General features: G+C 73.8%; 49 protein-coding genes and 1 pseudogene (1 of these 50 cut by a window edge). 14 read left to right on the top strand and 36 right to left on the bottom strand.

Annotation, left to right across the window (positions count from 1 at the left end; all coding sequences use genetic code 11):
* On the bottom strand, positions 1-253 hold a 253-nt coding region (locus AB0I15_RS48050; RefSeq protein ID WP_358112563.1), incomplete at its 3' end, for a LysR family transcriptional regulator.
* 70 nt (positions 254-323) lie between these two features.
* On the opposite strand from AB0I15_RS48050, the gene AB0I15_RS48045 reads away from it, so the two are divergent.
* Positions 324-1,076: a hypothetical protein gene (locus AB0I15_RS48045; protein ID WP_358112560.1), complete on the top strand. Its 753-nt coding sequence runs from the start codon at positions 324-326 to the stop codon at positions 1,074-1,076.
* On the opposite strand, the gene AB0I15_RS48040 is transcribed toward AB0I15_RS48045, so the two are convergent.
* From AB0I15_RS48040 to dnaE, 7 genes are all read right to left on the bottom strand, one after another.
* The gene (locus AB0I15_RS48040) at positions 1,052-2,134 is read right to left on the bottom strand and encodes a hypothetical protein (protein ID WP_358112557.1); all 1,083 of its coding nucleotides are present in this window, start codon (positions 2,132-2,134) and stop codon (positions 1,052-1,054) included. The two genes, AB0I15_RS48045 and AB0I15_RS48040, sit on opposite strands and share 25 nt — an antisense overlap.
* 185 nt (positions 2,135-2,319) lie before the next feature.
* A complete protein-coding gene (locus tag AB0I15_RS48035; protein ID WP_358112554.1) occupies positions 2,320-2,745 on the bottom strand; it encodes an SRPBCC family protein in 426 nt (141 codons plus the stop codon).
* 48 nt (positions 2,746-2,793) lie between these two features.
* Positions 2,794-3,021 (bottom strand): hypothetical protein, encoded by a 228-nt coding sequence (locus AB0I15_RS48030; protein WP_358112551.1) that lies wholly within the window; start codon positions 3,019-3,021, stop codon positions 2,794-2,796.
* Positions 3,022-3,163: 142 nt separating this feature from the next.
* Positions 3,164-3,571, bottom strand: coding sequence for a hypothetical protein (locus AB0I15_RS48025; protein WP_358112548.1), 408 nt, complete (start codon positions 3,569-3,571; stop codon positions 3,164-3,166).
* Positions 3,572-3,573: 2 nt separating this feature from the next.
* Positions 3,574-4,119, bottom strand: a complete 546-nt coding sequence (locus AB0I15_RS48020) for a dihydrofolate reductase family protein (RefSeq protein WP_358112545.1) — start codon at positions 4,117-4,119, stop codon at positions 3,574-3,576.
* Between the two features lie 112 nt (positions 4,120-4,231).
* Positions 4,232-4,492 carry a DUF6300 family protein gene (locus tag AB0I15_RS48015; RefSeq protein ID WP_358112542.1) on the bottom strand — a complete coding sequence of 87 codons (261 nt, stop codon included), beginning with the start codon at positions 4,490-4,492 and terminating at the stop codon, positions 4,232-4,234.
* On the bottom strand, positions 4,489-8,049 hold the full coding sequence (dnaE, locus tag AB0I15_RS48010; RefSeq protein ID WP_358112539.1) for a DNA polymerase III subunit alpha: 3,561 nt from the start codon (positions 8,047-8,049) through the stop codon (positions 4,489-4,491). The genes AB0I15_RS48015 and dnaE overlap by 4 nt, the downstream gene beginning before the upstream one ends.
* 106 nt (positions 8,050-8,155) lie before the next feature.
* On the opposite strand from dnaE, the gene AB0I15_RS48005 reads away from it, so the two are divergent.
* Entirely contained in the window at positions 8,156-9,100 is a 945-nt protein-coding gene (locus AB0I15_RS48005; protein ID WP_358112536.1) for a LysR family transcriptional regulator, read from the top strand.
* 58 nt (positions 9,101-9,158) lie between these two features.
* On the opposite strand, the gene AB0I15_RS48000 is transcribed toward AB0I15_RS48005, so the two are convergent.
* From AB0I15_RS48000 to AB0I15_RS47990, 3 genes are read right to left on the bottom strand one after another with little or no spacing between them, the layout of a single operon-like run.
* The gene (locus AB0I15_RS48000; protein WP_358112533.1) at positions 9,159-9,803 is read right to left on the bottom strand and encodes a response regulator transcription factor; all 645 of its coding nucleotides are present in this window, start codon (positions 9,801-9,803) and stop codon (positions 9,159-9,161) included.
* Positions 9,794-10,897 carry a histidine kinase gene (locus AB0I15_RS47995; RefSeq protein ID WP_358112530.1) on the bottom strand — a complete coding sequence of 368 codons (1,104 nt, stop codon included), beginning with the start codon at positions 10,895-10,897 and terminating at the stop codon, positions 9,794-9,796. Before AB0I15_RS47995 ends, AB0I15_RS48000 begins: the two co-directional genes overlap by 10 nt.
* Positions 10,881-11,498, bottom strand: coding sequence for a DedA family protein (locus AB0I15_RS47990; protein ID WP_358112527.1), 618 nt, complete (start codon positions 11,496-11,498; stop codon positions 10,881-10,883). The genes AB0I15_RS47995 and AB0I15_RS47990 overlap by 17 nt, the downstream gene beginning before the upstream one ends.
* Positions 11,499-11,598: 100 nt before the next feature.
* On the opposite strand from AB0I15_RS47990, the gene AB0I15_RS47985 reads away from it, so the two are divergent.
* Both AB0I15_RS47985 and AB0I15_RS47980 read left to right on the top strand, forming a co-directional pair.
* Positions 11,599-14,349: a DEAD/DEAH box helicase gene (locus AB0I15_RS47985; protein ID WP_358112524.1), complete on the top strand. Its 2,751-nt coding sequence runs from the start codon at positions 11,599-11,601 to the stop codon at positions 14,347-14,349.
* Positions 14,350-14,404: 55 nt separating this feature from the next.
* Complete coding sequence (locus tag AB0I15_RS47980; RefSeq protein ID WP_358112521.1) at positions 14,405-15,514, top strand: SWIM zinc finger family protein; 1,110 nt, start codon at positions 14,405-14,407, stop codon at positions 15,512-15,514.
* A 53-nt stretch (positions 15,515-15,567) separates the two neighbouring features.
* Here the strand turns inward: AB0I15_RS47980 and AB0I15_RS47975 are convergent, their stop codons facing one another.
* Positions 15,568-16,206, bottom strand: coding sequence for an NAD(P)H-binding protein (locus AB0I15_RS47975; protein WP_358112519.1), 639 nt, complete (start codon positions 16,204-16,206; stop codon positions 15,568-15,570).
* Between the two features lie 366 nt (positions 16,207-16,572).
* Between AB0I15_RS47975 and AB0I15_RS47970 the strand changes: the two genes are divergently transcribed.
* Positions 16,573-17,352 (top strand): NAD(P)-binding domain-containing protein, encoded by a 780-nt coding sequence (locus AB0I15_RS47970; protein WP_358112516.1) that lies wholly within the window; start codon positions 16,573-16,575, stop codon positions 17,350-17,352.
* A gap of 28 nt (positions 17,353-17,380) precedes the next feature.
* Here AB0I15_RS47970 and AB0I15_RS47965 read toward each other — a convergent pair whose 3' ends face one another.
* Positions 17,381-17,965, bottom strand: a complete 585-nt coding sequence (locus AB0I15_RS47965; protein WP_358112513.1) for a TetR family transcriptional regulator — start codon at positions 17,963-17,965, stop codon at positions 17,381-17,383.
* A gap of 92 nt (positions 17,966-18,057) precedes the next feature.
* On the opposite strand from AB0I15_RS47965, the gene AB0I15_RS47960 reads away from it, so the two are divergent.
* From AB0I15_RS47960 to AB0I15_RS47950, 3 genes are all read left to right on the top strand, one after another.
* A complete protein-coding gene (locus AB0I15_RS47960; protein WP_358112510.1) occupies positions 18,058-18,837 on the top strand; it encodes an SDR family oxidoreductase in 780 nt (259 codons plus the stop codon).
* A gap of 131 nt (positions 18,838-18,968) precedes the next feature.
* On the top strand, positions 18,969-19,316 hold the full coding sequence (locus tag AB0I15_RS47955) for a DoxX family protein (RefSeq protein ID WP_358112506.1): 348 nt from the start codon (positions 18,969-18,971) through the stop codon (positions 19,314-19,316).
* 56 nt (positions 19,317-19,372) lie between these two features.
* Positions 19,373-20,047 (top strand): class I SAM-dependent methyltransferase, encoded by a 675-nt coding sequence (locus AB0I15_RS47950; RefSeq protein ID WP_358112503.1) that lies wholly within the window; start codon positions 19,373-19,375, stop codon positions 20,045-20,047.
* Here the strand turns inward: AB0I15_RS47950 and AB0I15_RS47945 are convergent.
* The 12 genes from AB0I15_RS47945 to thrC all read right to left on the bottom strand — a co-directional run bounded on the left by AB0I15_RS47945 (position 20,044) and on the right by thrC (position 30,102).
* Positions 20,044-21,537, bottom strand: coding sequence for a serine/threonine-protein kinase (locus AB0I15_RS47945; RefSeq protein ID WP_358112500.1), 1,494 nt, complete (start codon positions 21,535-21,537; stop codon positions 20,044-20,046). The two genes, AB0I15_RS47950 and AB0I15_RS47945, sit on opposite strands and share 4 nt — an antisense overlap.
* 145 nt (positions 21,538-21,682) lie before the next feature.
* Positions 21,683-22,309: a helix-turn-helix domain-containing protein gene (locus tag AB0I15_RS47940; protein WP_358112497.1), complete on the bottom strand. Its 627-nt coding sequence runs from the start codon at positions 22,307-22,309 to the stop codon at positions 21,683-21,685.
* Positions 22,310-22,375: 66 nt separating this feature from the next.
* Positions 22,376-22,774, bottom strand: coding sequence for a VOC family protein (locus AB0I15_RS47935; protein WP_358112494.1), 399 nt, complete (start codon positions 22,772-22,774; stop codon positions 22,376-22,378).
* On the bottom strand, positions 22,774-23,391 hold the full coding sequence (locus AB0I15_RS47930) for an SRPBCC family protein (protein WP_358112491.1): 618 nt from the start codon (positions 23,389-23,391) through the stop codon (positions 22,774-22,776). Before AB0I15_RS47930 ends, AB0I15_RS47935 begins: the two co-directional genes overlap by 1 nt.
* Positions 23,391-23,741, bottom strand: a complete 351-nt coding sequence (locus AB0I15_RS47925; RefSeq protein WP_358112488.1) for a metalloregulator ArsR/SmtB family transcription factor — start codon at positions 23,739-23,741, stop codon at positions 23,391-23,393. Before AB0I15_RS47925 ends, AB0I15_RS47930 begins: the two co-directional genes overlap by 1 nt.
* Before the next feature lie 48 nt (positions 23,742-23,789).
* The gene (locus AB0I15_RS47920; protein ID WP_358112485.1) at positions 23,790-24,395 is read right to left on the bottom strand and encodes an energy-coupling factor transporter transmembrane protein EcfT; all 606 of its coding nucleotides are present in this window, start codon (positions 24,393-24,395) and stop codon (positions 23,790-23,792) included.
* The gene (locus AB0I15_RS47915; RefSeq protein ID WP_358112482.1) at positions 24,392-25,066 is read right to left on the bottom strand and encodes an ABC transporter ATP-binding protein; all 675 of its coding nucleotides are present in this window, start codon (positions 25,064-25,066) and stop codon (positions 24,392-24,394) included. The genes AB0I15_RS47920 and AB0I15_RS47915 overlap by 4 nt, the downstream gene beginning before the upstream one ends.
* 19 nt (positions 25,067-25,085) lie before the next feature.
* On the bottom strand, positions 25,086-26,219 hold the full coding sequence (locus AB0I15_RS47910; protein ID WP_358112480.1) for a thiolase family protein: 1,134 nt from the start codon (positions 26,217-26,219) through the stop codon (positions 25,086-25,088).
* Entirely contained in the window at positions 26,216-27,574 is a 1,359-nt protein-coding gene (locus AB0I15_RS47905) for an AMP-binding protein (RefSeq protein ID WP_358112477.1), read from the bottom strand. The genes AB0I15_RS47910 and AB0I15_RS47905 overlap by 4 nt, the downstream gene beginning before the upstream one ends.
* A gap of 7 nt (positions 27,575-27,581) precedes the next feature.
* A complete protein-coding gene (locus AB0I15_RS47900; protein ID WP_358112474.1) occupies positions 27,582-28,190 on the bottom strand; it encodes a biotin transporter BioY in 609 nt (202 codons plus the stop codon).
* Between the two features lie 91 nt (positions 28,191-28,281).
* Entirely contained in the window at positions 28,282-28,893 is a 612-nt protein-coding gene (locus tag AB0I15_RS47895; protein ID WP_358112471.1) for a DNA/RNA non-specific endonuclease, read from the bottom strand.
* Positions 28,894-29,037: 144 nt separating this feature from the next.
* Positions 29,038-30,102, bottom strand: a complete 1,065-nt coding sequence (gene thrC / locus AB0I15_RS47890) for a threonine synthase (protein ID WP_358112468.1) — start codon at positions 30,100-30,102, stop codon at positions 29,038-29,040.
* A 65-nt stretch (positions 30,103-30,167) separates the two neighbouring features.
* Here thrC and AB0I15_RS47885 point away from each other — a divergent pair, with 65 nt between their 5' ends.
* Positions 30,168-31,010 carry a MurR/RpiR family transcriptional regulator gene (locus AB0I15_RS47885; RefSeq protein ID WP_358112465.1) on the top strand — a complete coding sequence of 281 codons (843 nt, stop codon included), beginning with the start codon at positions 30,168-30,170 and terminating at the stop codon, positions 31,008-31,010.
* Here AB0I15_RS47885 and AB0I15_RS47880 read toward each other — a convergent pair.
* Positions 30,994-34,488: a helix-turn-helix domain-containing protein gene (locus tag AB0I15_RS47880; protein ID WP_358112462.1), complete on the bottom strand. Its 3,495-nt coding sequence runs from the start codon at positions 34,486-34,488 to the stop codon at positions 30,994-30,996. The two genes, AB0I15_RS47885 and AB0I15_RS47880, sit on opposite strands and share 17 nt — an antisense overlap.
* Positions 34,489-34,661: 173 nt before the next feature.
* Between AB0I15_RS47880 and AB0I15_RS47875 the strand changes: the two genes are divergently transcribed.
* Positions 34,662-34,964 carry a hypothetical protein gene (locus AB0I15_RS47875; RefSeq protein WP_358112459.1) on the top strand — a complete coding sequence of 101 codons (303 nt, stop codon included), beginning with the start codon at positions 34,662-34,664 and terminating at the stop codon, positions 34,962-34,964.
* Between the two features lie 30 nt (positions 34,965-34,994).
* On the opposite strand, the gene AB0I15_RS47870 is transcribed toward AB0I15_RS47875, so the two are convergent.
* The 7 genes from AB0I15_RS47870 to AB0I15_RS47840 form a co-directional block, all read right to left on the bottom strand.
* Positions 34,995-35,516 (bottom strand): GNAT family N-acetyltransferase, encoded by a 522-nt coding sequence (locus AB0I15_RS47870; RefSeq protein WP_358112456.1) that lies wholly within the window; start codon positions 35,514-35,516, stop codon positions 34,995-34,997.
* 15 nt (positions 35,517-35,531) lie between these two features.
* Positions 35,532-36,098: an XRE family transcriptional regulator gene (locus AB0I15_RS47865; protein ID WP_358112453.1), complete on the bottom strand. Its 567-nt coding sequence runs from the start codon at positions 36,096-36,098 to the stop codon at positions 35,532-35,534.
* Positions 36,095-37,471 (bottom strand): hypothetical protein, encoded by a 1,377-nt coding sequence (locus AB0I15_RS47860; protein ID WP_358112450.1) that lies wholly within the window; start codon positions 37,469-37,471, stop codon positions 36,095-36,097. The genes AB0I15_RS47865 and AB0I15_RS47860 overlap by 4 nt, the downstream gene beginning before the upstream one ends.
* Before the next feature lie 151 nt (positions 37,472-37,622).
* Positions 37,623-38,438: a hypothetical protein gene (locus AB0I15_RS47855; RefSeq protein WP_358112447.1), complete on the bottom strand. Its 816-nt coding sequence runs from the start codon at positions 38,436-38,438 to the stop codon at positions 37,623-37,625.
* Positions 38,438-38,995: an RNA polymerase sigma factor gene (locus AB0I15_RS47850; protein ID WP_358112444.1), complete on the bottom strand. Its 558-nt coding sequence runs from the start codon at positions 38,993-38,995 to the stop codon at positions 38,438-38,440. The genes AB0I15_RS47855 and AB0I15_RS47850 overlap by 1 nt, the downstream gene beginning before the upstream one ends.
* Before the next feature lie 73 nt (positions 38,996-39,068).
* A complete protein-coding gene (locus AB0I15_RS47845; RefSeq protein WP_358112441.1) occupies positions 39,069-39,362 on the bottom strand; it encodes a DUF6204 family protein in 294 nt (97 codons plus the stop codon).
* A 4-nt stretch (positions 39,363-39,366) separates the two neighbouring features.
* Positions 39,367-40,005, bottom strand: coding sequence for a helix-turn-helix domain-containing protein (locus tag AB0I15_RS47840; protein ID WP_358112438.1), 639 nt, complete (start codon positions 40,003-40,005; stop codon positions 39,367-39,369).
* A 68-nt stretch (positions 40,006-40,073) separates the two neighbouring features.
* On the opposite strand from AB0I15_RS47840, the pseudogene AB0I15_RS47835 reads away from it, so the two are divergent.
* Positions 40,074-40,250: pseudogene (locus tag AB0I15_RS47835) on the top strand (ATP-binding cassette domain-containing protein); the annotation flags it as partial.
* Positions 40,251-40,534: 284 nt separating this feature from the next.
* A complete protein-coding gene (locus tag AB0I15_RS47830; protein ID WP_358112435.1) occupies positions 40,535-41,758 on the top strand; it encodes a serine hydrolase domain-containing protein in 1,224 nt (407 codons plus the stop codon).
* Here the strand turns inward: AB0I15_RS47830 and AB0I15_RS47825 are convergent.
* The 3 genes from AB0I15_RS47825 to AB0I15_RS47815 all read right to left on the bottom strand — a co-directional run bounded on the left by AB0I15_RS47825 (position 41,755) and on the right by AB0I15_RS47815 (position 44,239).
* The gene (locus AB0I15_RS47825; protein ID WP_358112432.1) at positions 41,755-42,162 is read right to left on the bottom strand and encodes an ATP-binding protein; all 408 of its coding nucleotides are present in this window, start codon (positions 42,160-42,162) and stop codon (positions 41,755-41,757) included. The genes AB0I15_RS47830 and AB0I15_RS47825 overlap by 4 nt on opposite strands.
* A gap of 257 nt (positions 42,163-42,419) precedes the next feature.
* Entirely contained in the window at positions 42,420-43,331 is a 912-nt protein-coding gene (locus AB0I15_RS47820) for an RNA polymerase sigma-70 factor (RefSeq protein WP_358112429.1), read from the bottom strand.
* Positions 43,328-44,239 carry an NAD(P)-dependent oxidoreductase gene (locus AB0I15_RS47815; protein WP_358112426.1) on the bottom strand — a complete coding sequence of 304 codons (912 nt, stop codon included), beginning with the start codon at positions 44,237-44,239 and terminating at the stop codon, positions 43,328-43,330. Before AB0I15_RS47815 ends, AB0I15_RS47820 begins: the two co-directional genes overlap by 4 nt.
* A gap of 173 nt (positions 44,240-44,412) precedes the next feature.
* On the opposite strand from AB0I15_RS47815, the gene AB0I15_RS47810 reads away from it, so the two are divergent.
* Both AB0I15_RS47810 and AB0I15_RS47805 read left to right on the top strand, forming a co-directional pair.
* Positions 44,413-44,868 (top strand): SDR family NAD(P)-dependent oxidoreductase, encoded by a 456-nt coding sequence (locus AB0I15_RS47810; protein WP_358112423.1) that lies wholly within the window; start codon positions 44,413-44,415, stop codon positions 44,866-44,868.
* 64 nt (positions 44,869-44,932) lie between these two features.
* Positions 44,933-45,917, top strand: the 5' portion of a protein-coding gene (locus tag AB0I15_RS47805) for an LLM class flavin-dependent oxidoreductase (RefSeq protein ID WP_358112420.1). 83 nt of this gene lie beyond the right edge of the window; only the first 985 of its 1,068 coding nucleotides appear in the window; the start codon lies at positions 44,933-44,935; the stop codon falls past the right edge of the window.

Genomic DNA, 45,917 nt, shown 5'->3' with positions numbered 1-45,917 from the left:
CCGGCAGGAAGCCGCCCAGCCGGTTCGCCGGGATGACGAATCCACCGCTCTCTGGCTGGCCACCGCCCATCCGGCGACCGGCCGCGGTGGGCTCGACCGGGCGGCGGCGCAGCAGCGGCAGGCCCAGATCGCCTTCCAGGGCGGCGATCTGCTGCGAGATCGCCGACTGCGTGTAGCCGAGCTCGGCGGCGGCGGCCGAGAACGAGCCGTGGCGCGCGACGGTGACGAAGGTGGTCAGCAGGTGAGGGTCCATCAGTGTTGCTTATACCACCTGTAGTTTTCATCGTTGGCGCTGAAGCAGAGCGGGCGGTCACGATGGGGGCATGAGAATCGCTCTTGTGGGGGATCGCTCCCCCGGCGTCCGCTCCCATGTCCGGATCCCGCACCTGATGCGGGCGCTGCTGGAGCGGGACGGCGTCGCGCTGGACCCGTACTGGATGCCCACCACCGACGTGACCGGGGTGGAGGGCTTCGACGGGATCTGGATGCTGCCCGGCAGCCCCTACCGGGACGAGGCGGGCGCGATCGAGGCGGCGCGGGTGGCACGCGAGCGGGAGATCCCGTTCCTCGGCACGTGCGGCGGATTCCAGCACATGCTGCTGGAATACGCGCGGCACGTGTGCGGGCTGGACGTGGCGCACGCCGAGAACGAGCCGGGCGCCCGCGACTTCCTGCTCACGCCGCTGGCCTGCTCCCTGGCCGGCCACGAGGGCCGCGTACGCCTCGAGCCCGGATCCCTGATCGAGCAGATCATGGGCGCGCCCACCACCCTGGAGGCCTACATCTGCTCCTACGGCCTCAACGAGGACTACAAGCAGACCCTCACCGCGCACGGGCTGGCCTTCACCGGCCACGCCGACGACAGCGCCGACGACAGCGCCGACGACAGCGCGGTACGCGTGGCCGAACTGCCCGGACACCCGTTCTTCCTGGCCACGATGTTCCAGCCGGAGCTGGCCGGGGACGGACACCGCCCGCACCCGGTGATCTCGGCGTTCGCGGCGGCGGTCGCCCGCAGGCGGGCCGGCCGCGCCCTGAACGGCCGGACCCCTCAACCGGCGGCGCCCTCGGCGTGACGCAGCGCCCGCAGGCCGGGCACGGCGACGGCGCCCAGACGCGCGCCCGAGACCGGATCCAGCCGCAGCACCTGCTCCCCCGCCCCCGCCAGCACCTCCCCCCGCAGGTACGCCAGCCCCCGCGCCGCCCCCGGCAACTCCCAGACGCCCCGCGGCGCGAGCGTCTGAGCGTCGGCCACCCGCACTCGCGTGCCCGCCGCCACGTACAGGCGGCCGCCCCCGGCCACCGCGAACGCCTCACCGGCGCCCCGGCCGGCCGGCGCCGAGCGGGTGATCGCCAGCTCCCCGGTGGAGGCCGACACCACCCGCCCGGTGGAGGCGTCGAACACGTACAGGCGGCCGTCGCCCAGCGCCAGCGCGTGCGCCTCGGCCGGCCCCAGCCCGAACGGGGCCGGCAGGTCCAGGCAGTACGCCCAGCGCTGGTCGAGGTGCAGCACGTGCACGAAGGCGTGCACCCCCGGGCTCAGGTCGGTGCCGGCGGCCAGGTCACGGGTGTGCAGGTGGGCGTCCTGGTGGGTGTAGAGGGTGTAGAGGACGTTCTGGGCCGGGTCGAGCACGGCCTGGCGGCCCCGGCCGCGCATCTCTTCCTCCTGTCCGGGCGGGATCGGCCGTTTGTCGCGGGTCCGCAGGGCCTCCATCCGGCCGCGGGTCAGGTCGTAGGCGCGCACGCGGTAGCGGTCGGGGGCGGAGGGGGGCAGGCGGTCCAGGACGTACAGGGTGGAGCCGTCCGGGGAGAAGGCCTCCGGCTCGATGTTGCCCGCCAGCCGCAGCGTGCGCCGCCGTCCCTCGCCCGCCAGGACGAGCGTGGTACGCGTCCGCGGCCCCGGCGGCGGGCCGATCGCCACCAGCGCGGCCGAGACCGCCTTGATCCGCCCGCCACCGGCCGGCACGTCGTCGATGAGCAGGCCGGTGGCGGCCTGGTAGGAGCGCAGGCGGCCGCGGTCGAGCCGGTAGAGCCGGGCCCAGCGGGCCTCGGCGACGCCGCCGGGGTAGGTGGCGCGCACCTGCCCGGTCGCCAGGTCGGCCACGGCCAGCCCGGCGGCGGTGTCGGCGAACAACCGTCCCGGCCGGGGCGCGCTGGTGGCGGGCCCCGGCCGGGACGACGGTGCGGCGGTGGTGCAGGCCGACAGCAGGGTCGCGGCGCCGGCCAGGGCGAACGCCTGGCGTCAGGTGCGGGGAGCCGCGCTCTCAGGGGTGTGGGAAGCCATGCCCTGCCTACACCGGCCGGGCCGCGCGGGTTCCCTCAGGCTGAGGGCAGGAGCGCGGCCAGCCTGCGCAGCGAGCGTCGCACCAGGGCCAGGGCGATCGGCCGGACCAGCGGCCACCCCGCCCGGCCCAGCACCCCGAACGGCAGCTCCAGCCGCTCGGCCCACACCACCCGGCTGCCGCCGCCGTACGGGCTCACCCGGATGGCGCCCAGGCCGCGCACCAGCCGGCCGGTGTGCGTGACCCGCATCAGCGCCGGCGGCTCCCAGTGGGTGATCGTCATCGTGTCCAGGAAACCGAACGGCCGCACCCCCGTGTAGGCCTCCAGGCCGTGCTCACCCACCCGGCGGGCGGTGGTCATGAACATCCACTCCTGGTGCCGGGGCCAGTCGGTGATCAGCGCGAACACCTGCTCCGGCGGCGCCGGGAGGTGGGCGGCGGCGGCCGCGTACACGGGTCTCATCGCGAACTCCCCATTCCTGCCAGGTTGGGGCCAGCGTACGCGCCGGGATCACTTGGCGGGCGCGGCGCCTCCCCCGGCACGTCCCTTGGCGGTGTACGGCAGGACGAACAGGTACAGGCCCGTGAGCAGTTGCAGGACGAGCGGGAGCAGCGGCAGGTAGAACACCCAGGCGGCGCTCTCGTCCACGAACACGGCGACGACGCAGGCGACGACGGTCACCGTGAAGGCGATGGACAGCCAGCGGTGGGTCTGGCGGATGCGCTTGTTCCAGGTCAACGGGACCTCCTCCGAAGACGAGCGACCCCGACGGCGACGGCGACGGTGGTGGTGACGGCCGGCGGCGGGCCGCATGTGGTGATGTCCATGCAGGCCACGCTAGGTGTGGCCGGCGGTCCCGCGCTTCTCGATTCCTGACCGGTCAGGAGGCCGGGCGGCCACCGGCGAACGGGGGCTCGCCCTCCTTCAGCGGCCGGAACCGCATCGCCGACCACACCTCGTCGACCGCCACCTGGCCGTTGGGGCGCAGCCCGAACTCGCCCACGATCGGCCACAGCGTGTCGCGGTTGATGTCCGACCTGTTGCCCTTCGGGTAGGCGACCCAGACGACGGCGGGCCCGGTGAGCTGGGCGCGCCGCCCTTCGAGCAGCCGCCGGGCGGCGCCGGCGTCGGCGGCGAAGAACACCGCGACGTCCGCGTCCTCGAGATCCGCCACGTGGCGCGCGCCGTCGGGCAGGGGCGCCACCAGCGGCCGGTGCGCCTCCTCCGAGATCCACACCGCGGTCCCCGGCTTGACGAGCAGCTTGTCGGCGACGGTCTTGGCGGCCATGGTCAGGCCCTCGCGTAGGTCAGGTTCAGCACACCGTTGCCGAACGTGGCGGAACGGGTCAGCGTGAGAGGGATCTGCCCGGTCCCGTCCTCGAACAACCGGCGGCCGGACCCCAGCACGATGGGGTGCACCAGCAGGTTGAGCTCGTCCAGCAGGCCCTCGCGCAGCAGCCACGTCACCAGGGTGGGGCTGCCGCTCATCCCGATGTCCTTGCCGGGCCGCCGCTTGAGCTCGCTCAGCGCGGCACGCGGGTCGCCGGCCAGGACGGTGGTGTTCTCCCAGGCGGGGTCGGTCAGGGTGGTGGACACGACGTGTTTGGGCACGGAGTTGAGGAGCGCCGCCATCGGGTCCTGGGCCGAATCCTGCTTCGGCCAGTGCGCGGCGAAGATCTCATAGGTGCGCCGGCCCAGCAGCAGCGCGTCCGCCGCCTGCATCTGGGTGGCGACCGCCTGGCCCATCTCCTCGTCCAGGTACGGGAAATGCCAGGTCTCCGGTGCCTCGACGACGCCGTCGAGCGAGATGAACAACCCCGCGATGATCTTTCTCATGATGTGCCGGCTCCTTGCTCTCTTGAGGTGCCTTCACCCTTCCACCGACAAATCCAATTGTCAAGACTAACGTATTCGTCGGCGAGTATCCCGCCGCCCGGGTTCTGCGCGTTCACGGCCCCTCCGCCGGACGCGTCCCCTCGACCCAGCGGCGCAGGGCCGCCGCGAGCCCGGCCGCGTGCTCGGGCCCCGGACGGCTGTGGCGGGCGAAACAGGCCACGACCGGCCCGGCCAGCGGATCGCCCGCGTCGCACCGGGCGCACAACAGGACCTCGCGCAGGCCCCTGACCTGCCCGCCCGACGCGTTCGTCCAGGTGTGCGGCAGCCGCGCGACCGCCAGCACCTCATCGGCCCGGCAACGCGGGCACCTCATGCCGCACCGATCCCGGAGGGGGCGCCGAGGGCGGCGACGCCGAGCAGGGCCTTGACGTCGCCGTAGAACGCCGGGCCCGGGGCCACCTGGAAGGGCCGCAGGTTCAGCAGCACGCCGGGCGCGCCGCGGCGATGCAGCCGCACGTGCACGGGCGCCCGGCCGGGATGGGCGGTCAGGATGTGCCTGAACTCCTGGACGACGCGCGGGGTGAGCCGGCTCTCGTGGATCGAGATCACCACGGGCGGCTCGGCGCCGGCCCGCGAGACGTCCAGCAGGCTCACCTCCTCGCCGTAGACGCTCACCGTCTCGTCGCGGACGTTGATCCGCCCCCGTACCGAGATCACCCGGTCCTGGGCCAGGACCTCGCCGTACAGGGCGTAGGTCTGGGGGAAGACGAGACAGTCCACGGCGGCGTCGAGGTCCTCCAGCGTGACGATCGCCCACGGGCTGCCCTGCTTGGTGACCTTGCGCTGCAGGCCCGAGACGATGCCGCTGATCCGGGCCGGCCCGTCCTGGCGGCCGGAGGCCAGCAGGTCGGCGATGGTGGTGTCGCGGTGGGCGGTCAGCACGTGCTCGGCGCCGTCGAGGGGATGGCTGGAGACGTACAGGCCGAGCATCTCGCGTTCGAAGGCGAGCAGGGTCGCCTGGTCCCACTCGCCCTCGGGGATCGCGATGGCGAAGGCGCCGCTCTGGCCGGGCTCACCGAACAGCGAGTCCTGGCCGTGGGCGGCGTTGCGCTTGAGGTCGATGACCCCGTCGACCGCCTGCTCGTGCACCTCGACCAGCGCCCTGCGGTGGTGGCCCAGGCTGTCGAAGGCGCCGGCCCTGGCCAGCGACTCGATGACGCGCTTGTTGCAGACGACCGCCGGGACCTTGGCCAGGAAGTCGTTGAAGTCGCTGTAGCGGCCCTGGGCCGCGCGGACGGCGACGATGGCGTCCACCACGTTGGCGCCGACATTGCGTACGGCGCCCAGCCCGAACCGGATGTCGGAGCCGACGGCGGCGAAGTCGAGCAGACTGGCGTTGACGTCCGGCGGCAGCACCTTGATGCCCAGCCGCCGGCAGTCGGCCAGATAGAGCGCCATCTTGTCCTTGTCGTCGCCGACCGAGGTGAGCAGCGCGGCCAGATATTCGCTGGGATGGTTGGCCTTGAGGTACGCCGTCCAGTAGGACACCAGGCCGTAACCGGCGGTGTGCGACTTGTTGAAGCCGTAGCCGCTGAACGGGACCAGGACGTCCCAGACCGCCTGGATCGCCTCGGCGGAGAAGCCGCGCTCGCGCATGCCGCCCGAGAACCGGTCCCACTCGGCGTCCAGGACCTCCTTCTTCTTCTTGCCCATGGCCCGGCGCAGCATGTCGGCCGCGCCCAGGGAGTAGCCGGCGAGCTGCTGGGCGATCGCCATCACCTGCTCCTGGAAGACCACCAGATGGTAGGTGTCGCCCAGGATCGGCTCCAGCGCCCGCTCCAGCTCCGGGTGGATCGGCTCGACGGGCTGCTTGCCGGTCTTGCGCAGCGCGTAGTTGGTGTGGGCGTTCATCTCCATCGGTCCGGGCCGGTAGAGCGCGTTCACGGCCGCGATGTCGGTGAACGTGGTCGGCTGCATCAGCCGCAGCAGCACCCGCATGCCGGCGCTGTCGAGCTGGAAGACGCCCAGCGTGTCGCCGCGCGCCAGCAGCCGGTACGTCGTGGCGTCGTCGAGCGGGATCCGCCGGATGTCGAGGTCGAGCCCCTTGTTGGCGCGCACCCCGGCCACCGCGTCCCCGATGACGGTCAGGTTGCGCAGGCCGAGGAAGTCCATCTTCAGCAGGCCCATCTCCTCGGCCTGCGTGAAGGGGAACCCGGTCACGACCGGGCCGCCGGCCTTGGGCTTGACCAGCGGGATCACGTCGGTCAGCGGCTCACTGGACAAGATCACGCCCGCGGCGTGGACGCCGGTGCCGCGGGTCAGGCCCTCGATGCCGGCCGCGGTCTGCACCACCCGCCGGACGTCGGGGTCCTGCTCGTAGAGCCCGCGCAGCTCGGCGGCCTCGCCGTGGCGCGGGTGGCGCTCGTCGTGGATGGCGGCCAGCGGGATCTCCTTGCCGCCGACCGCGGCCGGGAACGCCTTGGTGATGCGGTCGCCCAGCGCGTACGGCAGGCCGAGCACGCGGCAGGAGTCCTTGATGGCGGCCTTGGCCTTGATGGTGCCGAAGGTGACGATCTGGCAGACCCGGTCGTCGCCGTACTTGCGGCTGACGTAGTCGATCATCTCGTCCCGGCGGCGGTCGTCGAAGTCGAGGTCGACGTCCGGCATGGAGACGCGTTCGGGGTTGAGGAACCGTTCGAAGATCAGCTTGTGCTCAATCGGGTCGAGCTGCGTGATGCCCGTGCAGTAGGCCACGATCGAGCCGGTCGCCGAGCCGCGGCCGGGCCCCAGCCCGATGCCCCGCTCGCGCGCGTGCCGGCAGATGTCGGCGACCACCAGGAAGTAGCCGGGAAAGCCCATCGCGTCGATGACCGACAGCTCGTGGTCGATGCGCTCCAGCACCTGCGGCGGCGGCCGCTCGCCGTAGCGGTCGCGTGCCCCCTCCAGGGTCTCCCGGCGCAGCCAGCTCGACTCGCTCTCGCCGTCGGGCACGGGGAAGCGCGGCGTCAGGTCCCGGTGGGCGAACACCTCGCCGTAGTCGCCGACCCGCTCGGCGACCAGCAGCGTGTTGTCGCAGGCGCCCGGCACCTCGCCGTCCCACAGCGCCCGCATCTCCTGGGCGGACTTGACGTAGTAGCCGCTGCCGGAGAAGCGGAACCGGTCGGCGTCGTCGAGCCGCTTGCCGGTGCCCACGCACAACAGCACGTCGTGCGCCCGGGACTGGTCCTCGGTGACGTAGTGGGAGTCGTTGGTGGCCAGCGGCGGCAGGGCGAGCCGCCGGCCGAGCGTGAGCAGGTCCTCGCGGACCCGGCGCTCGATGGCCAGGCCGTGGTCCATCAGCTCCAGGAAGTAGTTGCCCGGGCCGAAGAGGTCGCGGTAGCGGGCGGCGGCCTCGACGGCCTGGTCGTACTGGCCGAGCCGCAGCCGGGTCTGCACCTCGCCGGAGGGGCAGCCGGTGGTGGCGATGATGCCCTGGCCGTGCTCGGCGAGCAACTCATCATCCATGCGGGGATATTTCTGGACGTGACCTTCGAGCCACGCGCGGGACTGCAGCCGGAACAGGTTCCGCAGCCCCCGGGCGTCGGCCGCCCACATCGTCATGTGCGTGTACAGGCCGCGCCCGGAGACGTCGCCGCCCTCGCCGGTCTCGTCGTTCGAGCGCCGCAGCGCCAGGTTGTCGCTGTAGTAGACCGGCCGGCGATGGTGGCGCGAGGCGGGGGCGACATAGCTCTCGATGCCGATGATCGGCTTGATCCCCGCCTTGCCCGCCGCGCGGTGGAACTCGTACGCGCCGTGCACGTTGCCGTGATCGCTCATCGCCACGGCCGGCATCCCCTGCCGCGCGACCTCGTCCATCAGCAGGCCGACCTTGGCGGCGCCGTCGAGCATGCTGTACTCGGTGTGCACGTGCAGATGCACGAAGGACCCCATGAAACCACTCCTTCCGGTTGTAGGCTCGTCCGCGAACGAGCATTCGACCCGAAGGCAGGCAGGGTTGTCCAACAACCGACACACCGAATCCCCACAACCAACAGATGTGGAAGAGGTCGACCTGGACCTCGGCACGGTCCGCGCCTTCGTCGCCGTCACCGAAGACCGCTCCTTCAGCGAGGCCGCCGCCCGGCTGGGCCTCAGCCAGCAGGCCGTCTCCAAGCGGATCGCCAAACTGGAGTCCGACCTCGGAGTGCGGCTGTTCTTCCGCTCCCGCAACGGCGCCGAGCTCACCGAGGACGGCCGGACGTTCCTGCACCACGCCCGCGCCCTCGTCGGCATCGCCGACCAGGCGCTGGCCGTGCTGCGCGGCCGGCGCCGCTCCCTGCGCGTCGACGTGCTCGACACCCGGCTGGCCTCCCTCGAACTCGTCCGGGCCTTCCACCAGAGCGCCGACGACGTCGGCGTCGACGTCGTCACGTCCAACGGCCTCAGGTCCGCCCGCGAGGCGCTCGTCCGCGGATCCGTCGACGCCGCCTTCGCCCGCGTCGGCGGACCACTGGAGGAGGACCTGCGCCACGTGCCCGCCTTCCTGGAGCCGCTGCACGTGCTCGTCGCCCGCGACCACCCCCTCGCCGGCCTGCCGCAGGTGGAGATGGCCCGGCTGACCGGCGCCACCGTGTGGATGCCCGGCAACGTCGCCGGAAGCGAGTGGGCCGCGTTCTACCGCCTGCTCGGCGAGGCGTTCGACGTCCGCATCGACGACACGGGGCCCGACTTCGGCTGGGAGCACTTCGTGGAGGAGATCGGCTCGGGCGGGCGCATCGGCTTCGTGGGCGCGCGATGCCGGCTGCCCTGGCATCCGCGCACCGTCCAGGTCCCGGTGACCGAGCCCGCGGTCGTCTACCCGAGCTCACTGCTGTGCCACCGGCAGAACCACCACCCGGTGCTCGCCCGGCTGATCCGCCACATCGAGGACGGCTTCCAGCCGTTCGACCCGGGCCGCCAGTGGATGCCGGCCGCCGACCGCGCGGCCTTCGGCGTCGCCTGACCCCCTGGGCCGGCTCAGGTCCTGCCGGCGGCCCCCGTCAGGCCCCGTCAAGGCCCCGTCAGGATCGCAGGAAGCGCAGGACCGCCAGCACCCGGCGGCTGTAGCCGTTGGTGTGCGACAGGCCCAGCTTGTCGAACAGCGAGTTGACGTGCTTTTCCACCGCGCTCTGCGACACGTGCAGCTCCTGGGCGATCGAGGCGTTGGTCAGCCCCTGCGCCATCCGCTCCAGCACCTCGCGCTCGCGCGCGGTCAGCCGGGCGAGCGGATCGACCTGCGTGGTACGCGCCAGCAACTGGCGCACCACCTCCGGATCGAACGCCGCACCCCCGGCCCCCACCCGCTCCAGCGCGTCCAGGAAGTCGCCCACCTGCGCCACCCGGTCCTTCAGCAGGTAGCCGACGCCTTCGACGTCGGCGCTCATCAGCTCGGTGGCGTACTTCTTCTCCACGTACTGCGACAGCACCAGCACCTTGACCGCCGGCCAGCGGCGCCGGATCTCCAGGGCCGCCCGCAGGCCCTCGTCGGTGTGGGTGGGCGGCATGCGCACGTCCACCACCACGATGTCCGGCTGGTGGGCGGCCACGGCCGAGACCAGCGCCTGCGCGTCGCTGACGGCCGCCGGGACCTCGTGGCCCTCCTCCAGCAGCAGGCGCACCAGGCCCTCGCGCAGCAGCGTGGAGTCCTCGGCGAGGATCACCCGCACGGCAGCACCGCCGTGACCGTCGTCGGGCCGCCCGCCGGGCTGTCCAGCGTGAAGCGGCCGTCCAGCGCCGCCACCCGCCGGGCCAGCCCCGACAGGCCGCCGCCGTCCGCCCGCGCGCCGCCGGCGCCGTCGTCGCGCACCCGTACGACCACCGTGCCGTCCTCCTCGTCCACCTCGACCGTGATGAGCGCGGCGCCGGCGTGCTTGGCCGCGTTCGTGACCGCCTCGCACACCACGAAGTACGCCGCCGTCTCCACCGCCGTCGGCGGCCGCCGACGCAGACGGCAATCTACCCGGACCGGCACGCTCGACCGCTCGGCCACCCCCGCCAGCGCCTCGCCCAGCCCGAGCGAGTCCAGCCCGCTCGGGTAGGCCCGCCAGGCCACCTCGCGCAGCTCGGCCAGCGCCTGCTGCGCCTCCTGGTGGGCCTGCTCCAGCAGCTCGGGCCGGTTGCGCCTGGAGCGGCCGATCAGCATCGACAGCGCCACCAGCCGCTGCTGCAGCCCGTCGTGCAGGTCACGCTCGATCCTGCGCCGCTCGGAGTCCACCGCCGCCACGATCCCCGCCCGGCTCTCGGCCAGCTCGGCGATCCGGCGCTCCAGCGCCTCGGTGGGGTCGGGGCCCAGCATGCGCAGCGCCAGCCGGCGCTCCAGCGCGTGCACGCCCACCAGGCCCGACACGTCCATGAAGAGCAGCACGACGCCGGCCACGCCGAGATAGGCCACCAGCGGGACCGACGGCGTCATCCCGTCGAACGGCAGCCCGCGGCTCCACGCGGCCACGATGAGCACCGCCGTGCCGAGCCCGTACACCAGCAGGGTGAGCACCAGGCCGCCCAGCACGCCGACCGGCACGCGGGCGGCCAGGTAGCGCAAGGGGCGGCCGTTCTCGCCGTTGCCCAGGGCGTCGAGGGCGGCCAGGTCCAGGCGCAGGCGGCGGGCCTCCAGCCGGGCCAGCTTCCTGGCGGCCCCGCCGGTGTTCGGGTTGCCCAGGAACGGCAGGCTCAGCAGCAGGAACGCCAGCTCGACCAGTGCCGTGAGCGCGCCGAGCGTCACCGAGACCACCAGGCGCAGCCCCTCAGCGGCGGTGCGCATGCCTCCCCTTGCGCCGCTCGGCCAGCCGCCGGACGACGAAGACCCCGATGGCCAGCACGACCAGCCCGATCACGACCTTGCTGCCGATGCCGACGTAGGACTCCACCAGCGACCACTGCTCGCCCAGGAGATAGCCGGCCATCACGAAGATGGTGTTCCAGATGAGGCTGCCGACGGTGGTCAAGAGCGTGAACATGGGCAGCGGCATGCGCTCGACGCCCGCCGGGATGGAGATGAGGCTGCGGAAGACCGGGATCATCCTGCCGAAGAACACGGTCTTGCGGCCGTGGCGCTGAAACCAGGCCTCGGTCTTCTCGATGTCGGACGTCTTGATCAGGGGCAGCTTGGCGGCCAGCGCCAGGACGCGCTCACGTCCGAGCAGGGCGCCCACCCAGTAGAGCGCCAGCGCGCCGATCACCGAGCCCAGGGTCGTGCACACCAGCACGTCCACCAGGTCCATCTCACCCCTGCTGGCGGTGAAGCCCGCCAGCGGCAGGATCACCTCGCTGGGCAGGGGCGGGAAGAGATTCTCCAGCGCGATCGCGATTCCCGCCCCGGGCGCCCCGAGGCTCTCCATGAGTCCAACAAGCCAGTCAGTCATAGGTAAAGGCTATGGAAGATCGTATATGCCATGAATGAGGAGGCTGCCCGAGCTTGGGTGGGGTAAACCACACCCCCAACGTACCGTACACTGTACGGCCGTGACACTTGTGACGGATCTGGCACGGCACGCAGCCCTCTTCCAACCCGGCGACCCGCCCAGGGCCGGGCAGGTGGCCTTCCTCGACCCCGGCGGGGCCGCCACCGTGGACGTGGCCGAGCAGGACGCCGACGGCGTACGGATCCGGCAGGTCCCCGCCACCCTCGTCCCCGTCGGCGAGGCCGTGGCCGCGCTGGCCAGAGCCCGTACCGACCCCGCGGCCCACCCCGCCACCCGCTTCTGGGGCGCCGCCGCGCTCATCGCGCTGCAGCTCGTCACCCGCGGCCGCATCCTGCCCGGCGTGACCGCCGGCGAGCACGACTCCTGGCGCGCCGGCCCCCTGGACGCCGACGACCTGCGGCGCGTCCGCGACCTGGCCGCCGCCATGCCCGCTGCGGCCCGCGCGACCCCCACCGGCACCTCCGACGGCGAACCGCTGCTCCCCGACGCCGAACCGCTCCTGCGGGCCTTCCTCGACGCCGTCGCCGACGCCATGCCGCGCTCGCCCGGCGCCGTACGCGCCACCGGCACCACCGCCTACGCCGCCACCAAACCCGTCAAGGTGCCCCACCTGCGCCGCTGGGCCGAAGAGGTCTCCGCGGGGCTCGACGCCGGCGTACGGCTGTCGCTGCGCCTGGAGGCCGACGACCTGGCCGCCGCCGAGTTCCGCGCCGTCGTCCAGCTCCACAGCCTCGCCGACCCCTCCCTCGTCGTGGACGCCGCCGACCTGTGGCAGGGCCGCGACCCCGGCCTCGGCGCCCGCGCCCGGATCGAGGCCACCCTCGCCGTACGCCGCGCCGCCCGCGCCTGGCCCCGCCTGGAACACCTGCTCGACAGCGCCGTGCCCGACGAGCTCACCCTCACCGGCGGCGACGTCGACGACCTCCTGGCCGGCGCCGCCGACCGCCTGGCCGCCGCCGGGGTGGACGTGCACTGGCCCCGATCCCTCGTGCGCGGCCTCAGCGCCCGCGCCGTCATCGGCGACCGCGACCCCGCACCCTCCGACATGCCCTCCTTCCTCGGCGGCCACCACCTGACCAGCTTCGACTGGCAGCTCGCCCTCGGCGGCGAACGCCTGACCGCCGCCGAGATGGACCTCCTGGCCGAAGCCCACCGCCCCGTCGTACGGCTGCGCGACCAATGGGTCCTCATCGACCCCGACCTGGCCCGCAAGGCCCGCCAGCGTGACCTCAAGCCGCTGACCGGCATCGAGGCGCTCGGCGCCGCCCTCACCGGCGCCGTCGAGGTCGACGGCGAACAGGTGGCCGTCGAGCCCACCGCCTGGCTGCGCGAGCTGCGCGAACGCCTGGCCGAGCCCGCCGACAGCGCCCCGCCCGCGGGCCTGGCCGCCACCCTGCGCGACTACCAGCTCGCCGGGCTGCGCTGGCTGGCCAGGATGACCTCACTCGGGCTCGGCGCCTGCCTGGCCGACGACATGGGCCTGGGCAAGACGATCACCCTCATCGCGCTCCACCTGCACCGCACCGCCGCGGCGACCGGCGACGCGGCCGCCGCCGGTGCCACGCTCGTCGTCTGCCCGGCCTCGCTGCTGGGCAACTGGGAACGCGAGATCACCAGATTCGCCCCCGGCGTGCCCGTGCACCGCTACCACGGCCCCGGCCGCGAGCTGCCGCAGGAGGGCGCCGGATTCGTGCTCACCACGTACGCCACCATGCGCCTCGACGCCGCCACACTGGCCGCCCACCCGTGGGGCCTGCTCGTCGCCGACGAGGCCCAGCACGTCAAGAACCCCGCCTCCGGCACCGCCAGGGCCCTGCGCGAGATCCCCGCCGCCGCCCGCGTCGCGCTCACCGGCACCCCCGTCGAGAACAACCTGTCGGAGCTGTGGGCCATCCTCGACTGGACCACGCCCGGCCTGCTCGGCACCCTCGGCAGATTCCGCGCCCGCTGGGCCAAACCCGTCGAATCCGGCGACGGCGAAGCCGCCGAACGGCTCTCCCGGCTCGTCGGGACGTTCCTGCTGCGCCGCCGCAAGAGCGACCCCGGCATCGCCCCCGAGCTGCCGCCCAAGACCGAGACCGACCGGCCCGTCGCCCTGACCACCGAGCAGGCCGGCCTGTACGAGGCCGTCGTACGCGAGATCATGACCCAGATCGCCGAGGCCCGCGGCATGGCCAGGCGCGGCCTCATCGTCAAACTCCTCACCGGGCTCAAGCAGATCTGCAACCACCCCGCCCACTACCTGCACGAGGCCGACCCCCGCCTGCCCGGCCGCTCCGGCAAACTGGAACTGCTCGACGAACTCGTCGACACCATCGTGGCCGAGGACGGCGCGGTGCTCGTCTTCACCCAGTACGTCGCCATGGCCCGCCTGCTCGACCGCCACCTGACCGGGCGCGGCGTCACCACCCAGTTCCTGCACGGCGGCACCCCCGTCGCCCGCCGCGAGGAGATGGTCCAGCGCTTCCAGGACGGCCGGGCGCCGGTGTTCCTGCTGTCGCTCAAGGCCGCCGGCACCGGCCTCAACCTCACCCGCGCCGACCACGTCATCCACTACGACCGCTGGTGGAACCCCGCCGTCGAGGACCAGGCCACCGACCGCGCCTACCGCATCGGCCAGACCCGTCCCGTCCAGGTCCACCGCCTCATCGCCGAAGGCACGATCGAGGACCGCATCGCCGAGATGCTCACCGCCAAGCGCACCCTCGCCGAGGCCGTGCTCACCTCGGGCGAGGCCGCCTTCACCGAGCTGACCGACACCGAACTCGCCGCCCTGGTGGAACTCCGATGACCCCCGCCACGTTCCCCGCCGCCGAGACGCTCCCCGCCGCCCTCCTGGAGGACCGATGACCGCCGCCCGCGGATTCGCCGCCTTCCCCCCGCAACGCGCCGGCGCCCGCTTCGCCACCTCCTGGTGGGGCCACGCCTGGGTCAAGGCCATGGAGGACACCTCTCTGGACCACACCCTGCTGCGCAAGGGCCGCGCCTACGCCAAGACCGGCCAGCTCGGCCCCATCACCGTCAGCCCCGGCCGCCTCGCCGCGGTCGCCGAAAGCGAGTACGACACCGTCGTACGCGTCGAGCAGCTCACCGACGACGCCTGGGAACGCTTCCTCGACCAGGTCGCCGCCAAGGCCGGCCACATCGCCGCGCTGCTCGACCGCGACATGCCCCACGACCTGGTCACGGCCGCCGAGGACGCCGCCGTGCCGCTGCTGCCCGCCGTCGGCGACCTGGAGCCCGAATGCTCCTGCCCCGACTGGGGCCACCCCTGCAAGCACGCCGCCGCCCTGTGCTACCAGGCGTCCTGGCTGCTGGACGCCGACCCGTTCGTGCTGCTGCTGTTGCGCGGGCGCGGCGAGGGCGACCTCATCGAGGCCCTGCAGCGGCGCGACGCCCCCGCCGTCCCGGTTTCGCCCGGGGTGCCCGCCCTGGTGGCGTTCGCGGCCGGTGTGCCGCCGCTGCCGGACCCGCCGCCGTTCGAGGCCGCCTTCACCCCGCCCGCCCTCGAACCGGCCCGGGGAGTGGACGTCGCCGCCCTGGCCGTACTGGCCGCCTCGGCCGCCGGGCGCGCCCGCGAGATCCTGCGGCGCGGCCGGCTGCCCGCGCTGACCGAACACCAGGACCGCGTCCGGCTGGCCGCCGACCACGACCTCGATCTGGGGCTGGACAGCGCCGTCGCCGCCTGGCGGTACGGCGGCGCGGACGGCTTGGACGTCCTCGAGACCGCCTGGACCCCGCCCCGCCGCGACCTGGCCAGAGCACAGGCGCTGCTGGAGGCGGGCTGGGAGGGCGAGGAACCACCCCCGGTGGAGACCTGGCGCAACCGCTGGACGATCGGCCCCCTGCAACTCCGCTACGGCCGCGACGGCCGCTGGTACCCCTTCACCCGCCGCGACGAGCAGTGGTGGCCCTGCGGCGCGCCGGAACGCGACCCCTCCGCCCTCATCACCTGACCAGAAGCGACGAGGGCGGCATCTCTCACGCGCCGACTCTCACGCGCCGACTCTCACGACGCCACCGAGATGACGTGCCCCACCGACAGGCGGTCGCCGATCAGCTCCAGCAGGCAGTCGGCCAGGTCGGCGCGCGTGGTGCTCATGCCACCCCGCACGGCCAGATCCCTGGCCGTGCGGTAGCGCCCGGTACGGCCGGCGTCCGTCAGGCGGGCCGGCCGCACGATCGTCCAGTCCAGGCCGCCGGCCCGCACCAGACGCTCGGCCTCGGCCAGGTCGGCGTAGTTGTGGCGGAACACGCGCTGCACGACGAGGGGCTTGAGCACGTACCGGGTGAAGGGGCCGTCGCCGGCGTCGGCCTCCAGGCCGCCGGCGCTGACCATGAGCAGGCGGCGGGCGCCGGCCGCGCGCATGGCCCGCATGATGGAGGCGATGCCCGCGGAGTGGACGGTGGTGGGCCCGCGACCGCGGGCACCCAGCGCGCTCAGCACGGCGTCGCGGTCCTTGACGGCCGGGGCGACGGCGTCGGGGTCCATGACGTCGGCCTCGACGACATCGAGGCGCTCGCGCAGCTCGGCGGGCAGCCGGGACGCGTCGCGGACGACGGCCGTGATCTGGTGGGTCAGGTCGAGCCCCTGACGGACGAGCTCCAGACCGGTGCCGCCGGTCGCGCCGAAGACCGTGATCCTCATGATGGGCGCTCCTCCCGGATAGAGTGAGTGAGTATTTACTCACCCTATCCACCGCCGGTTCCGGTCGCTCGCGCGGGCCCGGTCCCGCGGCGGCCGGGGTCGCCCTGCCCGAAACGGTCGGCGATCAGGCCGCGTCGCCGGCGAAGGACGGCAGCACCATCGCCACCAGCGCGGCCACGTCGGCCTCGACCATCGGCTCGCCGGTCATGCCCATCCGGTGGAGCAGGGTCCCAAGCTCGGCCCGCCCGGCGCCTGCCAGTGGCGCCGGGCGAGCGCGTCCAGAAGGCAGTCCACGATCAGCGTGCCCTTGGACGGCCGGCGGCGCGCTCGACTGATACAGATGCACTGTCACGGATCAGGATCACCATGGAGGAAGACACAGTGAAGCGCATCGGCATTATCGGGGTGGGCGAGATCGGCCGAGCCATCGTGGTGGGCCTGTGCGACGGAGCCGGCACCTCCCCCGAGGTGTTCCTCTCCCCGCGGGGCGCCCGCACGGCCGCGGAGCTGTCCGAACGCTACGAGGGCGTGCGGGTCTGCGCCGGCAACCAGGAGGTGGTGGACCGCTCCGAAGCGGTGATCATCGCCGTCCGCCCGCCGGACCGGCACGAGGCACTGGCCGGCCTGCGGGTGGCCGACGACAAGATCGTGGTCAACGTGATGGCCGGCGTCGGCACCGACGACCTGCGCCGGATGCTCGCCACCGACGCCCCCCTGGTGCGGGCCATCCCCCTGCCCGCCGTACGCGAACGGCGCTCCGTCACGGTGACCTACCCGTCGCACCCGGCGGTGAACGCCCTCTTCGAGCGCCTGGGCGGGGCGCTCCCGGTCGCGGACGAGGCCGCCTTCAACGTCTTCTCCGCACTGACGGGAACGCTGACCACCCACTACGAGTACCTCGCCACGCTCACGTCGTGGGCCGTCGGCCACGGCATCGCCGCCGACGAGGCGGACCGCTACGTGCGCGGCCTCTTCCAGGCGGTCGGGCGCTCCCTGAGCGACGAGACCCGGACCCTGCGGCAGCTCGCCGCCGACCACGAGACCCCGAACGGAAGCAACGAACGCGTCCGCACCACCTGGTTCACCCCCGCCAACGCCGAAGCCCTCGGCAAGACCCTCGACGGTCTCCTCGCCCGCCTGACGTAGCCCAGGCTCGCGCCCCGGGATCGGGGCGCTAAAGTCCGGCGGCGGCCCGATCGGCCAGGGTGCGGGCCAGGTCCACCACGACCGCCCGGCGGCGGGCGATGGCCCGCTCGGGGTCGGGCTCGTCGAGGATGTGGCGGCGCAGTTGCGGCACCGAGAAGTTCCACGCCACCAGCCCCAGGACGGTGAACAGCCAGTCCTGGGCCGTCTCCTTCTCCTTCAGGCCCGCGCTCATCAGGCCGTCCACGTGCCCGCGGTAGGAGTCCTTGCGCTCCTCCTCGCCCTCGACCCGCCCGCCGTCGGCCTCCAGCGCCTCCCACAGCAGCAGGCGGACCAGCTCCGGGTGCTCGTGGTACCAGTCGAAGAGCCGGCCGACCGCCTCGGGCAGGGTGGCCGGGTCGAGGCTCACCGCGTGGCAGATCTCGTCCACCTTGGCCCGCACCACCTGGCCGAACAGTTTCTCCTTGCCGCCGAAGTACAGGTAGATGGCCTGCTTGTTGGCCCGCGCGGTGGTCGCGATGCGGTCGATCCGGGCGCCGGCCAGCCCGTGGCGGGCGAACTCGGCGGCGGCGGCCTCGAAGATCCGCTGCCGGGTCGCCTCCGCGTCGTACGTCATGCCCTGAATTAAACCATCCAGTTGACTTTTTCGGCACCTCACGGCAAGGTTCTAAACCAACCGGATGGTTTATTTGACGAGGGAGACCACTCATGTCCTTGACCACGCTCGCCCCGATGCCCGTCACCTCCCCGCTGCCCGCCGCCCTGGAAGGCCGCGCCGTGGTGGTCGTCGGAGGCAGCTCCGGCATCGGGCTGGCCGCCGGAGCGCTGCTGGCCTCCGTGGGGGCGCGCGTCACGCTCGTGGCCCGCGACCAGCACCGCCTGACGGCCGCCGTGGACCGGATCCGTACGACAGGCGGGACCGTGCTCGGCATCACCGGCGACGGATCCGACGAGGGCGACCTCGAGCGCATCCTCGACCAGGGCGGCTCGCTGGACCACATCCTGGTCACCGCGGGCGGCTTCGGCGTCGGCGCGCTGCTGGACACGCCGCGCGAGCAGGTGCGCGAGGCCGTGGACGGCCGGATCTGGGGCGCGTACGCGGTCGCCAGGGCCGCCGCCCGCCGCCTGCCCGCCGGCGGATCGATCACCTTCAGCTCCGGCCTCTACCTCACCCGCCCCATCCCCGGAGCGGCGGCGGCGATCGCGAGCATCGGCGCCGTCGAAGGGCTCACCAAGGCGCTGGCCGTCGAACTGGCCCCGCGCCGGCTGCGCGCCAACGCCATCCGGTACGGGGTGGTGGACACGCCGCTGGCGCGGGGCGCGCTGGGGCTGGCCGACGACGCGGCGGTGACGGCGGCCGGGCAGGGCGCGCCGCTGGGCCGGTTCGCCACGGCGGAGGAGGCTGCGTCGGCCGCGCTGTTCCTCATGGCCAACCCTTACGTGACCGGCTCGGTGGTCACCGTGGACGGCGGGCAGAGCCTGGTGTGAGCACCCCCGCCCGGTCCCGGGAAAAAGGGGCCGTCACACTTTCGTCCCGCGACGGGTCGAGGCAGTGAAGAACGCACAACGCCCCGGCCGGAGCGATCCGGCACCGGCCGGCACCCGTCAAGGAGCGCCTGATGTCCACTGCCCACATCGTCGTCACCATCCTGGCCGCCGCCTGGGTGGGCTTCTCCGCCGTCTCGGTCTTCATGCGCGCCACGTGGGTCGTGCAGCCCCTGGCCGAGTACGGCATCTCGAGCACGTGGTGGCCCTGGCTCGCCACCGCCAAGGCCGCCGGCGCCCTCGGCCTGGTCGCCGGCCTGTTCGTGCCGGTCGTCGGCGTCCTGGCCGGGGCCGGCCTGGTGCTGTACTTCGCCGGGGCCGTCGTCACCGTGCTCCGGGCGCGCTCGTACGGCCACATCCCCTTCCCCCTGCTGTACCTGGCGCCGGTGGTCGCCGCCCTGGCGCTCGGCCTGACCGGCTGAACCCTCACCAAGCGGTAGGTTACGTACACCGCCTGACCGGAAGGGACGAGGCCGCCGTGGAAACCGTTCCAGAACCCCGCTACGACGGCCACGCCGACTGGTACGACGAGGTCAACGCCCCCTGGGCCGAGGGTCACCACGCCACGCTGCTCGACCTGCTCGGCCCCGGCACGGGCCTCTGCCTGGACCTCGGCTGCGGCACCGGCCAGAACTTCCCCGCCCTGCGCGCCACCGGACGCACCGTCGTCGGCCTCGACTACTCGGCCGACCAGCTCCGCCTGGCCCGGACCCGGCGCGACGGCGGCGAAGGGCTCGTCCGGGGCGACGGCGCGGCCCTGCCCTTCGCCGACGCCACGTTCGCCTCCGTCGTCACCCTCTGGATCTCGACGGACGTGGACGACTTCACCGCCGTGATCCGCGAGGCCGCCCGCGTCCTGCGCCCGGGCGGCACACTGCTGTTCTACGGCGCCCACCCCTGCTTCACCGGCCCGCACGTGGAGGACCGCCCCGACCGGGCCCGCGTCGTCCACCCCACCTACCGCACCTCGGGCTGGCACCAGGAGGCCCCGTGGTGGCGCGAGAACGGCATCCGCCGGCGGCTCGGCATGCGCCACGTCCCCCTCGCCGAACTGCTCGGCGCCTTCCTCGAGGCCGGCCTGGTGATCGCGCGGGTGCTGGAGCCCTCGGCCGAGCCCGTGCCCCGGGCGCTGGCGGTGAGCGCCCGCCGCTAGCGGTAGGCCCGCAGGGCCGCCGCGACCAGTTTGGCCGCCCGGTCGGCGGTGGCGAACCCGGACCGGCGGGCACGGACGTCGATCGTCACGGAGACGTTCGAGAGCCGGAAGGCGACCTTCGTCTCGTAGAACCGGCCCCCGAAGCCGAGCTGCGAGCGCCGGGTGTGGCTGAACGCCTCCTCGCCGACGTCCGGCCCCTTGCGGACCTTGGTGCCCGCGTTGCGCTTCGGCTCGTCCTTCATGAAGCCGACCATGCTGCGGTGCACCTGGCCGGCGATCGAGGCGTTCGGCGCGCGGGTCGCCATGATCCGCAGCGAGGAGGTGTCGGTCCCGTTCCAGGAGCAGGCCTGGGCCACGACGAACTGGCGCTTCATCGGCCCGCCGAACATCGAGCGGAGCTGGGCTCCGGTCAGCAGGTCGCAGGCGTCGAAGTCGCGGGTGATCTCCGGCTTGGCCGTGGCCGGCGCGCTGACCTTGGGCACCGGCGCGAACGTGGAGCGGGGCGCGATGGCGTAGCCGATGATGCGGGGGATGTTCGGGAACGCGTACGGCACCACCACGATCAGCGCGGCCACCAGCAGCACCACCGCCAGCACGGCGCCCCCGGCCACCTGGAGGCGGCGCCGGGGAGGGCGTACCGGCCTGGTCCGTTCGCCGCGCGGGCCCGCGCCGGTCACCGGCTCGCCGCGCGAGACCTCCTCCAGCCACCCGGCCGCCTCCCGCGCCGAGCAGCGGCGGGCCGGATCCTTCTCCAGCATCGCGGCCAGCACCGGCGCCAGCGGCCCGGCCCGCCGGCAGGGGGCGGGCTCCTGCATCAGGACGGCGGCCAGCACGGCGGCCTCGTTCGGGCGGGCGAACGGCGGCCCGCCCTCCACGGCGGCGAACAGCGTGGCGCCCAGCGACCACAGGTCGGCGAGCGGGCCGTCGGTCTCACCCCGCAGGCGCTCCGGCGCGATGTAGCCGGGCGAGCCGGTCAGCATCCCCGTCTGCGTCAGCCCGGTGTCGCCGGCGGTGGTCGCGATGCCGAAGTCGGTCAGCAGCACCCGCCCGTCGCCGGTGAGCAGGACGTTGGCGGGTTTGACGTCCCGGTGCAGGATCCCCGAGGCGTGCGCGGCCCCGAGGGCGTCGATCATCCGCAGCCCGATCGTGGCGACCTGGTGCGGCGGCAGCGGGCCGTCGTCGCGGACGACGCGGTCGAGGGAGCGGCCGCGGACGAGCTCCATGATGATCCACGGCCGGCCGCCGTCGAGGACCACGTCGTGCACGGTGACGATGGACGGGTGCGAGCGCAGCGTCGCCGCGGCCCTGGCCTCGCGCAGCGTACGGTCGGTCAGCTCGGCCCGCGACGCCTCGTCCAGGTCGGCCGGCAGCCGCACCTCCTTGACGGCCACCTCCTGCTGCAGCAGCTCGTCCACCGCCCGCCAGACCGTGCCCATGCCGCCCTGGCCGAGCTGCGACTGCAGCCGGTAGCGGCCCGCGAGCAGCGTCACCGCGCCATTGCCGAAATCTCGGACTCCCCGGCCATTCGTCGCCCTCCTGTCGATATCCGGCTCAGCACGGCGTATCAGATAGTAGGGGAGCGTATCGCGAGCGTCAGCGAGAACTGATCATGGGCTGCTCGCGGAGGCGGGCAGCTCAGTCCGCCGGCAGGCCCAGGCCGAGCAGGACGAGGTGGAGGTGGCGCTCGGCGGCTGGCCGCCGGTCGGTGGTGCCGGTGGTGATGGTGGTGCCGGTGGTGATGGTGGTGCCGGTGGTGATGGTGGTGCCGGTGGTGATGGTGGTGCCGGTGGTGATGGCGTGTTCCAGGCCGCACAGCAGGTTGAGCACGTCCCGGCCGTCCAGCGCCGGGCGGGCGGCGCCGCTCTCGCGGGCCCGGGACAGCAGGACGGAGACGGCTTCGGCGATCTCGGCCTTGGCCCTGGTGGTCCGCGCGCCCTCGTCCTTCGCCGCCAGGAGCACGTCGGCCAGGCCCGTCTCGGTCACCGTCAGCATGAGCGCGGCGCGCAGGAACCGGGCCAGGGCGGCCGGCGCGTCGTCGTCGTGCCGCAGGTCCTCGGCGAGGGCGGCCAGCTCGTGCAGGCGGGTCTCGACGATCGCCTCCAGCAGGGCGCGGCGCGTGGGGAACTGCCGGTAGACCGTGCCGATCCCGACGCCCGCCCGGCGGGCCAGCTCGTTCAGTTTGAGCGAGTCGTCCCCGGCCGCCAGCGACCGCCGGGCTTCGGCGAGGACGCGCTCCCGGTTCTGTGCGGCATCGGCCCGCATACGTCGCCCCCATCCGGCATCACGTCATATCGATAGCTTATCCGCTTATCGGTGGGGGCTCCGCATCTAGGGCAGATTGAGCTGCCAGGAGACGCCGAAGCGGTCGTTGACCCAGCCGAACCTCGTGCTGAACCCGTAGGAGTCCAGCGGCATCAGCGGCTTCCCGCCGTCGAGCAGCGCCCCGTACAGCCGCTCGATCTCCTCCTCGCTGCCGCATCCCACGTAGAGCGACATCGACGGGGTGAAGCCGAACTCGTGCTTGACGGAGCTGTCGATGGCCATGTATTCCTGGCCCGCCAGCATGAACGTGGCGTGCTTGACCGTGCCCTCCGTGCCGGGCTCCCCGGGGCCGTAGTGGGCCACGGCGACCACCTTGGCGTCGTCGAACAGCGACACGTAGAAGTTCATCGCCTCCTCCGCGTCGTCGTTCTGGAACATGAGGAACGTGTGGATCTTCTGGGTCATCACTGACCATCCCCTTCGGGAGCGTAGAAAGCGGTGGTCGCGGCGACGGCGGCGCCGGCGTCGTCCGCCGGCGCGCCCGCGGCCTGGAAGGCCTGACCCCAGGCCGCGCTGCTGGCCGTGAGGAAGCTCCGGCCCTCGGCGGTCTGGTGGAAGGTGTTCTCGTCGACCCGCGCGCCGCCCGACAGGTGCAGGGCCAGGCCCAGCAGGGACAGGTCCCAGCCCACCCCGACCGCGCCGGGGCCGAACTGCGACCACATCTCCGGCGGCACCTCGGCCTCGTGACGCAGCTCCAGCAGGGTGCCGTCGTCCTCGGCCGAGAGCCGCACCTCGACCTCCGAAAAGCCCGGCTCCGGGCCGAACAGCCAGGTGACCTTGAACAGGCGCGGCGGCTCGCAGCGCAGGATCTCGCCGCCCGCGTTGTTCTCGAGCTGATAGGTGCCCCCGAGCCGCAGGTCGCCGGAGACCGGCAGGAACCAGCGGCCGAGCCGCTCGGCGTCGGTGCAGGCCTCCCACACGTCCTCGACCTCGGCGTCGTAGCGGCGCCGCAGGACGATCGTCTTGCGCTTGCCGTCGAGCAGCTCGCGGTGTGCCTGGTTGAGCTCGTTTATCAGGTCCATCAGGTGTCCTCCGTCTCGTCTCTTCTGCGGCGTTCGCGCTTGCCGCGGGCCAGCTCCGTGGCCAGCGCGTCCAGGCGCTGACTCCAGAAACCGCGGAAGCGCTCCAGCCAGACATCGACCTCCTGCAACGGCCCCGGCTCCACGGCGTAGAGCCGCCGGGTGCCCTGGGCCCGCACACTGGCGAACCCGTTGTCGCGCAGCACCCTCAGATGCTGGGAGACGGCAGGCTGGGAGATGCCGAACTCGCGCTGGATGACGGCGGTGACCTCACCGGAGCTCTGCTCGCCAGCGGCCAGCAGCTCCAGGATCCGGCGCCGGACCGGATCACCGAGAACGTCGAATGCGTGCACGACCCGAAGTATTTCAGGGGCTGCTTATATAAGTCAAACCTGGGATAATCAGTCGTCCAGGCCACGGGCGCTGAGCGCCTCCCCCAGCGCGTCGGCGTGCCGCAACGAGCTGACCACCAGCGGCACCGCGAACGCCCGCAGGCTCCGCTCGACCCCCCTGGCCCGCTGGGCCTCACGCACGCGCGCGGCCAGCGCCGCCACCACCGGCACACTGCGCACGGTCAGCGACAGCAGCAACGACAGCCGGAACGGGTCCAGCCCCACGAACCTGGCCGGCGCCAGGCAGCGCTCCAGCGCCGCCATCATCGCCGAGGTACGGGTGGTCAGCGTGACCAGCCCCGCCAGCGCCACCGCCAGCATCAGCCGCGACGTCGTCACCACCGCCCCCTGCGGCCCGGAAAGCAGCAACTGCATCCCGAACAGCGCCACCGCGAACCAGCACACCGGCCTGACCTGCGCCCAGGCCGCCGCCAGGCCCACCCGCGCCCACGCGTAGAGCCCGGCCACCACGACCGCCGCCCCCGCCAGGTGCAGCGGCGCGGTCAGCAGCACCAGCGCCGTGCACGACAGGGCCAGCCCGGCCAGCTTGGCCCCGGCCGGCAGCCGGTGCAGCGCGGAGTCAGCGTGGACGTAGGCGCCGGTCAGGCCGTTCACCGCATGAGCTTCCGGTAGTGGCCGATGGCCTCCTCCGGGGCGCCGTCGGCGACGACACGGCCCTCGTCGAGCACCAGCACCCGGTCGAAACCCGCCAGCAGCGGCAGGTCGTGGGTGACCACCACCACCTGCTGCGGCATGTCGCGCAGCAACTGCTCGACCTGGCGGGAGTGCCGCAGGTCGAGCAGCGTGGTGGGCTCGTCCATGACCAGGATGTCCGGCTCCAGCACCATGACCGCGCACAGCGCCAGCAACTGCTTCTGGCCGCCCGACAGGTGGTGGGCGGGATGGTCGGCGTGGCCGTCGAGACCGTACCGGGTCAGAACCTCCAGCACGCGCCGCTCGACCTCCACGCGCGACAGGCCCTTGCGGCGCAGCGAGAAGGCGACATCCTCGGCCACCGTTGGCATGACGATCTGCGCGTCCGGGTCGGTGAACAGGAAACCGACCCCGCGCCTGATCCTGGCGGCGTGGCGGCGGGTGTCGAGGCCGAGCACGGTGACGCTGCCCGAGGTCGGCAGCGCCAGGCCGTTGATCAGGCGGGCCAGCGTGCTCTTGCCCGACCCGTTGGCGCCGACCACGCCGACGCGCCGCTCCGGCAGCCGGGCGGTCACGCCGCGCAGCACCTCACGCAGGCCCAGACGTACGTGGACGTCGTCGAACTCGATCACCGCGCACCACGTCCGGCGCTCATGAGACCACCTCGAACAGGGCCGCCACACCCAGCCCGCCGCCCACCGCGGCCGCCGCCAGGCCCAGTGTGCCCGCCGGGGCACCGGCGCGCACGAGCCGGCTGAACAGCCGGGTCACCACCACCGCCCCCGTCGCCCCCCACGGATGGCCCAGCGCCAGCGCCCCGCCGTCCGGGCACACCCGCGGCGCGTCGGCGCCCAGCGGGTCGAGCCCCAGCGCGTCGGTGACGGCCAGCACCTGCGCCGCGAACGCCTCCACGATCTCCACCGCCGCGATCCGCTCCATGTCCACCCCCGTACGCGCCAGCACCCGCCGCACCGCGGGCACCGGCCCCCACCCGGGCAGCCCGGGATCGCACCCGACGACCGACCCGGCCACCAGCCGCATCCCCGGCAGGCCACCACGCAGCCGGGCGGGCACGAGGGCCACGACCGCCGCGCCGTCGCTGACCGGGGACGAATTACCGGCCGTCACTGTACCGTCCGCCACGAAAGCCGCAGGCAGCCGGGCCAGCGACGCCTCCCGCAACGGCCGCGGCCGCTGGTCGTCGGACCGCCCGCCGACCGGCACGATCTCCCCGGCGAACCGGCCGGCCTCGCGGGCCGCCAGCGCGCCGGCGTGGCTGCGGCAGGCGTAGGCGTCCTGACGTTCGCGGCCGACGCCGCACGCCGCCGCCAGCGCCTCGGCCGCCGGCCCCATGTCGGGGTCGGGATGGCCCTCCGGCGCGAACGGCGCCCGCGCGTACGGTCCCTCCGCCCCCCGGCGGGTCCGCAGCGGCGCCGTCGAGGCGCTCTCCGCCCCACCGGCGATCACCAGGTCCATCTCCCCCGCCCGCACCGCCTGCCCGGCCACCAGGATCGCGGCCAGGCCGCTGCCGCACTGCCGGTCCACCGTGACCCCGGGCACCTCGTGCCTCAGCCCGGCCGCCAGCGCCGACACCCTGGCCACGTTGCCGCCCGGCCCCATGCAGTTGCCCAGCACCACGTCGTCCACCGGCCGCCCGGCGACGTCGCGGGCCACGGCGGCGATCACGGGGGCGGCCAGCCGGTCGACGGTCAGCTCCTTGAAGGCGTGCCCGGCCGTGCCGATGGGCGTGCGCCGGGCCGCGACCACCACGGGCGCGTCGCTCATGGCAGCCGCCTGATGCCGGGGTCGCCGCCGGCCAGCCGGGCCGCCACCAGGGCGCGGGCGGGCTTGCCGGTGGGCGTGCGCGGCAGGCTCGGCACCGCGTACCAGCGGCGTGGCCGCTGCGCCGCGTCCAGCGCGCCCCTGGCCATGGCCTCCAGCACCGCGCGCGGCGGAGCGCACTCCGCCTCGATGATCGCCGTGACCACGGAGCCCAGCGACGGATGCGGCGACCCGACCACCACGATGTCCGCCACGCCGGGCACGTTCCGCAGCACCTCCTCGACGTCCTCGGGGACGACGGTGGCACCGCCGGTCTGGATCGCGCCGTCACCGCGCCCGCGCACCCGCAGCACTTCCCCTGCCCGGTACGGCTGCGCCACGTCGCCCACGGTCACCCAACCGTCACCGTCACGCCGCAGCGGCCCGGCCGCCCCGCCGAGATAGCCGTCGGCCAGCCACGGCGAGCGCGCCCACACCTCGCCGAGCTCCGCCCCCGGCTCCGGCCGCACCTCGATCTCCACACCCGGAAAAGGGCGCAGCCCACCCCCGTCGGCGTCCACGGCCACGAACGACAGCTCGGTCGCCCCGTAGTACGACACCACCCGCACCCCGGCCCGCTCCGCCGCCGCCCGGGCACCCGGGGCGAGGGCCGCGCCGCCGACCACGGCCGTGCGCAGCGCCCCCGGCCGCCGCAGCACGTCGGGCAGCCGGTGCGGCACCAGGTGCACGACGGTGGACCCGGCCAGCAGCGCGTCGAGGTCCCCGCCGGGCCGGCGGCCGGGCACCACGGCCGTCGCGCCCGTGGCCAGGGCGTGCACGGCGGCGAAGGCGTAGAGAGAGGAGACCAGCGAGCCGGGCACCAGGACGACGTCGTCGGGGCCGATCCCGGCCAGCTCGCCGAGGGGATCGAACGACTCCGTCCAGGAGGCCCGCGAGCGCACCACGGCGCGCGGCCTGCCCGTGCTGCCGGAGCTGAAGCAGGCCCAGGCCCGGTCGAGCGGCTTCGGCTCGTGTCGCACCGGCGGGCCCGCCACGTACGGCAGGGGCCGGTCGACGTGGACGGCGGGGGCCTCGGGGGTGACCCGCGCCCACCGCGTACGGTCCCAGGCGTGGTCGCCCACCAGCGGCGTCGCCCCGGCCAGGTCGGCCGCCAGCACGGCGGTGAGCAGCGCGACCGGGTCGGCCAGGCCGATCGCCACCAGCGCGCCCGGCCCGGCGCCGAGGCCGAGCAGGTGCCGGGCGGCCCCCTGAACGTCGTCGGCGAGCTCGGCGTAGGTGCGCTCGCCGGCCGGGCCGCGCACCGCCGGGTGCGACGGGCGCTCGGCGGCGTGCCGGATCACGTGGTCCGCGACGGGCATCGAGGGGTCAGCGCCCCTCGCCGGAGCGCAGCCGCTCGCGGTGCACGGCCGGCACCGCATCCGGATAGGCCCGCTGCGTGCCCCTGGCGACCACCGCCGCGAGCACCGCCTTGACCAGGTCGCCGGGCAGGAAGATGATGCTGGCCAGCGCCGCCGTCCCCAGCGACATCCCCCCGACCATCGCCCACACGGGGATGCCGAACAGGTAGACCACGCCGACGCCGCCCACCAGGCAGGCCACCACGACGTGGAGCAGGCCCGGCTTGCGGCCCGCCCGCTCGACCAGCCAGCCCGTCACCGCCGCGCCCGGGATCCAGCCGACCAGGAACCCGGCCGACACCGTGGTGAACCAGACCAGCCCGCCCCGCCCGCCGGACAGCAGCGGCAGCCCCGCGGCCACCAGCACGAGCAGCACCACGACGGCCAGCGCGGCCCGCCACGCCCCGAGGATCGCGCCGGCCAGCATGACGCCGAGCGTCTGCAGCGTGATCGGGACCGCGTTGCCGAAGACGTTCAGCGGAGGGGCCAGCCCCAGCACCGCGATCAGCGCGGCGAACACGGCCACCCTCGCCAGGTCGCCTGTGGGGAACCTGCGCCGTTTCCCAAAACCCTTCATGGGGTCGATCCCACACCAGAACGGGTGCGCTCAGGCATGGAGGTATCCCACAACATTCCCGCCGATCATCTGCGAGCGATCGATACCGCTTCTACAAGCCGCTCCTGCCGCAGCCGGCCGCCTGGAACGCCTTGGCGATTCTGTCCTGCCAGGATCGTAGCTCCTTCTCCGGCATGGTCCGGTTCGGCAGGGTGAGCGAGATCCGCGCGGCCTCGGGGGACATCGTGATGGTGATCTGGTCGGGCGCGAGCGCCGTACGGTCGGGGTAGCGCAGGCGTACGCGGTAGTCGGCCACGGTGCCGTCGCCTTCGAGGCAGGCGCGGGCGCCGTTCTCGACGCGTTTCATCAGGCCCTGGTTGATCTGCCTGCCGCGCATGGGGACCAGGTTGTAGCGCCTGCTGACGCCGTCGAAGGAGGCGGCGATGAGATGGCCGCCCTGCCAGTCGCCCCGGCCGCCCCAGTCCCCGACCGTGCCCTCGCACGCGCCGCGGTCGGCGTCCTTGCCGGTGAGGGTCTTGGCCAGGGCGTCGCTGGGGCGGCCGGCGCTGTCGGTGGTGTAGACGTGGTGGTGGGCCTGGTAGGTGTGGCCGGGCTGGAGGGTCCGGTCGCAGGGGGCGGGGTCGGGGGCGTACACGGGAGCGGCCGCCGCTGCGGTGAACAGCAGGGCGACGGCGCCCGCACGTCGGAGTGCGGTCGCGGGCACGGAGGTGGTCCTCTCGCGAAAAAGGGGGATTGCCGGATCAGGCGGGGGCGAATCGCCCTATCGGCCGCCTCGTCGGCTTTGTCGCGACATCCGTGCCCGTGAGGAGAATCACATAACGTATCTGTTGAGTGACTTTCTGTAGTTTCAGGCGGCCAGGCGCAGGGCGCGGGCCACGTCGGAGGTGGCCGCGGAGGTCTCGGTCGCGGTGTAACCGTCGCGCAGCGAGGCGTCGAGGTCCTTCAGGCCGTTGCCGCTGAGGGTGATCACGATCCGCAGGCCGGGCTCCAGCGCGCCGCGCGCGTGCCGCTCCAGCAGCCCGGCGACCCCGGCCGCGGAGGCGGGCTCGGCGAAGACGCCGTCGCGGCGGGCCAGCATCCGGTACGCCGCGAAGATCTGCTCGTCGGTCACCGCCTCGATCAGCCCGCCGGACTCGTCGCGGGCCGCGAGGGCGCCGTCCCAGGTGGCCGGACTGCCGATCTTGATCGCGGTGGCCGCCGTGTCGGGCTCGGCGACGGGCCCGCCCAGCACGAACGGCGCCGCACCGGCCGCCTGGAAGCCCCACAGGCGCGGCGACCGGTGCGTCCGGCCGGCTTCGCGGTAGTTGCGGTAGCCGCCCCAGGTGGCGGTGATGTTGCCGCCGTTGCCCACCGGCAGGCAGTGCACGTCGGGGGCCTCGCCGAGGGCGTCCACGATCTCGTACGCGACCGTGCGCTGCCCTGCCAGGCGCAGCTCGTTGCCGACCGAGTTGACCAGGGCGATCGGGTGGTGGGCGGCCAGTTCGCGGGCCACGCGCAGGCAGTCGTCGAAGGTGCCGCCGATCTCGACGATCTCGGCGCCGTACCGGACGGCCTGGCTCAGCTTGGCCGGCGCGACGCCGCCCTTGGGCACCAGCACGGCGGCCGTCAGCCCGGCCCTGGCGGCGTAGGCAGCGGCCGAGGCGCTGGTGTTGCCGGTGGAGGCGCAGATGACGGCCTCGGCCCCGGCCTCGGCGGCCCGGCTGATCGCGACCGTCATGCCGCGATCCTTGAATGATCCGGTCGGGTTGGCGCCCTCCACCTTCAGCCACACCTCGCAGCCGGTGAGGCCGGACAGGTGCTCCGAGCGCAGCAGCGGGGTGTTGCCCTCGTTGAGCGAGATGGAGGGGGTGGTGGCGGTGACCGGCAGCCAGCGCCGGTATTCGCTGTCGATCAAACCATGCCAGGTAGTCATGTCCCGCACCGTAACATCCGTTTCGTGAATGTCGGCAGGCGGGGGTTGATGTAACATTTGTCATTGTGGAGAAGGATCCGATCGCCGACCGCCTCAGCGCCGCTTACCACGAACTGCCGCCGGGAGAGCGGGCCATCGTGCGAGTGCTGCTCGACGACCATCCGTTCGCGGCGCTGGGCTCGCTGCGGGCGCTGGCCGAGCGGGCCGGCGTGAGCCCGCCGACGGCGTCGCGGCTGTTCGAGCGGCTCGGGTTCGGCGGTTTCGCCGGATTCCAGAGCGCCGTACGCGACGGCGCGCGAGACCGGTCACGGCTGCTGGAGTACATCACCCGCCCGCCCGGCGACCCCGCCGAACCCGTCGAGGCGCCACACCTCCGGCGGGCCGCGGAAGAGCTGCGGGCCGGGCTCGACGGCACGCTGGCCGCCGTCGACGAGCCGCTGTGCCACCGGGTGGCCGCCCTGCTGGCCGAGGCCGGGGCCGTGTGGGCGCTGGGCGGGCCGCTCAGCGAGCTGGCCGCCGAATACCTCGTCCGCCAGCTCGCCAGCCTGCGCCCCGGCGCGCGCCGGGTGCCCGAGTCCGCCCACGCCCGCGCCCGGACCGTGCTCGACCTCGGGCCCTCCGACGTGGTCGTGGCCTACGACTTCCGCCGCTACTCCTCCGCCACCGCCGCCTTCGTCCGCGCCGCGCGCGCCCACGACGCACGGCTGGTGCTCGTCACCGACGCCTGGGAGTCACCGCTGGCCGCCGAGGCCGAAGTGCTGATCAGGCTGCCCCGCGAGGCCGCCGGGCCGATCGCCCCGCTCGCGCACGAGATCGCCGTCACCGAGCTGCTGCTCGTCGCCACCGCCGCCCGCCTGGCACCGGCGCGGCGCCTGGCCGAGCTCGACGAGCTCACCCAGACGCTGTGACCCCGCGCCGGCAGTGTTCGGGTGAGGCCGCCGCCCGCTCCACCCCGGGCAGCAGCCGCCGCCACTCCTCCGGCGACGGCAGATCGGCCACGGCGCAGGCCTGACGCAGGGCGACGTCCCGGTCCAGGGTCCACCACCGGGTGGTGCGGAGCCGGCCCGTGATGGCGATGCGCCGCCGGTCCGGGGCGAACCACAGCGCGCGGACGCTGCCCTGCCGGGTGGCCAGGGTGAGGATCTCCTCGTGGCGTACCGGATCCCAGAGGGTCACCGTCCCGTCCTCGGTCCCGACCGCGAGCCGCCGCCCGTCCGCGCTGTACCTCAGCGCGGTGACCCGCGAGGCCGTCGCGATGGCGGGCTCCGTGGCCGCCGGGCGGCCGAGCAGCCGGAACGTGACGCCCCGGTCGGCGCCCACGGCCAGGATCCGATCGTCGGGACTGAACGCCAGCGCCCGCACGGTGCCGGGGGCGCCCCAGTCGTCGCCCAGCCGGGCGCGGGCGGCGTGGCCGGACAGGTCCCACACCCGGACGTGGTTGGTGTTGCCCGCCGTGGCCAGGAGCGTGCCGCCGGGGCTGACGGCCACGCCGAACTGCTCACCGACCTTCAGGGAGTCGTCGAAGGTGAACGGGCGCTCGGGGCGCTCGCGGGTGTCGTAGAGGCCCACCCGTCCCGCCGGGCCGCCCACGGCGAGCAGGTGGTCGTCCGCGCCGCCGCGCGCGAGCCCGTGCACCGGCCCCTGGTCGATCCGCAGCTCACGGCAGCGCTCGCCGGTCCGGTAGCGGACCACCCCCTCGCCCGCCGTGGTCAGGCCGCCGCTGCCGTAGGCCGCGGCCTCGGCGTCGCCGCCCGCGCAGGCCTCGCTCTCCCAGTCCTTGGTGTCCCACAGGGCCGCGGTCGTGTCGCTGCTGCCGCTGACCAGCACCGTGCCCCGCAGTGGGAAGTCGACCGAGTGCACCGCGCCGCTGTGGCCGCTCAGCGTGGCGAGCTGGCGCCGCGACCGCAGATCCCACAGCAGCACCTGCTGGTCCTCACCGCCGGTGGCGAGCAGGCGGCCGTCCGCCCGGAACGCCACGTCCCAGATCGTGCCCTGATGCCCCCGCAGGGTGCCGGCCTCCGCCCAGCCGGAGGTCCGCCACAGCCGTACGGCCCCGTCGTCGCCGGACGCCGCCAGCAGCGTGCCGTCCGGGCTGAAGGCCACGTCGTGCACGGGCGCGCCCGACGGCCGCAGGACGGGACCTTCCCGACGCGCGTCCCGATCCCATGTCCGGACGGTTCCGTCGCGCAGGGAGCCGGCCACGAGCGCGCCGTCGGGACTGAAGCTCACCCCCTCCGCCTCCGTCCACGGCGGGGACGCCACCGGGCTCAGGCCGTCGTCCCGGCCGACCCGCCACAGCTCGGCCCCGGCGGTGCCGCCGACGACCAGGACGGAGCCGTCGTGGTCGAACGACATCGCGCCCATGGCGGTCATGCCGCGCAGCGTGCGCGCGGCCAGCAGCCGGCCCGTGCCGCTCTCCCACAGCCACAGGCCACGCTGGTCACCGGCGGCGGCGACCAGCCGGCCGTCGGGGCTGACCGCGATCGCCACCAGCGGATGCGGGAAGTCGGCCAGCAGGTGCGGCCTCCCGCCGCGCGCGGGATCCCACACCAGGGCCTCTCCGTAGTAGTCGCTGGACGCGACGACCCGGCCGTCCGCGCTGAAGCCCGCCACCCGCAGCGGCCCCTCGTGCCCGGTCAGGCGCCGGGCGAACCCCTGCGCCTGGGCCGTCATCAGGGCGCTGAGCGTCTGCGCGGTCGCCGCCTGCCGGTAGGCCGCCGCGGCCAGCAGCGCCGACACCTCGGGCCGGGACCCGGCCAGCCGCCCGGCCTCGAACGAGAGCTGCCCGGCCACGGAGACCCGCTTCTCCCGCTGGACCTCCCCCGCCTTGCGGACGGCCGTGAAGGCACTGGCCGCGGCGATGACCAGCAGCACTCCCAGACAGCCGGCCAGGCGCCGCACGTCGCGGTGCCGCCTGCGCACGGCCTCGCGCTCGGCGCTGTCGTGCTCCCTGCTGGCCTCCAGGAACGCGCGTTCCACCGGCCCGAGCACGTGGTCGCCGCCCGCGTCCTGGGCCCAGTCGCCGAGCGCGGTCAGCCGCGGGCCGCGCAGCAGCAGGGACGGGTCGCGCCCCTCGGCGTCCCAGACCCCGGCGGCGTCGGCCAGCCGCTGGCGCAGCCGCAGACCGGCCCGCCCGGTGTCGATCCACTCCCGCAGCCGCGGCCACGCCCGCAGTAGCGCCTCGTGGCTGATCTCGACGTGCTCCTCCCCTGCGGTCAGCAGGCGCGCCCGGGTGAAGGCCTCCACCACCGTCTCGGCGTCCATCTCGGCCAGCTCCCGCCGGGGCAGGCGGCGCCGGGTGTCCTGCCCTCCGTCACCGACCTGGACCAGGCGCAGCAGCACCTGCCGGGCCAGGCGCTGCTGCTCGCCGGTGAGCCCCGCGTGGACGCGTTCGGCGGTGGCGGCGACCGCGCCGTGAATGCCGCCGGTGCGCTCGTACCCGGCCACCGTGAGCAACCCGTCGGCGCGGTGCTGCCAGGTGGCCCGCAGCGCGTGGGACAGCAGTGGCAGCGCGCCCGCCTCGCACGCGCCCGAGCCCGCGTCGCGCAGGAGCAGCTCGACCAGGCCCGGCTCCACACCCAGCCCCTCCGCCGCGGCCGGCTCGACGATCACCTGCCGCAGCTCGGCGGCCGACAGGGGCCCGAGCGGCAGCGCCCGGGCGCGCAGCGCGGCCAGCAGCGGCGGATGCGCCAGGCAGTGCCCGAAGAAGTCGGCCCTGACGCCGAGCGCCACCGGCAGCCCGCCCTCCGCCAGGCCGCTCAGCGCCGTGATGAACGCCTCGCGCTCGGCCTCGTCCGCGCACATCGTGAACAGCTCCTCGAACTGGTCCACGATCAGCACCGCGTACGTGCCGAGCGCCCGCCGCTCCTCATGCCCGCGCAGCTCCAGGTTCGGGCAGGCGGTGGGCGTCATGTAGAGGACCTCGGGGGTGCCCGGGTGCCGGGCCGGCAGCGCGCCGCGACCGGCCGCCGTGGCCAGCCCGGCGCGCAGCAGCGACGACTTGCCGATGCCCGACGGGCCGATCACCACCGCCGGGTGCCCCGCCGTGCTCGGGTCGGCCAGCAACCCCAGCAGATCGGCCACAGCCCGGTCGCGGCCGAAGAACCACCGCGCGTCCTGCGCCCGGAACGAGGTGAGCCCCGGATAGGGGCACACCCCCGTGCCCGGCCCCACCGCCAGCGCGAGCAGCGCCCCGCCCGCCTGGAACACCTCGTCGCAGGCCCGCGCGAACGGCTCGCTCGGCCGCTGCAGCCCGCGCTCCAGCCGGCTCAGATATCCCTTGCCCGTCCCCAGCTCCTTGGCCAGCACCGCCAGCGACTTGTCCGCCGCGTGCCGCAGCCGCCGCAACTCCGAACCGAAACTGACGCCATCGCCTTCAGACTCCACCGCCGAGATGTTACGCACCGCGTCACCCCGAGCGCACTGTGCGATAACGAGCAGGTCATAGCGGGTTGCCCGGTGGCCTGGCGAGCGGGAAACGGGCAACCGCTTCCGCCGTCCGCGGCGCCCGCCCGACCATCTGGGGAGTGCGAACGCATCCATCAAGAGAAGGGCCGATCATGAACGCTTTCGTCCGTGTCTCCGCCGTCACGCTGGCCGCGCTCGCCTTCGCGGCGGCCATGCCGGCGACCTCCGGGGCCTTCCCGCAGGCTCAGGCGCGCCGCGTCTGCGACAACGGCGTGCACCCCAACGGGGTCGCCTGGGGCACGTGTGACACCCCCGGCAACTACCGCTGGCGGGTGGTGGCCCACTGCGACGGGCTGCCCGATCCCGCGTCGGACTGGGTGACCGGGGCCGGCCGCGCCGAGGTGTCGTGCTGGGTCGGCCGCGCGGTCGGCTCGAACCTGGAGTTCGAGAACTGACCGCCGGGCCGGGCGTCCCTCCCGCCCGGCCTACGCGGTGAGCCGCTTGTAGAAGAAGCTGCAGTCCTGCAGCGTGCCGTCCGGGGAGCCGGCGTAGCCGGGCACGATGCCGTAGCGCGTCCATCCGCCGGTGAGGTAGACGTGCTCGGCCGCGCTGCCGGTCTCGGTGTCCAGCATCAGCAGGTCGGCCCCCTCCTCCAGCGCGGCCTGCTCCGCGGCGGCCAGCAGGGCCCGCGACAGGCCGCGTCCCCGGGCGGTGCGGTGCACCATCAGCTTGACGATCTCGGCCCGGTGGCGGGCGTTGGGCTTGCCCGCCAGCGCCAGGCCGATGGTGCCGGTCATGGCCCCCTCCTCGTGGCAGGCCCACACCAGCAGTCGGCCGGCGGCCACCGCCGGCTGCTGCGCCCGCCACCATGCCGCCGCCTCCTCATGGCCGAACGGCGTCACGAACCCCACGGACGCGCCGCCGTCCACGGCGTCGACCAGCAGGCCGGCCAGGTCCTTGATCCCGGCCTCGAACTCCTCGGCCGACAGTCGCTCAATCGTGTGCATACGGTTTCCTCGCGGTCAGGGAAGGACGATCAGGATCGCGTACCGGACCGGGGCGGGGCCGGCGCAGCGGAAACGGGAGGAGCCCCACAGCCGGAACCGCAGGCAGTCGCCCGCCTCGACGGTGTGCGTGTGGCCGCCGGCGGTGATCTCCACCGCCCCTTCCAGCACCCAGATGTGCTGCTCCAGCCCCGGCACGGGCGGCGCGTCGTAGGCGATGTCGGCCCCCGGCCGCAGCCGGCCCTCCACGACCTCGCCGCGCAGCCCGGGATGCGGGGGCGACACCGAGCGGCGCACGAACCCCGACTCCTCGTCGTGCCACACCTCCTGCGCCGCGGCGGTCACGACCTGCGGCGGCTCGGACTCCACCTCGGCCAGCAGCCGCGACATCGTCCGCCCGTAGATCGTGCACAGCCGGCCCAGCAGCGCCGCGGTCGGGCTGATCTCGCCGCGCTCCAGCCGGGACAGCGTCGAGCGGCTGATCCCCGACCGGCTCGCCAGCTCCTCCAGCGACCAGCCGTGCTCGACCCGCAGCGTCGCCAGCCGGTCGGCCAGCCGGGTCTCCACCTCCGCAATCTGTCTCACATATGGGACTTTATCCCAAATCTGGGAAGTGCGAGACCGGCGGCCAGACAGGCGACCGGGATCACGGGCAGCACATAGCGGTGGTCGAAGTCCAGGACGGCGACCGGGCCGACCAGCAGCCCCATGGCCATCGCCCACGGCAGCAGCGCCCGGCGCGGCCGCCGCAGCGCGCCGGCCGCGCCCACCAGCAGGATCGCGCCCAGCATCGGGCCGCGCAGGTAGGCGGCGTACTGGTAGACGATGAGGAAGTCCGCGAACGGGCCGACCGACGACTGGCCGCTGATGTCCGGGTCGTACTCCCGCCGCACCTTCTCCACCAGCGGCTGATCGGGCAGCCCCCAGTAGCCGTGCTTGAAGCCGAACGCCGGCGTGGTGCGGTCGGGATGCGGGATCGGGGTCCAGGAGAAGGCGATCGCGGTGTCGCGTACGACGTCGGCCAGGTAGTCCAGCGGCTGGGCGAGGACGGCGTCGATCGCGAACGAGCGGGCGAGGTCGTTGTGCGAGAACCGGTCGCCGGGCAGCCGGTTGAGGGAGGCATGGGCGGACCACACGTACTCCGAGGCCGCGTCCAGCACGGTCGCGTTGGGGCACAGGACGGCCCGCTCGGGCGGCGGCTGGATGCGGGCGCAGTCGGCGAACGTCATCGTGCGGGCCCACAGGGCGACGCCGTCCGCGCCGCTGATCGCGAACCGGCCGTGGTGCTGGGCGTACCAGGCGGCGTAGGCGGCCAGCGGCAACGTACCGGCCAGGGTCAGCGCGGCCAGCCGCCGCCGGCCCACGCGCTGCACGGCCAGCACCAGCACCACGAGCGCCAGGAGCGGGAGCGCGATCGTCCGGGTCAGCGCGGCCGGCGCGAACAGCAGGCCCGCCACGGTGGCGGCCCGCGTCGAGACCCGCGGCGACCACAGCAGCACGGCCAGCCCCGCCACGACCAGGACGATGAACTGCGTGTCGGACAGCACCGCATGCTCCAGCCGCAGGAACGAGGCGTCGAACAGCGGCGGCACGGTCGCCGCCGCCGCGGCCCAGCCGGGCAGCGACCGGCGGCGCAGCACGGCGTAGATCAGCACGCCGACGCCCAAGCCCAGAACGTGCTGGACGGCCACGACCAGCTCCACGCTGTGGAAGGGCAGCAGCGCCCGCAGCAGCAGCGGGTAGCCGATCGGGTGGAAGGTCGCCGACGGCGCCAGGTGCACGGCGGTGTCGAGGTAGGTGAAGGAGTCGTACCAGTAAAGCGTGGCCGGCCGGTAGCCGAGCATCGTCACCAGTCGCAGCGCGGCGGCCAGCGCGAGCAGCACGGCGAAGACGCGGTGGTCCGCGAGGGCGGCGGCGCGGCGCTGCGAAGGCAGCGCCACACGGGTGTCGGCGAGCACGCGAAATCCGATCGTCGGCGGGGAGTCCGCGCATGCGAAACAGAACGCACGGCGGCGCGGAAAAGGGCGGAGCCTGTGCTCGCGGCCCGTCAGCGATCATGAGGGAAAGGGCATAACCATGCCGTAACCACCCATGCCGCCGCAGGTGGGGTCAGCAGGACGGGTCCGGCGGCTCCGCCTTGTCGTGGGGGCGCGGGCCGACCAGCAGGAGCGCCTCCCGGTCGGCGGTCATGACGCCGAGGTGGACGTACCAGCCGTCGGGGGACGAGTCGCGCGTGAGCCACTCGGCGGAGATGAACCTCGGCGTCACGTCGCGCTCGCGCAGCATCGCCACGATCTCGGCGACGGGCTTGTTGACGTAGTCGACGCAGTGCAGGGGTTCACCGGCCGCGGCGATGCCGGGCGGCATCTTGTACCGCTCGCCGGGCCGGGCCCGCCTGCCGAGGGTGATCTCGGCCTTCTTGGCGAAGTCGACCGGGACCTTCACCCCGACCGGGCAGCCGGCCGGCCGCGGGCAGGGGCCGGGGCCGTCGATGGTGGTGATCGGCCCGTCGACCGGCACCGGCACGCCCGATCTGAGCCGGTCGAGGTCGTTGACCACGAACATCCGACCGGTCTGGGACGCGGAGGTCGCTACGAGCCTGAGCCTGATGTCCAGGCCCCGGGCCTTGAGCTCCGCCTGGTACACCTCGGGGTCGGCCATCAGGTCCTGCACGGTGATGACGTAGTGGTCGCCCACCCGGTCGATGTCCAGCGCGGCGGAGGCGGGCGCCTGGGCGAGGCCGAAGGACAGGACGCCGGCCAGCGTGACCAGCACGGGGGCGGCCACCCACCGGCGCCTGCGCGGGGCCGGCGCGGCGGCGGCCGGCAGCTCGGTGATCTCCTCCATCAGTTCCCTGGCCAGCGGCGTCATGCCGGGGCCGGGGTCGGGCGCGATGCCGGCCACGAGGCGGTCGATGTCGTGCATCACATGGCCCCCTTGGTCAGCGCGACGGCGCGGAACCCGAACCGGGCCACGTCGAGCCCGGCCGCCTGCAACTCCTTGGCCAGGCGTTTGCGGGCCCGGTGCAGCCGCAGCCGGGCGGCGCCACGCGAGCAGTCCAGGACCGTGGCGATCTCGTCGGAGCTCAGCCCCTCCCAGCCGGCCAGCGCCAGGACCTCGCGGTCGTCGGGGTTCAGCCGCGCGAACGCCTCCCGCACGCCGCCGAGATCGCCGCCGTCGGCCCCGGCCGACTCCGCCCACAGGGCGAGCTGCCGGCCGAGCCGCTCCACCAGCTCGGTGCGGCGCGACTCGGCCCTGCGGCCGTTGGCCAGCACGCGGCGGGCCACCCCGTACAGCCACAGCCGCGCCGGGCGGCCCTCGGGGACGTCGTCGAGGCGGCGCCAGGCGATGGCGAACGTCTCGGCGAGGGCGTCGGCGGCGTCCTCGGCCGCGCCGGCGCGCCGGCGGACGTAGGCGAGAATGTCGGCGTACTGCGCGGCGTAGATCTCCTCGAAACGCTGCTTGCGATCACGGGGGGCCACGCTGCCTTCTCTCGTCCGGCGGGTCTGTCACCCTGTACGTGTCCGGACCCACCCGGTTGTTTCACCCCAATTTTTAGGGTTTTTTCCGGGCACGGATTTTGATCTCCCGCATGTCGGTCACCCCGACCTTCAGGACCTCGTACGCCTGCGCGTACGCCTCCAGCGCCACCATCGCCCCCAGCGCCGCCTCGTCCTCCCCGTCGTCGGGCCCGGCGGCCACCTGGCAGCGGAACGTGAACACCGAGACGCTCTGATCGTAGGTGAACGTGCCCGCCTCGGTGAAGGCCGCGCCCCCCGCCGCCAGCACGGCGGCCCGCCCGGCGTCGCCGAGCCCCTTGAACTTGCCTCTGATCGTCACCCTGAACACGTCGTCATCCCTCCCGCACCGCATAGGTCAGCACCCGCTCGCCCAGCACGCCCTCCACGGTGTCGAGCAGCTCCAGCACGGCGCCGGCGATCGCGTCGGGCCGCTCGCCCGCCGCCGTGCGCCGCCCGATCTCCGACAGGACCAGCGCGTGCAGGGCGCCGAGCTGCCAGGCCACCACGCGCGGCAGCGGATCCTCCCTGGCCGCGCCGGTCTCCTCCGCCAGCACGGCCGCCAGCGCGTCCGTCATCTGGTGCGCCAGGTCCTCCAGCCGGGCCGTCAGCGTCGGGGCGGCCCGCATCATCTCGAGGAACCGCCCGAACCCGGCGGTCAGGCCCACCTGGCGCTCGCGCCCGCGCACCTCCTGGCGCAGCCGCGCCAGGAGCGCCTGCGCCGCCGAGCTGCCGGGGGGCCGCTCGCGCACGATGTCGGCCAGCCGCTGCGGCGAGGCCTCCTCGGGCGGCAGGACCAGGTCTTCCTTGGCCTGGAAATAGTTGTAGACGGTGTTCACCGACACCTCGGCGGACGCGGCGACCTCGGCGATCGTGACGTGCTCGAACCCGCGCTCCACGAACAGGGCGATGGCCGCCTCGGAGATGCGCTGCCGGGTCTGGCGCTTCTTGCGCTCCCGCAGTCCTTCGGTCATGGTGTGAAGTCTACTGCAAACTTTAAGTCGATTGCAGTTTTGGAGTGAACTGTGGTTTTCTCTCCGGCATGTCCTCACCCGCCATCCACGCCCGGGGCCTGACCCGGACGTTCACCCTGAAGAACGGGCCCGTGCACGCCGTACGCGGGATCGACCTCACCGTCGGACGCGGCGAGATCCTCGGCTTCCTCGGCCCCAACGGCGCCGGCAAGACCACGACCCTGCGCATGCTCGTCACCCTCCTGCCGATGAGCCTGTCCCCCGGCTGGCTGGACGCGGTCTCCCGCGTGGTGCCGTTCCGCTACACGGTGGACGCCGTACGCGAGGCGTTCCTCGGCCACTACGGCGGCGGCACCGTCGCGCTCGGCGCCGCCGTCACGCTGGGGCTGGCCGCGCTGTGCCTCTACGGCGGGATCCGGCTGTTCACCCGTACGGCCCGGCCGTGAACGCGGGTCATCCCGACCCTGCCTGACGAATGACGGGCACGGCCGGCGCCTGCGCTCCGCCACGGTGGATCAGACTGGAACGCATGATCTCTCACCGATTACTCGCCGCCGGCCGGCGCCTGGCCGTGATGCCCCTGCTGAGCGCGATCCTCGCGGCAGGCACCGTACCGCCCACCGACGGCGGCCTGGACCGGCAGGCGCTCCAGCGGTCGCTGGACGCCGTGCACGAGGCCGGCATGTACGGCGTCTACGCCGGCGTCCGTGACGGGACCCGGACGTGGCGGGGCGCCGCCGGCGTGGCGGACCTGGCCACGGGCCGCCCCGTACGGCCGGACCTGGTCCACCGGATCGGCAGCATCACCAAGGTCTTCACCGCCGTGGCCGTCCTGCGGCAGGTGGAACGCGGAGCCGTCGAGCTCGACGCCCCCGTGGGCCGCTATCTGCCCGGCCTGCTCCCGGGCGAGCGCGGCCGGAAGGTCACCGTTCGCATGCTGCTCAACCACACCAGCCACATCGCCGAATACCTCCCCCTGGCGTTCCCCTCGGCCGTGGAGGGTTCGCCCGCCAGCCTGGACGCCAACCGTTTCCGCACCTTCACCCAGGAGGAGCTCGCCGGGCTGGGCTTGGGCGCGCCCGCGACCGGTGAGCCGGGGACGACGCCCGGGGCCTACTCCAACACCAACTACGTGCTCGCGGGTCTGGTGCTGGAGCAGGTGACGGGCGAGGACGCGGAGCGCCACATCACCCGGGAGGTCATCGACCGCGCCGGCCTGCGGCACACCTCGTTCCCGCGCACACCCCACATCCCGGGGCCGCACTCCAAGGCGTACACCACGCTGTTCGGCACGATCGATCCGCCGCGCGAGTACAGCGTGTACGACATGTCGTGGGCGAGCACGGCCGGGGCCATCACCTCCACGATGGACGACCTCAACCGGTTCTTCCGGGCACTGCTGCGCGGGGAGCTGATCGGCGCGGCGCAACTGGCCGAGATGCAGAAGACGGTGGTCGTGGGGTCGGTCGCGGCCCCGTTCCGCTACGGCCTCGGCATCATGCCGCTGGACCTGCCGTGCGGCCGGTTCTGGGGGTCCGACGGGGGCGTCTTCGGCATGGGTACGCGCTCGGTGTCCAGCCCGGACGGCCGGCGGCAGGCGTCGTTCGGCATCAACAGCACGTGGTACCAGCGCCTGGACGAGAACGGCGCCATCGTCCCCAGCCCGATCGACACCGCGCTCAACGCGCACACGGTGCTGGCGCTGTGCGGGCCCGGCACCGCCACGCCGCCGTTGCGGCCATTGCCGCGCTAACGGCGGAGCAGGCCGCTCACGGTCGTGCCCTCGCCGGGCACGCCGCGGACCGACAGGGTGCCGCCGAGCTCGGCGAAGGCCGTCCGCATCCCGGCGATCCCCGCGGCCGAGCGATCCGCACCACCGGCCGGGCCGGCGCCGTTATCGCTGATCGTCAGCCGGAGCCCGGCCCGGCCGGTGGTGATCGCGACGGACACGGTGCTCGCGCCGCTGTGACGCTCGACGTTCGCCAGCGCCTCGCGCAGCACGGCCAGCACGCCCCGCGTCACCCGCGCGGGCACGTCCGCCGTGGGCAACGCCCAGGTCTCGACGGTGATCCCCGTCCGGTCCGACCACTGCGCCAGGTGGTTCTCGAGCTCCTGCGCCAGTGTCCTGGCCGCCGCGATCCTCGTGATGCCGGTCATCGAGCCACACCCCAATCCTCAGCCGCTGCCTCCCCGCTGCCGGCGGGGCATGACGCAAGCATGCGGGGGGCGTTGTTGAGGAGATGTTGAGTGCGCGCTGAGTGCCGCGAAGTGGTGTGGCGCCGGGCCCGGACGCGGGACCAGCATACGTCCCACCCGTCTCTGTTGTCACAGAGGCTCCCGGTGTGTGTCACCGGGAACCTCCGACGCCAGGGCAGGTCAGCGCCCACAAGCCCCCTGTCGCGCTGAGCGGCCGGCTACCGGTTCCGGGTCGCCTCGCGAATGACCGTCCACGCGTCCGCCACCGGACCCAGGTGCCCGAGCTTGTCGGGGTTGATCACCGCGCGGATCGTCTGAACCTGCCCGTCGAGGATGTCGAGCGTCAAGGTGTTGACGACCTTGCCGTCCCGGTCCCGGAAGATCGCGCCCGGCTGGCCGTTCACCTCGTGCGGCTCCACGACGCCGCCGATCCGGGCGAACGGCGCGACGATCGCGGCCAGCGTCCGGGCCACGTTCCCGGCGCCGAAGACGCCGTTGCCCCACAGCGGAGCCTTGCCGCCGCTGTCGGCGACCATCTGCACGTCGGCGGCCAGCAGCTCCCGCAGCCCGTCGACGTCACCCTCCCGGAAGGCGTCGAAGAAACGCCCGGCGAGCTCGTCCCGCTCCCGGCGATCCGCCTCGAACCGGGCGCGTCCCGCGTCCATGTGGCGGCGCGCCCGTACGACGAGCTGGCGGCACGCCGCCTCCGAACGCCCCACCGCCGACGCGACCTCCGCGAAACCGAACCCGAACACCTCCCGCAGCACGAAGACCGCCCGCTCGAGCGGGCTGAGCCGCTCCAGCAGCAGCAGGGCCGCCATCGACACCGAGTCGGCCAGCTCCGCCGATCGCTCCGGATCCTCGTACGGGTCGGCCAGCAGCGGTTCGGGGAACCACCGCCCGGCGTACTCCTCCCGCCGGACGCGCGCCGAGCGCAGCACGTCGATCGCGATCCGGGACACCGTGGCCGACAGGAACGCCTTGACCGAGACGGGCTGGGTCGGGGAGGCCTCGTAGCGCAGCCAGGTCTCCTGGACCGCGTCCTCGGCCTCGGCCACGCTGCCGAGGATCCGGTAGGCGATCGAGAACAGCAGCGCCCGCAGGTCCTCGAACTCTTCGGCCCGCCTCACGCCAGCTCCTCCTTGAAGCCCTGCCGCCAGGAAGGGTAACGCAGCCGCCAGCCGAGCTCCCGCTTGGCCTTGGCGTTGGAGAAGGCGCGCCCCTCGGTCATCATCGTCACCGCCGTACGCCCGGCCAGCGGCAGGGCCAGCCATCTGGGGACCCGCATCGGCGGCTTCGCCCCCGCGCACCCGGCCAGGTAGGGCAGCCACTCCCTGGCCGCGGCCGGCTCGTCGTCGACGATGTTGAACACGCCCTTCGCCTGGTGCTCCACGGCCAGGACGGTGGCAGCCGCCGCGTCGTCGAGGTGCACCCACGAGCTGTGGCCGCCGCCGTTCCCGATGACCGGGTACTGCCGCTTGCGTACGAGCTCGACCTGGTCGTCGGTGGCGCCCGGCCCATAGAACGCGCCATAGCGCAAGATCGCGCCACCGGCCTTGACGACCGCGTCCTCGAGGTGGCGGATCGCCTCCGCGCCCTTGCCCGTGCTCGTCGGGTCCAGCGGGTCCTGCTCGGTCTTCACCCATCCGCCGGAACGGATGCCGTTCCAGGCGCCATAGCTCTGCGCGACGACATGGGCCCCGCCCATCGCCTGGGCGGCGGCCAGCAGGTGGTCAGTCCCCTCGGTGCGCAGCCGGTTGGTGGTGGCGAACCAGCGGTCGAAGTGCTTGATATCGGGCTTGCCGGAAATGGCGGTCATCTGGTGCACGATCACGTCCGGCCGGGCCCGGGCCACCGCCTCGCCGACCGACCTCGCGTCCAGCCCGTCCATCACCACCGCCTCCGCGCCCAGCTCCTCCAGCAGGCCCAGCTTGGCCCTGCCCGTCGTCGTCGCCGTCACCTGGTGACCACGCGCCACGAGCCGCGGCACCAGCCGCCGCCCCAGCACCCCGGCCCCGCCTGCCACGAACACCCGCATGACCATCACCTTCCCGACGTGAGCATCTGTCTCCGCCACCCGAGACGAGACAGCCCCGCCGTCTGTGACATGGCGGGCAGAACCGGCTTCCGGAAAGACGGCGGACCGGATGTCACAGGCGGCCGCGTTGCCTCGTCCCGTGGGGGACGCACCTTCGGAACAGGCGCCTGGCCATGCACGAGCACACCGCGCACCAGAAGGTGGCGATGCTCACCGGGGCGAACAAGGGCATCGGCAGCGCGACCGCCGAGCAGCTCGCCGAGCTGGGCATGACGATCCTGATCGGCGCCAGGAACCCGCGCCGCGGTGAGCAGGCCGCCGAGGCGGTACGCGCGGCGGGCGGCGACGCGCACCCGGTCACCCTGGACGTCACCGACCCGGCGTCGGCCGCGTACTCGCCCTCCAAGACGGTGCTGAACGCGCTGACCGTGCAGTACGCCAACGAGCTGCGCAAGGCCGGCATCCTGGTCAACCGCCGCCGACCCGGCTACGTCGACACCGACAGCAACAACCACACCGGGTTTCTCACCACCGCGCAGGGCGCCGCCGTCGTGGGGCGCCTGGCCACGCTCGGCGCGGACGGACCCACCGGCGGGTTCTTCGGCGAGGGCGGCCCCGTGCCCTGGTAACCAGGGTGGGGCGGCCGAGTAGGCTGGCCGCGACCGACCTGGCCGGCATCCTCCCGGCCGGGTCATGATCCGCAGTCCAACCGGCGGGGGCACCATGCGCATGGGCATCGTGGTCACGGCACAGCCCGGCGTGGCGGACCTCGCCGTGCGAGCCGAGGAGTCGGGCTTCAGCAGCTTCTGGGTCTACGACACACCCGTGCTGCACGGCGATCCGTTCGTGGCGCTGGGGCTGTGCGCAAAGGCCACCAGCCGGATCAAGCTGGGCGTCGGCGTGACCTCACCGGCGTTGCGGTCGATACCGGCCGCGGCGAGCGCGTTCGCCAGCCTCAACGCGCTCGCGCCCGGCCGGATCATCTGCGGCGTCGGCACCGGGAACACCGCCCGGCGCACCCTGGGAATGCCGCCGACCACGACGGCCGAACTCGAGGGGTTCACCGCCGCGGTGCAGGGCCTGTGCGGCGGAGGCACCGTCGAATACCGCGAGGGTGACCGGGTCCGCGACATCCGGCTCCTGCACGCCGGGCCGCACGTGAACACCACCGACCCCATCGAGTTCGTGGTGGCCGCGACCGGGCCGAAGGCCGCCGCCGTCGCCGGCCGCCGCGGCGCCGGCATCCTCTCCTTCGGCCTGCTCGACCCCGCGGCCTGGGGCGCGCTCCACGACGCCCGCCTGCGGGCCGCGGATGCGCCCCATGGCGCCGGCTCCTACGTCATGACCGCGCTGCACGTGCTCGACGAGGGGGCGGATCCCTACGGCGACGCGGTACGCGACGCGACGGGCCACATCGTCATGTCGCTGCTGACCTTCGCCGCCGAGACACCCGCGTTCGCCGAACGGCTCGGCGCCGACGTCCGTGACGCCGTGCGGTCACTCCTCGACCGGCGGGGCACCACGGCCGTCGCGCCCGACCGGTACATCGCGCTCTACCCCGGCTACCTGGAGCGCATCGCGCCGGCGGACCGGGACCTGATCCTGCCTTCGCTGATCGACGCGCTCACCCTGGCCGGGACGCACGACGACCTGCTCGCGCGCATCGCCACCCTGGAAC

The sequence above is a fragment of the Nonomuraea sp. NPDC050643 genome, assembly GCF_040654715.1.
GTDB lineage: Bacteria > Actinomycetota > Actinomycetes > Streptosporangiales > Streptosporangiaceae > Nonomuraea.
The sequence above is the reverse complement of the archived record's forward strand: the minus strand, read 5'-3'. Positions and strand labels throughout refer to the sequence as shown.

What these genes read in the sequence shown, in the direction of transcription:
- AB0I15_RS47955 (WP_358112506.1), top strand. Translation starts at nt 18,969, where the DNA reads ATGTCCACTGCCCACATCGTCGTCACCATCCTGGCCGCCGCCTGGGTG.
- thrC (WP_358112468.1), bottom strand. Translation starts at nt 30,102, where the DNA reads ATGACTACCTGGCATGGTTTGATCGACAGCGAATACCGGCGCTGGCTG.
- AB0I15_RS47940 (WP_358112497.1), bottom strand. Translation starts at nt 22,309, where the DNA reads ATGCGGGCCGATGCCGCACAGAACCGGGAGCGCGTCCTCGCCGAAGCC.
- AB0I15_RS48035 (WP_358112554.1), bottom strand. Translation starts at nt 2,745, where the DNA reads ATGAGACCCGTGTACGCGGCCGCCGCCGCCCACCTCCCGGCGCCGCCG.
- AB0I15_RS47830 (WP_358112435.1), top strand. Translation starts at nt 40,535, where the DNA reads ATGATCTCTCACCGATTACTCGCCGCCGGCCGGCGCCTGGCCGTGATG.
- AB0I15_RS47875 (WP_358112459.1), top strand. Translation starts at nt 34,662, where the DNA reads ATGAACGCTTTCGTCCGTGTCTCCGCCGTCACGCTGGCCGCGCTCGCC.
- AB0I15_RS47855 (WP_358112447.1), bottom strand. Translation starts at nt 38,438, where the DNA reads ATGCACGACATCGACCGCCTCGTGGCCGGCATCGCGCCCGACCCCGGC.
- AB0I15_RS47960 (WP_358112510.1), top strand. Translation starts at nt 18,058, where the DNA reads ATGTCCTTGACCACGCTCGCCCCGATGCCCGTCACCTCCCCGCTGCCC.
- AB0I15_RS48020 (WP_358112545.1), bottom strand. Translation starts at nt 4,119, where the DNA reads ATGAGAAAGATCATCGCGGGGTTGTTCATCTCGCTCGACGGCGTCGTC.
- AB0I15_RS47935 (WP_358112494.1), bottom strand. Translation starts at nt 22,774, where the DNA reads ATGACCCAGAAGATCCACACGTTCCTCATGTTCCAGAACGACGACGCG.
- AB0I15_RS47910 (WP_358112480.1), bottom strand. Translation starts at nt 26,219, where the DNA reads ATGAGCGACGCGCCCGTGGTGGTCGCGGCCCGGCGCACGCCCATCGGC.
- AB0I15_RS48015 (WP_358112542.1), bottom strand. Translation starts at nt 4,492, where the DNA reads ATGAGGTGCCCGCGTTGCCGGGCCGATGAGGTGCTGGCGGTCGCGCGG.
- AB0I15_RS47995 (WP_358112530.1), bottom strand. Translation starts at nt 10,897, where the DNA reads ATGCGCACCGCCGCTGAGGGGCTGCGCCTGGTGGTCTCGGTGACGCTC.
- AB0I15_RS47990 (WP_358112527.1), bottom strand. Translation starts at nt 11,498, where the DNA reads ATGACTGACTGGCTTGTTGGACTCATGGAGAGCCTCGGGGCGCCCGGG.
- AB0I15_RS48025 (WP_358112548.1), bottom strand. Translation starts at nt 3,571, where the DNA reads ATGGCCGCCAAGACCGTCGCCGACAAGCTGCTCGTCAAGCCGGGGACC.
- AB0I15_RS47980 (WP_358112521.1), top strand. Translation starts at nt 14,405, where the DNA reads ATGACCGCCGCCCGCGGATTCGCCGCCTTCCCCCCGCAACGCGCCGGC.
- AB0I15_RS47810 (WP_358112423.1), top strand. Translation starts at nt 44,413, where the DNA reads ATGCACGAGCACACCGCGCACCAGAAGGTGGCGATGCTCACCGGGGCG.
- AB0I15_RS47815 (WP_358112426.1), bottom strand. Translation starts at nt 44,239, where the DNA reads ATGCGGGTGTTCGTGGCAGGCGGGGCCGGGGTGCTGGGGCGGCGGCTG.
- AB0I15_RS48045 (WP_358112560.1), top strand. Translation starts at nt 324, where the DNA reads ATGAGAATCGCTCTTGTGGGGGATCGCTCCCCCGGCGTCCGCTCCCAT.
- AB0I15_RS47870 (WP_358112456.1), bottom strand. Translation starts at nt 35,516, where the DNA reads ATGCACACGATTGAGCGACTGTCGGCCGAGGAGTTCGAGGCCGGGATC.
- AB0I15_RS47825 (WP_358112432.1), bottom strand. Translation starts at nt 42,162, where the DNA reads ATGACCGGCATCACGAGGATCGCGGCGGCCAGGACACTGGCGCAGGAG.
- AB0I15_RS47975 (WP_358112519.1), bottom strand. Translation starts at nt 16,206, where the DNA reads ATGAGGATCACGGTCTTCGGCGCGACCGGCGGCACCGGTCTGGAGCTC.
- AB0I15_RS47970 (WP_358112516.1), top strand. Translation starts at nt 16,573, where the DNA reads ATGGAGGAAGACACAGTGAAGCGCATCGGCATTATCGGGGTGGGCGAG.
- AB0I15_RS47930 (WP_358112491.1), bottom strand. Translation starts at nt 23,391, where the DNA reads ATGGACCTGATAAACGAGCTCAACCAGGCACACCGCGAGCTGCTCGAC.
- AB0I15_RS47840 (WP_358112438.1), bottom strand. Translation starts at nt 40,005, where the DNA reads ATGACCGAAGGACTGCGGGAGCGCAAGAAGCGCCAGACCCGGCAGCGC.
- AB0I15_RS47965 (WP_358112513.1), bottom strand. Translation starts at nt 17,965, where the DNA reads ATGACGTACGACGCGGAGGCGACCCGGCAGCGGATCTTCGAGGCCGCC.
- AB0I15_RS47900 (WP_358112474.1), bottom strand. Translation starts at nt 28,190, where the DNA reads ATGAAGGGTTTTGGGAAACGGCGCAGGTTCCCCACAGGCGACCTGGCG.
- dnaE (WP_358112539.1), bottom strand. Translation starts at nt 8,049, where the DNA reads ATGGGGTCCTTCGTGCATCTGCACGTGCACACCGAGTACAGCATGCTC.
- AB0I15_RS47905 (WP_358112477.1), bottom strand. Translation starts at nt 27,574, where the DNA reads ATGCCCGTCGCGGACCACGTGATCCGGCACGCCGCCGAGCGCCCGTCG.